Here is a 57,671-nt window from a genome sequence, read left to right as displayed (position 1 = left end):
GCCATGGCCATTTCGATCTCAGTGGTGCTGCTTCTCGTGGTCCTCGCAGTGATCTTTCTGCGCACGGGCGGACTGAAGTTCTCGCACGCGGCGGTCTGCGTACTGCTCGGCTTCCTCCTCGCGAGCACGAGCATGGCGCCGACCATCGCCAACGGGATCTCCACCACGGCCGGGGTGGTCAGCAGCCTGAACCCGTGAGCCGGGGGCCCCTCCCGTACTACGCCCCGACCAGCCGTGAACGGATCAGGAAGCGCACCCCTTCGGGGGCCTCCAGCGAGAAGCCGCTGCCGCGCCCCGCCACCACGTCGACGATGAGCCGGGTGTGGCTCCACACCTCGTACTGGCTCACCGACATCCAGAACGGGACCGCCTCGGCGACCCCCTCGACCTTCAGGGACTCCAGCAGGACGTCGGAGTTGCCCGTCCGGAACTCGCCGTCCGGATAGCACATGGGAGCGCTGCCGTCGCAGCAGCCGCCCGACTGGTGGAACATCAACGGCCCGTGGTCCGCCCGCAGCCGCCGGATCAGATCGGCGGCCGCGGGGGTCAGCCCCACACGTGGAGCCTGCTCGTTCATCGTCTGTCCGCCGTCCTCGGTCTGGAAGTAGCCGGGTTGCCGGGCGAGTGGCCGACCAGAGCGACCAACAGGTCCCTCGTCGGACGTCGGTACACCTGCTACCCCTCCCCTCACCGGCCAAACGACCGAACCGACCCGGGCGATTGACGCGGACATGTCGAATATCTACGGTGTGCTCGAAGTGACGAACCGTGGTCGGGATTTCGAACGAGGGTTGTCGGCGAGGGGACGCCCGCCGGCGAACCGGTACGCGTCACGGCCACGCGAGCCGAGAGGACACCACCATGTCGCATCCCCGCCGCAGACAGATCCTCGCCGCCGCCGGCGGCGCCGCGCTCGGCGCCGCCCTGCCGTTCGCCTCCGGCACCGCCGCGACCGCGTCGTCCAGGGCGGCCGTGCCGTCCAGGGCCGCCGCGGCGTACGGCGGTTACGCCATGGCGTACTTCGCCGAGTCCAACCAGGGCCTGGGCAACAGCTACGCGCTGCATCTGGCCGTGAGCACGGACGGCCTCCAGTGGAGCGCGCTGAACCAGAACGCTCCCGTCGCGACGCCCACCGCCGGCACGAAGGGCCTTCGCGACCCGTTCATCCAGCGCAAACAGGACGGAACCTTCGTCATCCTCGCCACCGACCTCAACGGCCAGAACTGGGGCGAGACCAACCAGTACATTCACCTCTGGAACTCCACCGACCTGAGGTCCTTCACCAATTACCGGCGGGTCAAGGTGCACTCGTCGACCACCACGCACGCCTGGGCGCCCGAGGCGTTCTGGGACGCGGGCCGTGGCCAGTACGCCATCATCTACTCGGCCCACAACGGCACTCGCGATGTGATCATGGTCAATTACACGACCGACTTCATCACGGTCGGCGAACCGCAGACGTACTTCGACCCGGGCTTCGGCATCATCGACGCCGACGTGGTGACCGGCGTCGGCGGCATGAACTACCTCTACTACAAGCGCGGAAACGAACTGTACGGAGCCAGGTCCGCCTCCCTGGCCCCGGGTGCTTTCAACTCCGGTACGTACACCGGGCCGATCGCCCACGGCGGTACCGAAGCCCCCATCCTGGTCAAGTCGCTCACCTCGGAGACCTGGTACCTCTGGGGGGACACCTACACCCCCAACGGCGTCTTCTACGCCTGGCGGACGAACGACCTCGCCACCGGCAACTGGACTCCGGTCGACCAGCGTTCCTACACCCAGCCGCTGAACTCCAAGCACGCCGGGATCACTCCGATCACGACCACGGAGCTCAATGCCCTCAAATCCCGCTGGGGAGTGCCGACATGGAGTCGGCTGAAGTCCTACAACTACCCCGACCGCTTCGTCCGGCACAGCAACCACGCGGCCCGTATCGACAGCATCCCCTTCGACCCGTACCCGGACATGCAGTGGAGGGTCGTCACCGGTCTGGCCGGCAGCGGTGTCTCCTTCGAGTCGGTGAACTATCCCGGCCAGTACCTCCGGCACAGTGATTTCGTGGTGGTCCTGGCGCAGAACACCGGCACCGCCCAGTTCGCCGCCGACGCCACCTTCGTCCCCGAGGCCGGGCTCGCCGACTCCGCGGCGGTCTCCTACCGCTCGTACAACTACCCGACCCGCTATCTGCGGCACAGCGACTACCTGCTGCGGATCGACACGGTCTCCGCCGCCTCCTCCAGCACGGACAAACAGGATGCGACGTTCCTGCTGACCAGTTGAGTTCACCGCCCCTCGGGATCCGGCGGGAGTGTCTTCTCCGGCCGGCCGGGGGGTTGGGTGGTGCGGAAATCCCCGCGAATGCCGCGCATTGCCGAGCAATTGGGGCACGCGAAAATCTCTTTTCCTTTTCTTGACCATCGGCGTGTCGGTGAAAGGCGGAGGGCGGCTGCCGGACGCCGTGGTGAATGGCGGCCGAACACCGCCTCGGCCTCCGGGTGAGGGCGCCACGGAGAGGGCCGAGTCCACGCGCGCGGGGGGTACTCGCGGTAACGCCCGCTGTTCGAGGGTGCGTTGCCGGATCCCTGCCGGCGGCTACGGCCTGGCGTCGGCGTACAGCTCACATACGGTCGGGGCGCCTTGGAATCTTTTGCGATCGGGGGTGATTACGGGCGCTTGCGCAGGGGAACGGGCGGTTCCTTCGGTGACTGTCGGGGGCTACCGACTGTCGCCAAGTGCTTCACGATCCGTTGACATCCGCTCCACGGGAATGATTGAGTCGAACACGCCGGGGGAGGCCCCCTCGGGTTTGCCGAACTGCTGAGGAAGGACGCGCTGTTACCCGTTTTCACCTTGGTCGCACGCGTTATGAAATCCTCTGACCGGGGATTTTCTCCTTCTTTCACGGTGGCGGTTCCGGTGTGTTGTTCACGCCCGCCTTTACGCAAAACGTAGCGGGGAACGGGTGCGGTCGGCCGAATGCCGAGCCCGCGTTCACTCACAGATCTCGGGGGGACTCAGGGATGGGAGCACGGTGTGCTTGAGGCCCGGAAGGATGTCCAGGAAGCCGGCCGCGGAGCCGGCGACGAAGCGGTCCGGGAATTCGACAGGCCGGCCACGAAAGCGCCACATCTCGTGGTGGACGGTGGCAGGGAGTTACGCGACCACGGGTCACTGACCGTCGCCGTACCGGGCGACAAGTCGGTGAGCCATCGGGCACTGCTGGCCGCACTGCTGCCCGGCGCCCCCGCCGTCCTCACGGTTCGGAACGCCAATGTCGGCGGCGCGGTACGGGCGTTACTCCCCGCCATGCGCGCCCTGGGGTTACGGGTGGACATCGAGAGCCACACCCTCACCGTGCGGCGAGGTGCCCGACCGGTGCCGCAGCCGGTTCGCGGACATCCCGGGATCGACACCTGGCCTCGCGACGCGCCGTATCTCGAAACCGGCGGCTCCAGCGCCGCGGCGCGGCTGCTGATCGGAGTGCTGGCCGGGACCGGAACCCGGGCCGTGGTGGACGGGGACGAGGTGCTGCGGCACCGGCCGATGGAGTGGATTGTCGACCCACTGGCCGAACTCGGCGCCGAAATAGACTACTTGGGCGACCCGGGGCGCTTACCGGTACTGGTGAGGAAACCGGTGTGCAGACCCGGAGCGGTGCGGTTGTCGGTGGGCAGCGCACAGGCACGGTCCGCGGTGCTGCTCGCGGTGGCCGCGGCGGGGCTGCCGGCGACCGTGAGCCATCCCGTCCGCTCGCGCGACCACACCGAACGGATGCTCGCCGCGTTCGGAGCGGGGCTGAGCCGGACCGAACGCGAGATCACCTGGAACGGCGGGCCGTACAGGGTTCCGCCCGTCATCGACGTCCCCGCCGATCCCTCACTCGCCGCCTATCCCGTCGCGGCCCATCTGATGTGGGGCGACGGCGACGCGTTACGGGTGCCGGGTGTCTGCCTCAACCCGACCAGGCTGGGATTCTTCGAGGTGCTGCGACGGGCCGGTGCGGACATCTCGTACGAGGACGAGCGGTCCACCAGCGGCGGTGAGCCCACCGGGACGGTGGTGGCCAGGGGCGGGCTGGACGGCCTGGATTCGGTACGGGTCGACGACCCCGCCGTCCTGCACGCGCTGATCGACGAGGTACCGCTGCTCGCCGTGGTCGCCGCCCTCCTGCCGGGCACGTCGTGGATCGGCTGCGCCGAGGAGCTGCGCTTCAAGGAGACGGACCGGTTGGCGACGACGGCGCGCATGGTCGGCGCGTTCGGGGCCCGGGTGGAGGTCGCGGCGGACGGGCTGACGGTGTCCGGGGGCGCCACGCTGCGCGCCGGGACCGTACCGAGCTTCGAGGACCACCGCATCGCCATGGCCGCCGCGACACTCGGCATACGCCTTCCCGGACGCACGACGGTGCACGGCGGAGCCTGCCATCGCACCTCGTTTCCCGACTTCGCCGACGTGCAACGCGCCATCGGCGCCCGGATTGCGGAGGACAGCCGGCGATGACCGAAGCGATGACCGAGGGAGTGAGCGGCGCGGTGGGCGATGTACGGAACCGGGAGAGCGGACAACGGGGCGCGGTGGAGGCACGGTCCACCGGCAGCACCCTCGGGCCGGAGTTCTCCACCGGCAGTGGCCCCTGGCTGTACACCGAGGACGGCGCCGCCTGGTTCGACGGTACGGCCGGCAGCGGGGCCGCGACCTTGGGCCATCAGCATCCGGATGTCACGGCCGCGGCGGTGGCCCAGTTGAACCGCCTCACCCACACCGGCTGCAAGCTCGGTTCGGACGCCCGCAGGCGCATGATCGAGCGGATCGGCGCGCTGTCCCCGTACACGGAGCCGACGGTGCTGCCCACCGCGACCGGTGCCGAGGCGGTGGAATCCGCGCTGAAGATCGCGCGGGCCGCCACCGGCCACCAGGCCGTGCTGGCCTTCCGCCACGGCTACCACGGCAAGACCGCCGGCGCGCTCGCGCTGACCTGGCGGGCGGAGTTCAAGACGTACGGCGGACCGCGACCGGACCATGTCGTCACCGCGGAACTGCCCGACCCCCGGGCCGAGGACGCGGCCGACGAGGCGGCAGGCTTCGCGGCCGGGCTGTCCGCGGCGCTGGACGCCGCCGATCTGCGCGGCGGCACCGCCGCCGTGGTCGTCGAACCGGTCCAGGTGACCGAGGGGGTGCTGGCCGTACCGCCCGTGATCCTGGACGAGATCGCCCGGCAGGCGCACTCCAGAGGCGCGCTCCTGGTGCTGGACGAGATCTATACGGGACTGGGCAGGGCCGGGCGGCTGTTCACCGCCGAGCTGATGACCGAGAAGGCGGACCTGACACTGCTCGGCAAGACGCTGGGCAACGGCTTCCCGGTCGCCGCGGTGGTGGGGGAGCGAGCGGTGCTCGACGCGCTGCCGCCGAGCGTGCAGACCTCGACCTTCTCCGGCCACCCCGTCGCCTGCGCGGCGGCAGCGGCCGTCGCGGAGATCGTCGTGCGCGAGGACCTGGCGGGCCGCGCACGGGCGCTCGGCGAGCGGTTGCGTACCGATCTGCTGGAACTGGCCGCCCGCCACCCGTGGATGCGCTCCGTCCGTACGACCGGGGCGCTGGGCGCCTTCGACTGCGTACGCGAGGGGAGTTTCGACCCGGCACTGGCGAAGGCGGTGACCGCTGGCGCGCTGCGGGAGCGGCTGCTGCTGTTCGGTGGCGGCCCGGAGGGCGCCACGGTCAAGATCGTGCCGCCCGCCCTGCTGGCGGAGAGCGACTACCGCTGGATGACGGAGGCGATCACGGCGGCGGTGGCCGGGGCCGAGTCCGCGCCGGAGGCGGGACCACGGTCCGTGGCCGCGGGAGACACGGCGCACGGGGGCGGACGAATATGACGTTCCTCCAGCTGGAGAAGGACGTACTGGCACCAGGGCTGTGCGCCGTGTGCGGTGTCTGCCAACTGGCCTGCCCGGCCGGGGTGATCGGATTCGACGGGCTGGAGCCCGTGCTCACCGTCGAGTCCTGGACCGCCTCCGACTGCGGGGAGTGCACCGACTGCCTCGACGTGTGTCCGGGATCCGACCCCGGCACCCCGGCAGCCGAGGAACGGCTGTTCGGCCGCACCCGGACCCCGCAGGAGCGCTGGACCGGGGTCTTCTCCGAGGTGGTCGCCGGACACGCCCTGGACCCCGCGGTCTACGAGGCGTCCGCGAGCGGCGGCAGCCTCACCGCCCTGCTCCAGGTCGCCCTGACGGAGCTGGGGGTGACGGCGGTGCTCTCGATGGGCCGGGACGAGCAGGAGCCCTGGCGGGCCGCGCCCGTACTGGTACGCCATCCCGACGAGCTGGTGGAAACCGCCCAGTCCACCTATCAACTCGCCCCCTATTTGGGGGAATTGCGGCAGCTCATGCTCGAAGAGCCGGACGCCCGGGTCGCCATGACCGGCGTGGCCTGCCACATCCAGGCCATGCGCAAGCTCCAGGCGATGGACACCGAGGCGGGCCGCTGGGCGCGCGACCACGTGGTGCTCCTGATCGAACCCGCCTGCTCGTCCAGTACGCGCCCCGAGGGCACCGCCGCCGTGATCCGCGAACGGGCACAGGTCCCGCTCGACTCCGTGGTGCGGCTGCGTTACCGCGAGGGCGACTATCCCGGCGACATCGGCATCCGCACGGACGACGGCGCGGATCACCGGGTGGAATTCTGGCGCGCGGTACGGGACTTCGCGGGTAACAAGACACACCGCTGTCTGTCCTGCGGCGACTGGATGTCCGGGCTGGCCGACGTCAGTGTCAGCGACGGGGATCCGAACATCTTCGCCGCCAGTGTGTCCGGTTCCGGACAGGCCAAGCGTGGCAGGGTGTTCATCCGTACCCGGGCCGGCGCGGAAGCGGTCGCCGTGGGGCTGGACCGAAAGCTGCTCAGCCATACGCCGGTGGACCTGACCGGCCTCAATCTCGGGCTGGAGCGCAAACGCAACCGGCGGGCGTCCTACGAGCGGTCCGGCGGGCCGGTGCCGCTGGGGCCGATACCGGGCTATCGGGAAGAGCTGGAGATCGTGCCGGACGAGCGGTGGATCGCGGCTCCGGAAGAGGAGGGCGGCAAATGACGGCGGTGCACAGCGCTCCGGCGGCGCGCACGGAATCGGAGACGGCCGGGGAATCGGAACCGGAGACGGCCGGGGAACAGGAGCCGGAGACGGCCGGGGAACCGGCCGAAAGTGGCTTACCGGTACGGCAGTTGGTCGCGAACGGCGCCGCCGGGCCGATCGTGGAGGAAGTACGGCGTGAGCCGCCGGGACGCGGCGAGGTGCGGCTGCGTGCCGCGTGGAGCCTGGTCAGCCCCGGTACCGAACTGCACTATCTGGACCGCAGCGCGCGGACCGGGGAGCGTTTTCCCCTCGGCTACTGCTCGGCCGGGGTGGTGGACGCGGTCGGCCCGCACGCTCCCGGATACGCGCCCGGCGACCGGGTGATCGCCATGGGCTGGGGCGAGGCCGTGCACAGCGACGCGGTGACCGTCCCCTACCGGCTGTGCCGGCGCGTCCCCGATGCCCTGGACCTGGCGGACGCGGTGGTGGCGGGCCTGGCGGCGACGGCCGTGCACGCGGTGGACCGGGCGACGCTGGAACCCACCGACGAGGTGGCCGTCATCGGCGCCGGCATGGTCGGACAGCTGGTCGCGCAGACCGCCGCGGCGCACGGTGTGCCGGTCACGCTGGTGGACCTGCGCCCCGAGCGGCTGCGTACGGCGGCGGCACTCGGGCTGGCCGTGGCCGACGGCCGGAGCTTCCTGGAGGAGACCTTTCAGGAGGAGCGGCCGGCGGGCGCCACCGGCGGACGGTGCGTGTTCCTGTGCGGTACGGGGGACGCGGGCGACACGATCGCCGCCGCGGCCCGCTGGGCGAGCCGGGCACCCGGCCGGCCGCGGCTGGTCGGCGTCGGCCGGTTCGCCGCGCACATCGACTTCAGTGTGGAACTGGGCAACCTCGACATCCGGTACGCGGCCCGCTGCGGCGCCGGATACCGGGACGCCTCGTACGCGCGCGGACTCCGCGACGTCACGGCGCCGGACGGTGAGAGCACGGTCACCGAGAACCTCCAGCGAGCCCTCGACCTGATCGACTCCGGTGCTGTCCGACCGGCCGCGATGGGGCTGCCACGCTTTCCGCTGGACCGGGCGGCGCAGGCGTACGCGCAGCTGCGGGAGCGGCCCGCGCACCCCGCCGTCCTCTTCGGCTACGGCCCGCCCGAGGGGAGCACCACCTCGTGACGGACCCTGACACGATGGCGGTCGGTCCCGAAGCGGTGGCGCGGGCGGTGACCGAGGTGTCCGAAGTGCCCACGGGACACCGGCCGTTCCCCACCGCGCGGAGCGCGGGAACACTGGTGCGCCGCTTCCTGGAGCAGGCCGCCGCCCACCCCGAACGCGAGGCCGTGGTCACTCCCGAGGTCCGTTGGACCTACCGGGAGACCGCGTCGCGCTCGGCCGGGGTCGCCGCCGCGCTCACAGCGGCGGGTCTGCGACCCGGCGACCGGATCGGCCTGCTCTTCTCGCACGGCGCGGAGATGATCGCCGCGCTCCTCGGGGTGCTGCGGGCCGGTATGTCCTACGTACCGCTGGACGCCGCCTACCCGGAACCCCGGCTCGGCCTCATGGCCGACGACGCGGGCATACGGGCACTCGTCGCCCTCTCGGCGCACGCGCCGGCCGCCCGCCGGATCGCCGGTGCCCGGCAGGTGCTGGCGTACGAGGACCTGGTACGGACGACCGACGGGGCCGGGGCCGGCATGGGCGAGGACGGCGTGCCGCTCGTACCGGTGGATCCCGGCAGCGAGGCGTACGTTCTCTACACCTCCGGCAGCACCGGGCGGCCCAAGCCCGTCAGGCAGATCCACCGCAACGTGCTCCACCACACCCGGGCCTGGACCGACGGACTGGGCATCGGCCCGCTGGACCGGGTCACTCTCCAGTCCGCGTACAGCTGGGACTCCGCCGTCCAGGACACCTTCGCCGCGCTGCTCAACGGGGCCGCGCTCTACCCGGTCGACCTGAAGTCCCTGGGGATCAGCGGCCTGCTGGACTGGATGGCCGCCGAGCGCGTCACGGTCTACCACTCCACGCTCCCCGTCTTCCGGGCGCTGGTACGGGCCATGGAGTCACGCGGCACCGAACTGCCCGCGATGCGCATGCTGGCGCTCGGCGGGGACACCCTGCACCTCGCCGACCTCGACGCGGCCCGGCGGGCTTTCGGATCACACTGCCGCGTCGCAGGAGCATACGGCTCCACCGAATGCTCCTGCGCCCTGCTGCGGGTCGCCGACCGGGATTACCAACCACCCACCGGGGTCTTCCCGTTGGGGTTCGCGGTGGCGGAGACGGCCGTACGGCTGGAGGACGCCGAGGGCCGCCCGGTGCCGGGGCCGGGCGAGGGCGAGATCGTCGTCGAGAGCCCCTATCTCGCACCGGGCGCGGTCCCGGACGGCCGCACCTACCGCACCGGTGACCTCGCCCGGCGGCTGGACGACGGCACGCTGCTGCTGATCGGGCGGCGCGACTTCCAGGTGAAGATCTCCGGGATCCGGGTGGAGACCGGGGAGGTGGAGAGCGCGCTGAAGGGCCTGCCTCAGGTGCGCGAGGCGGTCGTGATGCCGTTCGACGACCGGCTGGGAGAACGGCAGTTGGCCGCGTATCTGGTGGCGGCCGACGGGGAGATGCCCGAACCGCCCGCGCTGCGGGCCGCGTTACGGGACGTGCTGCCCGACCACGCCGTGCCGACCGCGTTCGTGCTGCTGGACGCGTTGCCTCTGACGCCCAATCACAAGATCGACCGGGCCGCACTGCCGGACCCGACGGCGGCACCGGAACCGGCGCGGGCCACCGCACAGGCCGTCGCCGCCGGGCCGCTGGAGCGGGCGGTGGCCGAGGCCTGGCGTGAGGTGCTGGACGTCGGCGCCGTCGGTCTGGACGACAACTTCTTCGACCTGGGCGGCACTTCGCTGCGAGTGGCCGCCGTACACGAGCGGCTCACTCGCACCCTCGCGCCCGCGCTGCGGATGACCGACCTGTACCGCGCGCCGACCGTCCGCGGCCTGGCGCGGCTCATCGGGAGCGGCCGGCAGGACTCGGCTGCGGGCGTCGCCCGGGGAGCACGCCGCCGCACCGCCCACGGTGCCCGCCGCGCCGCGGCCCGTACCCGAAACGCTCCCCCGTTCCCGGACAACCGCACCTCAGGAGGCACTTGTGACTGACCGTCCCTACGGTGAGACGGACGCCACGGCGGCCCCCACCGACGCCGCCCTCGACGGCCGGATCGCGGTCGTCGGCCTGGACTGCCGTCTGCCGGGCGCCCGCGACCAGGCCGAGTTCTGGAGCGGCCTGCTGGCGGGCACCGAACACCTCGCCGATGTGGACGAGGAGCGGCTGCGCGCCGCGGGAGTGCCACCGGAGTCGCTCGCCAACCCCCGTTATGTCCGGCGCGCTTCGGTGGTCGAGGACGCGGATCTCTTCGACGCGTCGTTCTTCTACCTCAGCGCTCGCGAGGCCGAGCGGATGGACCCGCAGCTGCGGCTCTTCCTCCAGTCCTCCTGGTCGGCCCTGGAGCACAGCGGCCATGACTCCGAGCAGTACCCCGGCCGGATCGGCGTCTTCGCGGGCGCGCTCAGCAGCACCTATCTGCTGAACAACGTGCTGACCGGGGAGCGCGGCTTCAACGGCTCGCTGCCCCGGATGCGCGAGGACCTGTCCGCGTTGATGGGCAACGACACCAACTACCTGACCACCAGAGCCTCTTACCACCTCAACCTCACCGGCCCCAGCCTCTCGGTGCAGACCGCCTGCTCCACCTCGCTGGTCGCCGTACACCTCGCGATGCAGAGCCTGCTGGCGCAGGAGTGCGACGCGGCACTGGCGGGCGGGGTGGCGCTGCGCTTCCCGCAGGAGGCCGGCTACGTCCACGAGACCGACGGGATCACGTCCGCGTCCGGGACCGTGCGGCCGTTCGACGCGGAGGCCGACGGCACCGTCTTCGGCAACGGCGTCGGCGTCGTCGTGCTCAAGCGGCTGGAGGACGCGCTCGCGGAGGGCGACACCGTCTGGGCGGTACTGCGCGGCTCCGCGATCGGCAACGACGGCGCCGACCGGGTCGGTTACACCGCGCCGGGCGTCGCCGGCCAGGCCGCCGTACTGGCCGAGGCACTCGCCGTGGCCGACGTGGACCCCGCGAGCGTCAGCTATCTGGAAGCGCACGGCACCGGCACCAGGATGGGCGACCCCATCGAACTCGCCGCGGCGGCACAGTCCTACCAGGTGGCGGGCGCACCGCCGCTGACCATCGGATCCGTCAAGGCGAACCTCGGCCATCTGAGCACGGCGGCCGGCGTCACCGGACTGATCAAGTGTGTCCTGATGCTGCACCACCGCACCCTGGTGCCCACCCCGCACTTCACCGAGTGGAACCCGCAGTGTGCCGTCGAGGGCACCCGCTTCCGGGTCGGTACGCGGGCCGAGCCCTGGCAGTCCCCGGACGGCGGCCCACTGCGCTGCGCGATCACCTCCACGGGCATGGGCGGCACCACCGCGCACGTCATCCTGGAAGAGGCCCCGGCGGCCGGCCCCGAGACCCGGGGCAGCGCGCCCGCCTCGCCGGTGGTGCTGCTGCCGGTCTCCGCCAAGTCCCCGGCCGCGCTGGAGACCGCGCGTCAGAAGCTGGCCGACCACCTGGAGGCGACCGGGTCCGAGCCGGACCCGGCGGCCGAGTCCCAGGCCGCTCCCGGTACCGGCGGCCTCGGCGACACCGCCCTGGACGACACCGCGTACACCCTCGCCACCGGCCGGCGTACCTTCAACTACCGTGCCGTGATCACCGCCCCCGACCGGGCCACGGCCGTCCGCGCCCTGCGCACCGCCGATCCGCGCTTCACCCACCAGGACTCCGGGCAGCCCGCCGACCGCCCGATGGTCCTGCTCTTCCCGGGCCAGGGCGCACAGCACCCCGGCATGGGCGAGAGCTGGTACGCCCAACTCCCCGTATTCCGCGCGGTGCTGGACGAATGCGCCGACCTGCTGCGTCCGCACCTCGGCCTGGATCTGCGGGACGCCCTCCACCCCCGGTCGCGCGGATACACGGGCGAGACGCACGACCTGAACCGCACCCGGCTGACCCAGCCCGCGCTGTTCGCGGTCGAGTACGCGCTGGCCCGGCAGTGGATGGCCTGGGGCATCCGCCCGGCCGCGCTGATCGGGCACAGCGTCGGCGAATACGTCGCCGCCACCCTGGCCGGGGTGTTCCAACTCCCCGACGCGCTACGGGTGATCGCGGAGCGCGGCCGGCTGGTCGACGAGTTGCCGGGCGGGGTGATGGCCGCGGTGATGCTCTCGCCCGAGGAGCTGACCCCGTACCTCGAAGGCGGTGAGGTCGCGCTCGCCGCGGTGAACGAGCCCGCCGTGTGTACGGTCGCCGGCACCAAGGATGCCGTCCGCGAGCTCACCGGTCGGCTGAGCGCCGACGGCGTGGCACACCGCAAGGTCGTCACCTCGCACGCCTTCCACTCGGCGACGATGGATCCCGCGGTCGGCCCGCTCACCGAGGTGCTGCGCGGCGTCGGACTGAGCCGTCCCCGGATCCCGTTCCTCTCCAACCGCACCGGTACGTGGATACGCGACGAAGAGGCGACGGACCCGGCCTACTGGGGCGGGCATCTGCGCGAGACCGTACGGTTCGCCGACAGCCTCGCCACGGTGCTCGCCGACGGCGACCACGTCTTCCTCGAAGTGGGGCCCGGCCAGACGCTGGCCACCTTCACCCGCAGGCACCCCGACCGCGAGACCGGCGTGCCCGTCCTCACCTCGGCGGCCCGCGGGCGGGACGCCGGCGCCGACCTGACCGCGGTGACCGCGGCGCTCGGCCGGCTGTGGGCGGCCGGCCTGAGCGTGGACTGGCAGGGCTTCTACGCGGACCGGGGGCGGGCCCGGGTGCCACTGCCCACCTACCCCTTCGAAGGGACCCGCTACTGGGTCGAGTCCGGCAGCGGACCGCTCACCGGCGCGGGCGGCGGTGGCACGGCCGTACGCAAGCTGCCCGTGGACGAGTGGTTCTCCGCCCCGGTGTGGCGGCAGGCCGTCGGCACGCTCGACGCGACCGCCGAGCCCGTCGCCGACCCCGTACTGCTGTTCGCCGACGCACGGGGAACCGCCGCACGGCTGGCCGCGCACGCCTTCGCGGGCGAGGTGCTCACCGTGACCGTGGGCACCGCCTACGGACGCGACGGCGACACCTGGACGCTACGGCCGGACTCCGAGGAGGACCACACCCGGCTCGTCGGGGACCTGCTCGCCGAGGACCGGCTGCCGGACCGCGTGGTGCACGCCTGGTCCACCGAACCGCTGCCCGCCGAACTCGGCAAGGAACGCTTCGAACTCGCCCAGCGAAACGGCCTCTACAGCCTGATCGCACTGGTCAAGGCGCTCAGCGAGCACGGCGTCACCCGGCCGCTGTACCTCGACCTCATCAGCGCCGGCGCCTACGCCATCAGCCCGGCCGAGCCGGAGCCGGCCGCCGAACTGGTCTCCCTCTCCGTCGCCGCCCGGGTCATCGGCCAGGAACACGGCAACATCGGCTCCCGGCACTTCGACCTCCCCGCGACCCCGGACGACCGGTCGCTGCGCACCCTGGCCACCGAACTGGCCGGGGTACGCCGCCCCGAGATCGCCACCACGCTGCGCGGCGCCACCCGCTGGATCACCGACATGGAACCCGTACGCGCCGACTGGACCGCCAAGGCCGCCTCCCGCCTGCGCGACGGGGGCGTCTACCTGATCACGGGCGGACTGGGCGAGATCGGATCCACCGTCGCCGGCTGGCTGCGCCGCGAGTGCCCCGGCGCCCGGCTGGCGCTGCTCACCCGCGATCCGCTGCCGCCGGCCGAGAGCTGGGACGCATGGCTGGCCGAGCACGAGAAGGACGACGGGACGGCGCTGCGTATCAGCCGGCTGCGCGCCCTGGCGGCCGACGGCGCCGAGCCGTTCCTCGTCCACGCCGATGTGGCCGACGAGGACGCGCTGCGAGCGGCGGTGGAGCGGGTCACCGCGCATTTCGGCGCGCTGGACGGTGTGGTGCACGCGGCCGGACTGCCCAGCGAGCAGTGGGACCGGGCGATCACCGCGGCGAGCGTCGAGCAGTGCCAGTGGCACTTCGCGCCCAAGGCGCACGGCCAGATCGCGCTGGAGCGGGTCCTCGCCGACCACCCGGTGGACTTCTGCCTGCTGCTGTCCTCGCTGGCCGGCGTACTCGGCGGACTGCGCCTCCTCGGATACGGCGCCGCCAACCACTTCATGGACGCCGCCGCCGAACGGGCCAACCGCGGCCTGGACCGTACGGTGTGGATCAGCGCGGCCTGGGACGTCTGGCAGCACCACCAGGACGAGAAACGGGCGATCTCCGCGATCGGCCGGAGCATGGACGACAAGGCGATCCAGCCGGAGGAGGGCCTGGAGGCCATCCGACGGCTGCTGACGCTGCGGGACGTCTCCCATGTGGCGGTCTCCACCTGGGACATCGGGCACCGGCTCGACCAGTGGGTGCGCGACGAGCGGATCGCGCGGCCGACGACGGGCGTCACGGCGGCCGGCGACACCGGTGACGGTACGGGGGACGACGGGGCGGGTGAGCTGACCGACCAGATCCTGCGGTTGGTGCGGGGCGCGCTGGGCAGCGAGGAAATCCCCCTGGACGGCGACATCTTCGAGTTCGGCGGTGACTCGCTGCTGATCGTGCGGCTGCTGTCCAGTCTCCGCGACCAGTTCTCGGCCGAGGTGCCGCTCGCCGACGTGCTCGGGGCGCCGACGCCACGGGCGCTGGCCGGCTTCGTACAGGAGCGGATCGACACCCGTACGCGGGCCGGAGAGGCGGCGGTCGGTGCCGCGGCCGGAACCGGTGCGCGTGCGGATGCGGGGCCCGGCGACGACGACATCGAGTCCCTGGCGGCCGAGTTGTCCGGGCTCGGACCGGAAGAGATCGAACGACTGCTGGCCGAGGCCCAACAGGCAACGGACCAGGGGACAACGGATCAGCAGACAACCGACCAGCGGGCAACCGCCCAGCAGGGAACAGACCAACAGGCAACTGACCGGCAGGAACAGGAGCGCTGACCGTGGACTTCAGCCTGATCTTCTTCTCCGGCGACGAGAAGAACAAGTACCGGTTCGTGCTCGACGCGGCCCGCTACGCGGACGAGAACGGCTTCACCGCGATCTGGACCCCGGAACGGCACTTCCACCGTTTCGGCGGTCTCTACCCCAACCCCTCGGTGCTGGGCGCCGGTCTGGCGATGGCCACCCAGCGCCTGCAGATCCGGGCGGGCAGCGTCATCCTGCCGCTGCACAGCCCGATCCGGGTGGCCGAGGAATGGGCGGTGGTCGACAACCTCTCCCGGGGCCGCGCCGGCATCGCGCTCGCCACCGGCTTCAGCCCGCTGGACTTCGCCATCAAACCGGACGGCTGGCAGGACCGCAGGCAGCGCACCTTCGAGGCGGTCACCACCATCCGCGAGCTGTGGGAAGGCGCTCCGGTCTATGTCCAGGACGGCCTGGGCAACCATGTCGAGGTGGAGCTGCACCCGCAGCCCGTACAGCCCGAACTCCCGATCTGGCTCACCTGTACCAAGAGCCCCGAGACCTTCGAGACGGCGGGGCGGCTCGGCTGTAATGTGCTGACCGCGCTCATCGACATGACCAACGAGGAACTGGGCGAGAAGCTCGCCCTCTACTACAAGACCCTTGAGGAATACGGGCACGACCCCGAGAGCACCACGGTCACGCTGATGCTGCACACCTTCATCGGCACGGATCTGGAGGAGGTACGGGAGACCGTCCAGGCCCCCTTCAGCGACTACTTGCGGTCTTTCTTCACCGTCATCGACTCGCAGAAGAAGAACCTCGCGCCGGGCGCCGGGGTGCGGGACATCTCGGCCGGCGACCAGGACGAGCTGATCAAGTTCGCCTTCGACAAGTACTTCGAGAAGGGGGCACTGCTCGGCACCCCGGACTCCTGCGTGAAGGTCGTCGACCGGTTCAAGGGCATGGGGGTCGACGAGATCGCCTGTCTGATCGACTTCGGCGTCGACGAAGACCTCGTCGTGCAGAGTCTCAGCCACCTCAACGAACTCCGGAGGCGCTACGCGTGACCGCCGACCTCGTGGCCCGCCTCGCCGCTCTCACTCCCGAGCAGCGGGCCCTGATACGTGAACGCATTCCGCAAGTGCCCGGCCAACAGCATGACTTGACGTCTCATCAATTGACGTCTGGTCAACTACGGCTGTGGGAGACACGCCGTTGGGTGGCCGAGCGTCCGGTGGACGTGGTCTGCCAGGTGGTCCGCCTCACCGGCGCTCCCGTCGACCTCGACCTGCTCGCCGAGCGGGTGCTCGGTTTCGTACAGGCGCATGAGGCGCTGCGGACGACCTTCGAGAGCGACGGAGACGGGACCGGGGACGAGACCAGCGAGGCTGGGGACGGGACCGGCGCGACTGGGGACGGGACCGGAGACGGGACTGTGGCCGGTGTCCGCCCGGTGGTGCATCCGCAGTTGCCGCCCCGGTTGGTTCGCACCCGCTGCGTGGGGGCCGACGAGGCGCACGCCCTCGCTCGCGAACTGGCGGCCGAACCGTTCGATCTGGCGAACGGCCCGCTCCTGCGGGTCGGGCTCGCGGAGGGGGCGGCGGCCGGGGGAGCGCCGGCGGGCGGTACGGCCGACGAGGCGTGGCTGCTGGTCGTAGTGCATAACCTCGTCTTCGACGCCTGGTCCTTCGAGTTGCTGCTGGACGAACTGGCCCGGCCCGCGGACACCGGGCCGGCCGCCGCGCCCGCCTTCAGCGGCTTCGCGCACGAACAGCGGCGTTGGCTGGAGAGCACGGCGGGCCGGGCGGCTGCCGCGTACTGGAAGTCCGAGGTCGCCGACGCACCGCCGCCACTGCCCACCGACCGGCCGCGCGGCTCCGGTACCGGCCGGATGGGCGCCCGGGTGGACTTCACACTGTCCCGCGAGGTCGCCGACGGGATCGCCGCCGCGGCCAAGCGCGAGGCGACCACCGCGTACACCGGATGGCTGGCCGTCGCCTGGGCCGCGCTCGCCGAGTACGGAGGCCGCGACGACGTGCTGCTCGGTACGTTCACGGCGGGCCGGGACCGGCCCGGCACCACGGATGTCGTGGGCTATCTCCTCAATGTGCTGCCGGTGCGGCTGCGCGACGCGGGCGACGGTTCGCACGCCGCGCGTACCCGGGCGGCCCGCACGGCGACCAGGGCCGGGCTCGCCCACGCCTCCTACCCCGGCGAGCTGATCTCCGAGCGGCGCCGGGTGCCGGGCACCCATCCACTGCTGGACGCCGTCTTCGTCTTCGACAACCTGGGGGAGGGCGGCCGGGAGATCCAGGGCGCCCGCGCGGTCACCGACGACCTGGACAAGGGCACCGCGCGCTACGACCTGACGCTGGCCGTGTACCCGGGCCCGGACGGTGCCCAGGGCTGGCTGGAGTACGACACCGAGCTGTACGACGAGCCCACCGTGCGGCGGATCGCCGAGCGGTTCACCGCGCTCGCCGGGGAGGCCGCCCAACCTGGGGTACCCGGGGAACCTGGGGTACCCGGGCAGGCTGCGGAAGCCGGGAAGGCCGCGGAAGGGGGACACGGATGATCACCGCGCGGCTCTGCGCCCCGGCCTACGAGCTGGGCGAGTACACCGACCCCGTGGCCGAACTGCCGGAACTCCTCGCCGATCCGGCGATCGCCGCCGAACTGACCTCCCCGGCGGCCGGGTTCGACACCTACCGCTGGTCGGACGCGCCCGTCGTGGAGCTGATGGCCGTCGCCGTCCAGCGCACCCTGGGCGACGCGGGAGTCACGGGCGACGAGGTCGACCTGGTCCTGCTCGCCACCGACTCGCTGCCGCGCGACCGCTCGGTACACCGCGATGTCGCCGAACTCCTCACCGAGGCGGGGCTGACCCGGGCCACGGCGAGCACGCTCGGCCTGATGGACTGCGCCACCGCCATGGCGGCCGTGGGCACCGCGGCCTCCCTCGTCAGGGACGGCAGCGCACGCCATGTCCTGGTGGTCTCCGGCGATCTCGCCGACCATGCCACCGGCGGCGAGCGCGTCGTCGCGGGCGGCGCGGCCATCGCCAGCGACGCGGCCGCCGCCGCGCTGGTGTCGGCCACCGCGGCCGGCCTGCCGGTGCTGGGCATGGCCCACCACACCTCGTCCGGGATCGGCAACGGAGGAGGCGCGAGGCGGGAGTTGGCCTCGCGGGTCGCCGCGCACCGCGAGCTGTTCGCCCGCCTCGCGGCGCACCACCCGTTCCGGTCCGAGGACGTACACGCCGTACTGCCCAGCAACTTCGCCCGCAACGTGCTGGAGATCTATCTCTCCGACGTCGGCTACGGCGGCGACAGGCTCGCACTGGGCAATGTGGGGCGGATCGCGCACTGCCTGGGCAGTGATCCGCTGATCAACCTCGCCGACCGGCTCGCCGAGGCCAAGTCCGCCGGTACGTCGACTGCCGACGCCGCCGACGGCCATCTGGTGCTGCTCGGCGCGGGGATCTCCCATCTCGCGGCCGTACTGCTGGGCGCGAGGGCCCTGCCCGAAGTGCCGGAGGGAGCCTTCTGAGCGCCGGAACCGCGGCCGGAACCGCGGCCCAGGCCACCGCCGGTCCGGTCGCGGCCGGTCCGGTCGCGGCCGGTCCGGTCACCGCCGACGCGCTCCGCGCCGTCGCCCGCTGCCTGCCCACCGGGGTCACCATCGTCACCAGCGGACGGGGCGAGGAGGTGCACGGCATGACCGTGAACTCCTTCGGCACCCTGTCGCTCGCCCCGCCCCTGGTGTCCTTCTCCTTGGGCGCGGGCGCCCGTATCAGAGCGCTGATCGAGCGGTACGGCGGCTTCGTGGTCAACGTACTGGCGGCCGAACAGGCCTCGCTGGCAAAGAAGTTCGCCGACCCCGACCGCCCGGTGGGACCCGAAGGATTCGCCGGGGTGGAGACCGGCCGGCAATCCCCGCACGGCGGCCTGCGACTGCCCGGTTCGCTGGCCCACTTCACCTGTGACTCCGCCCGGTTCCTCGCGGTGGGCGACCATGTGATCGTGGTCGGCTCGGTGCGGGACTGCGAGACGCTGCGCCAGGCGCCGCCCCTGGTCTTCGAGGGCGGAACGTTCCGTACGACCGGGGAGCCGGCGCCGACGGAGGGGGTGGGATGAGCACCGCCTACCTGAACGGCTGCGGCGCCGCCCTGGGAGCCCGGCGGCTGAAGGTGGCCGAACTACCCGAGTACACACAGGAACCGCCCCGCCCCGGGGCCTCCTTCGACGAGTACCGTCTCGCCGAAGGCGACATCCTGGACCTGCTGCGCCCCGCCATGGAAGCCGCGCTGGACGCCGCCGGTACCGACCCGGCGGCGGTCGACACCGTGCTGTTCGCCACCGAGTCGCTGCCCAGGGGCGAGGCGTCCCAGGCCGCCGTCGCGAGGCTGCTCGATGACCTGGGAATGCGTGGCGCCTACCCGATGACACTCGGCTTCGCCGATTGCTCCACCGCCACCACCGCCCTCAACACGGCTGCCGCGATGGTGAGTTCGGGAGCGGCCGAGGTCGTGACGGTGGTCTCGGGTGACCTGGTGAGTACGGCGCAGCCGGGCAGCCGGGTCATCCTCGGCGGTTCGGCGATCGCGAGCGACGGAGCCGCCGCGGCCGTCGTGTCCGCGGAGCCGGGCGGGTGGGAGATCCTCGGCGGCGCCCGCCGGGTCTCGTACGACCTCTTCGCCCCCGGCCCCGCCGGTCGGCAGCTCAAGGCGCAACTCGGCCTGTATCAAGGCTTGTTCGGGGATCTGTGGTCGGCGACCGGACTGACGCCGCCCGAGGTCGCGGCGGTGCTGCCCAGCAATCTCGCGGCCGACACCCTGCGGGTCTTCCTGGGCGAGGCCGGCTTCGCGCCCTCTCAGCTGTACCAGGACAACGTGGGGCGCGTCGCGCACTGCCTGGGCAGCGATCCGCTGATCAATCTCATCGACCGTACGGAGTCCGCGACCACGCGGTCGGCGTACCCAGTCGTCGTCCTGCTGGGATCAAGTGCGGCGCATCTCGCCGCTGTTCTGTTACGTGCCGTGGAGGGCTGAGCCATCATGTCGTCGGTCGACGAGAGAGTCGCCTCAATCTGGCGGGAGATCCTGGACCTGGACCTGGACCTGGACCTGGAACTGGCGCCGGGTGCGGACCCGGGTGCGGTCCCGGACCCGGGTGCGGTCCCGGACCCGAGCGGGGCCTCGGACCTGAGTGGGGCCTCGGATCAGAGCGCGGGCCCGGGGGCCGGTGGCGCACTCGGCGCCGAGGACGACTTCTTCGCGCTGGGCGGTACGTCCATGCAGGCCATGGCCCTGGTGCAGCGGTTGCGCGAGGAGTTCGGGGTCTCGGTGGGGCTCGGCGCACTGCTGGACGACGCCAGGCTGGGCGCCGTGAGCGCCGCGGTCACCGCCGCCGGCGGCGGCCCGGCCGCAGGACCCGGGGGAGCCGGCCGGTCGTGAGCATCCAGTCCGTGGCCGCCCTGCGCAAGCTGCCACCGCGTACGCGAGCGGTGATGGGCGCCAACCTGATCAGCGCGGTGGGCACCGGCCTGGTGCAGCCGTTCCTCGTCCTGTACCTGACCCAGGTACGCGGGCTGTCCGTGGGCACCGCCACCGCCATCATCTCGGTGATCGCGGCGGCGGCCCTGGTCGGCGGCCCGTTGGCGGGGCGGCTCGCCGACGGTTTCGGCGTACGCGGTACGGCCGCCGCGGCCATGACGAGCGCCGCCGTGGGCACGGCCGGATTCGCCCTGGTGACCGAGGTGTGGGGCGCCGTCCTGGCGGGGCTGGCCTACGGGCTGGCGCACGGCGCGATGGTCTCCGTATGGAACATCGTCATCGCCGAGAGAACCGAGGGCGAGACCCGCTCCACGGCCTTCGGACTGCAGTTCGTCGCGCTCAACGCCGGGGTCGGACTCGGCGGTGTGCTGGGAGGGATCTTCGCCTCGACCGCGGACCCCGGCCGCTTCCAACTGCTCTACGTCTGTGACGGGTTGTCCTTCCTGGTGGCCGGGGCGGTACTCGTCCTGGCGATCGGCCGGCAGCGGGATCCGGTCGCGGCGGGCAAGGGCAGCGCCCGCGCTCCCACCACCGGCCCCGCTTCCGCCACCGTCCCCGCCACCGGCCAACGTGGCTACGGAGTGGTCCTGCGCGACCGGGGCCTGTTCAAGGTCCTCGTCCTCACCGTCGCGCTCATGGTGGTCGGGTACGGGCAGCTGGAGTCCAGCATCCCGGGGCTGGTCGCGGTACGGGGCATGGACGCCCGGATCATGGCGTGGGCGTTCGTGGCCAACACATGCTGCATCGTGCTGATCCAGTTCGCCGCGATCACCCGGATCTCCCGGGGCCGGCCCGCCGTGCTCCTCGCTGTCACGGCGGCCACCTGGGCCGGCTGCTGGCTGTTGCTCCTGCTGGCGACGGTGAGTGAGCGTACGGCGGTCGAAGCCTCCCTGGTGATCGGCGCGTTGGCGGTCTTCGCCGTCGGCGAGGCGCTGCTCGCCGTAGCGCTGCCCACGCTGGTCAACAACCTGGCGCACGACGCGGTACGCGGCCGGTACAACGGCGCCTACTCCGCCGCCATGTCCGCCGGCCTGGTCCTGGGCCCGCTGCTGGGCGGCCGGCTGCTCGCCGGCGGCCACACCTGGCCGCTGGCGGTGGTTCTGGGCCTGGGCGCTCTGGCCTGTATCCCCGGTGCGCTGCTGTTGGGCCGTCAGTTGCCGCAAGCGCGAAGGGTGGTGCGGGTGTCGGGGGACGCGTACGACGCCGGGAACGCAGAAGCATCCGGCGCCGGGAACGTAGAAGCATCCCGCGCCGGGAACGAAGAAGCATCGGAAGAACCGCTAGAGGTACACGACCAGCCGGGGCGGCTGGAGTCCGGAGGGGTGCGATGACGGATGGGTACGACCCGGAAGACGGCCGGGGTGTCATTCATGAGATCTTCCGGCGACGGGCGGCGGAGCGCCCGGACGCCATCGCGCTGATCCACCGGGACACCGCCGTGGACTACCGGACACTGGACCGCGCCTCGGACGCCTTCGCCGCCGCGCTGGCCCGGTCCGGTGTGCGCGCGGGTGACATCGTGCCGGTGCTGATGCCGAGGTCACCGCGGTTCGTGGCGACCCTGCTCGCGGTGCTCAAACTGGGCGCCGCCTACGCGGCGATGGACCCGCGCTGGCCCCGCCCCCGGGCGGCGGAGCTCGCGGAGCTGACCGACGCATCCCTGATCGCCGCCGTCCCGGAGCACGCGGAAGGCTGGTCACGCCCGGTGTGGGTGCCCGAGGACGACCTCACGCGGGCGGCGGCCGTCGCGGCGCCCGCCGTCGGCCCCGACGCCCCGCGCGTCCGGGAGACGGACACCTGCTGTGTCTTCTTCACCTCGGGCAGCACCGGCCGCCCCAAGGGGGTGCTGTCCCCACACGCCGGTACGGTACGGCTGTTCAGCCCGGCCCGCTTCGTCGGTATCGGCCCCGGCACGGTCATGCCGCAGGCCGCCCCGCTGCCGTGGGACGCCGCGTCGCTGGAACTGTGGTCGGTGCTGCTGGGCGGCGGCACCAGCGTGCTGATCGACGAGCCCTACCTGACCGCGGACGCCCTGCGCACGCTGGTCCGTGAAGCGGGGGTGAACACCCTCTGGCTCACCGCCTCGGTCTTCAACCTGTTGGTGGAGGAGGACCTGGGCTGCTTCGACGGCGTACGGCAACTGATGGCCGGAGGCGAACGGCTGTCCCCCGCGCACGTCCGCCGATTCGTCCGCGCGTACCCCGGAACCACCCTGGTGAACGGCTACGGACCCGTCGAGAGCACGGTCTTCACCACAACACACCGGATCACGTCCGCCGACCTCACGGACGACGGGGAGATCCCCCTGGGCCGCCCCGTGCCCCGTACCGAGGTGTTCGTCCTGGACAGGGAGTCGCGGCCGTGCCCGCCGGGCGTGACCGGCGAGATCTGTGTCGCGGGCGCCGGCCTGGCCAACGGCTATCTGGCGAATCCCGAGCAGACCGCGAGGAGCTTCACGGAGATCGAACTCGATGGTCCGCGCCGGATATACCGGACCGGCGACCTCGGTCACCTCTCCGCCGACGGGGTGCTGCACTACGCGGGCCGCGACGACCGTCAGGTCAAGGTGCGCGGACACCGTATCGAGCCGGGCGAGGTCGAGGCCCGGGTGGCCGAGCTGCCGGGAATCCGCCGATGCGCCGTCATCCCCCTGATGGAGGACGGCGGTTGCGTCGGGCTGGCCGCCGCGTACACCGTCATGGACGGGGAGACGGTGAGCGAGCGGACCGTGCGCGATGCGCTGGCGAAGCGGCTGCCGGACTACCTGGTGCCCAGGGTGCTCGCCGCCGTCGACGCGTTCCCGCTGACCGGCAACGGCAAGCTGGACACCGGTGCCCTGCTGGAACTGGTGACGCGACGGACCACCGGCGCGCGGCACCGGGCGGGGCGCGGCACCGGGCACAGCAAAGGTCACAGCACCGGGCCCGGCGGCAGCGGACCCGGCGGTACCCGGCCCGATGATGACGGCTCGGTGCTGAGCGAAGTGGCGCGCGCCTTCGCCGAGACCCTGCGTACGGATGACGCGGTTCCGTACGACACCTCCCTGTTCGAACTGGGCGGCGACTCGCTGGACGGCGCCCGTCTGTGCGTACGGATCGGCGCGCGCACCGGAGTCCCCGTCCCGGCCTCCGTGTTCATCGCGGGCCCGACCGTGCGGAAGCTGGCGCACTGGATCGAGAGCAGGACAGAAGCGGACAGAGCCCGCGCCGCCGAGGCCCTGCCCGCGTCCGGCGAGCCGCTGCCGCTGCTGCCCACCCAGAGCGGATTCCTGTACGCACACCAGCTCGACCCCGCCGACACCTCGGCCCACTGCGAGCTGGTCTGGCGCGTGACCGGAGACTTCGTCCCGGAGGCCTTCCGGGCCGCGACGCAGGACGTGCACCGCAGGCACCAGTCGCTGCACGCCCGTTACGTCTTCGACCGGCGTCCCGTCGCGCTGCTGGACGTACCGCATGCTCCCGTGGACGTACGGGAACTGGACCCGGCGGCCGACCGGGACGCGGGACTGACGGCGCTCCGCCACGCGCTCGGACAGCCGCTGGACATCGGGGCGGGCGCCACCTGGCGGTGTGTCATCGCGCCGTTGGCGTCGGGCGACGAGTGGCTGCTGGGCATCGTCGCCCACCACATCGCCTTCGACGGCGACTCGGTACGGCCGCTGGCCGAGGACCTCTCCGCCGCCTACGCAGCCCGCCTCCGGGGGCGGCCGACGGACGCCGGGCCCCCCGCGCCGCTGGCGGCCGTCCTCGCGGCCTGTCGCGCGCAGGTCGACGAGACCGGGCTGGAGAAGCACCGCGCGTTCTGGTCCGAGGAGCTGACCGGCGTACCCCCGCTCACCATGCCGGGCCCGGACGGCGACGGCACGGCGTCCTCGCCCGCCTTCCGGATCTCCGCGGCGGACTGGGCCGCGCTGGAGACCCGCGCCCACCGCTGGGGCAGCACCCGCTTCGCGGTGACGCTGGCGGCCTACGCGGAAGCGCTGGCCGTGGTGACCGGCGACCGGGATCTGGCCGTCGGCGCACCGATCGCCAAGCGGTACCACCCCGACACCGCCGACGCCGTCGGCTGCCTCATCGACGTCGTCTGTTTCCGTACGCGCCCGGCCGGCGACGGTACGACGGATTCCCTGCCCGCGCTCCTGGACGGCGTGCACGCGGCGCTGGCCGCCCAGGACGTACCGTTCGAGGACGTCGTACGGCTCGCGGCCGATCCCGCACGCGACCGCTCCCGACACCCGCTCTTCCAGACGCTGTTCGCTCTGCAGAGCGTCCCACCGAGGCACCTCGTGCTCGAAGGCTGCACGGCCGACTTCGTACGACCGCCGACGGCGCACGCCCTGCACGAACTGGAGGCGGAGATATGGCCGGAGACCGACGGCGGCGCGGAGGTCGTTCTCGGGTACCGGCCGCAGAGCACCTCCGCCTCGTTCGTGGCGGAGGTCGCCACGGCCTACCGCCGGTTGCTGCGCGACCTGGCCGCCGGGGCGGAGCTGACATGAGCGAACGCCCGGCGCAGGCGCGGCGGGACGCCGCCCATCAGGACGTGGAACAACACCGCGAACGTCTGCGGGAGCTGGACAGCGACATCATCCGGCTGATCGGGCTGCGTCTGCGCGAGGACCGGCGCCTGCAGCGCGCCCGCCGCGCGGCCGGGCGCGCGAGTACGGACCTGGCGCGGGAGAACGCCGTACTGCGCGACTACCTGGACGCCCTGGGACCGTCCGGCGCCCAGCTGGCCCTGCTCCTGATCGGTATGGCCAGGGGCTCGGATCCGGCCTCCGGCCTTCCGGACGAGCATCCGTCGCACGAACTCTGACATTTCTGCTCGACCCCACTCCACCCCGCCCCGACGCCGGAGCCCCGGTGCCGCGGATCCGAGAAGACGAAGGAGATCGCATGGCAGCGCCCCGACGCAGCTTCGCGGACTACCAGTTCGAGATCTACATGAGAGGGCTGGAGGACGAGGTCCCGCCGTTCACCACGGACCTGTCGGCCCTGGAGGACGCGGCCCGCGACCGCATCGGCCCGCAGCCGTACTGGTACGTCGCGGGCGCGGCCGGCACCGGGGCCACCGCCCGCGCCAACCGCGCCGCGTTCGACGCGCACCGGATCGTGCCGCGTATGCTGCGCGACGCCACCGGCCGTGACCTGCGCACCACCGTGCTCGGCAGCGAACTGGCCGCCCCGGTGCTGCTCGCCCCCATCGGCGTGCAGTCCGTCGTCCACCCGGACGGCGAACTGGCCACCGCCCGCGCGGCCGAGGCCACCGGCGTACCGATGGTGCTGAGCACCGCGTCCTCGCACACGATCGAGGAGGTGGCCGAGGCCAACGGCGACGGGCAGCGCTGGTTCCAGCTGTACTGGCCGCACGACGACGAGGTGACCGCCAGCATCCTCAAGCGGGCCCGCGCGGCCGGCTACACGACCCTCGTCGTCACCCTGGACACCTGGCAGCTGGCCTGGCGCCCGCACGACCTGGACCAGGCGTATCTGCCCTTCATCCGCGGCAACGGCGTCGCCATCCCGCTCTCCGACCCGGTCTTCCGCTCCCGGCTGGACCGCCCCGCCGAGGAGGACCCGCGGGCCGCCGCCATGCGGTGGCTGCCGATCTTCAGCGGAAAGGCGCACACCTGGGACGAACTGGGCTTCCTGCGGGAGCACTGGGACGGCCCGATCGTGCTCAAGGGCATCGTGCACCCGCAGGACGCGCGCCGGGCCGTGGAGGCCGGCATGGACGGCGTCGTGGTCTCCAACCACGGAGGGCGCCAGGTGGACGGAGCCGTCGCCGCCCTCGACGCGCTCGTCGACGTCGTGGCCGAGGTCGGCGGCGAGACCGAGGTGCTCTTCGACTCCGGCATCCGCAGCGGCTCCGACGTGTTCAAGGCGCTGGCCCTGGGCGCCCGTGCCGTACTGCTCGGCCGCCCCTACGTCTACGGTCTGGCCCTCGGCGGCGCCGCCGGGGTGCGGCACGTCGTCCGCGGCCTGCTCGCCGACCTCGACCTGACGATGGGCCTGGTCGGCTGTACGGACGTGGCGCAGATCGGCCCGGACACACTGCACCGGCCGGATACGCCGCTGCGCGGAGAGGCCGGACGGTGAACCGCGGCCCGAGGCGTACCGGCCGGCCGACCGCGGCGATCACCGGCGCGCTCGCGCTGGCGCTGACCTCGGTGGTCCTCACCGGGTCCGGGGTACTGGCCGACACCGCGCCGACCGGAACCGCACGGGGCGGCCCGGCACCGGCGGCCACCGCCGCGTGGCCCCCCACCACCGGCCGGGGCCCCTGCGAGGTCGGCGAGACCACCGACGTCGGCGCGAAGATGCGGGACGGCACCGTGCTGCGCGCGGACGTCTACCGGCCGCGCACCGAGGACAAGGTCCCGGTCATCCTGATGCGGACCCAGTACGGCAAGGCGGACGCCGAGGTGCAGCCGTCGAGTTACCAGTCCCCGGAGTGGTTCGCCTCGCACTGCTATCTCGTCGTGGTGCAGGACGTACGCGGCCAGTACGCCTCCGACGGCGACTTCTACGAGTTCGCCGCCGAGGGCGAGGACGGCTACGACAGCGTGGAGTGGGCGGCCCGGCTGCCGGGTTCCAACGGCAAGGTGGGCATGTACGGCTCCTCCTATGTCGGCGCCACCCAGTGGCTGGCCGCCCAGCAGCGTCCGCCGCACCTGAAGACGATCGTGCCCGCCCTCACCTCGGACGACTACTACGACGGCTGGACCTACGAAGGCGGCGCGTTCCGGCTGAACTTCGTCGTGCCGTGGGCGATGCGCAAGATCGTTCCGTCGGCCGCCGCCAACCGCGCGGACTGGAAGACGTACCACCAGGTCAACCGGGACTACCTGGACGTACAGAAATGGATGGGCACGGCCCCGTACGACGAGTTCCGCCCGTTCCACCCCGGAGATCCGAAGATCGCCCCGTACTTCTTCGACTGGATCAAACACCGTACGAACGACGACTACTGGCGCCGGTGGGCTCCCAAGGAGCACTACGAGAAGGTCGACATCCCCGTGCTCAACTACGCGGGCTGGTACGACGCCTTCCTCGACGGCTCGGTCAAGAACTACGAGGGGATGGTGCGGCGGGCCGGTTCGCCCGAGGCACGCGACAACCAGCGGCTGGTCATCGGGCCCTGGGACCACACGGGCTGGGGGCGCCCGACCAGCGCCGCCGCTCCGATGCTCCAGCGGATCGGCCCGGCGGCCAACAGCCCGATCAACGAGATGATGCTCGCCTGGTGGGACCACCACCTCAAGGGCAAGGACAACGGAGTCCGGCGCGACGGCGTGGACTATTTCGTGATGGGCGCGAACAAATGGCGCACCGCGCCCTCCTGGCCGCTGCCGGGGACCCGTTGGACCGACTACTACCTGGGCTCCACCGGCCACGCCGCGGGCAACACCCGGGACGGCACGCTCTCGACCACACCGCCCGGCAAGGACACCGGCGCCCCGGCCGACCGTTACACCTACGACCCGCGCAACCCGGTGCCCAGCGTCGGCGGCCACTCCTGCTGCACGGCGGCGATCAGTACCCAGGGCCCGTACGACCAGCAGCAGATCGAACAGCGCCCGGACATCGCCGTCTACACCGGTGCGCCGATGACCGAGGACACCGAGGTCACCGGACCGATCACGGTGAAGCTGTACGCCGCTTCCTCGGCCCCGGACACCGACTGGACCGCCAAGCTCGTCGACGTACACCCCGACGGCACGGCGGTGAACCTCAACAGCGGCATCGTGCGCGCCAGTTACCGCGAATCGTCGACCGACCCGAAGCCGATCGTGCCGGGCAAGGTGTACGCGTACACGATCAAGGTGTGGCCGACCAGCAACCTGTTCAAGAAGGGGCACCGAATCCGGCTGGACATCTCCTCCAGCGACTACCCCCAGTACGACCCGAACCCCAACACCGGCAGCTGGCTGGGGGAGTCCACGGCCCGGCGCGTGGCGCACCAGACCGTGCTGCACGACGCGGCGCACCCGTCCAAGGTCACACTGCCGGTGATTCCGGACGGCGGCCTGTCCCAGGGCAGTGACACGCCCCCGCAGAAGTAGGACCGACCGGCAATTGCCGGTCGGTCTAAGGTCGGCGGCACCTGGTGCGGGAGGGGCGCCGCGCCACCGAGGACCGTGACCGTGATACCCGAACCGACGGAAAGGCAAGGCATGCACGACGTACGCCAGGCTCGTACGGCCGACTACCCCACGCTCGTGGAGTGCGTCCAGAAGTGGTGGGGGGACTCCCGCACTCCGGAGGGCGCACGAGAGCTGTCGCTGCTGCTGCCGCGGCTGTTCCTCCAGCACTTCGCCTCGACCAGTCTGGTGGTGGAGGACGAGACCGGTATCCGGGCGTTCCTGGTCGGATTCCACTCCGCCGACAACGCGACGGAGGCGTACATCCACTTCGTCGGAGTGGACCCGCTCCTGCGCGAGCAGGGCATCGCCCGCAGGCTCTACACCGCCTTCTTCGAGCACGCCGCCGCGGCGGGCCGCACCGAGGTGCACGCCATCACCTCACCGGGGAACACCGGCTCCGTCGCTTTCCACCGCGCGATGGGCTTCGAGCTGGACGCCGGTGACCGGGAGACCGACGGCCTTCCCACGCACAGCGACTACGACGGTCCCGGCCAGGACCGGGTGGTATTCCGCAGGAAGCTCGGCGCACCGGCCAGGGACACACTGGAGCCCTTCACCACGCGCCCGGCGGTGCCGGAGGACTTCGACGCCATCATCGCGGTGGTCGACGACTGGTGGGGGCGCCCCGCCTCCCGCGACCTGACCCGCCTCTTCGTCAGCCACTTCTTCGAGACCAGCCTGATCGCCGAGCGCGACGGCGAGCTGGCCGGCTTCGTCATCGGCTTCCTCTCGCCGTCCAAGCCGGAGGAGGCGTACATCCACTTCACCGGTATCGCCCCCGCCTGGCGCCGCACGGGCCTCGGCCGCTTCCTCTACGAGCGGTTCTTCGAGCGGGCGCGCGCCGACGGCCGGACCGTCGTCAAGGCCATCACCTCACCCCAGAACTCCCGTTCCATCGCCTTCCACAACGCCATGGGCTTCACCGACTCCGCCCCGATCGCGGACTACGACGGCCCGTCGCTGGACCGGGTCACGTTCACCCGCCCTCTCTGAGACATGCTCTCTGAGACATGCGACGGCTCCCGGAACCCATCGGGTCCGGGAGCCGTTGCATGTCAGGGGAAGGGGCCGGGAACGGCCTCATCCGCCGAACAGTGGTCTTTCGACCAGACTCGTTGACCTAAGGTTTTCCAGGAAGTTTTGTCACCAGGTAACCCGAGTAGGAATCCACGAATATGCCGACTGAGACATTCGAGTTCCAGGTAGAAGCGCGCCAGCTCCTCCAGATGATGATCCACTCGATCTATTCGAACAAGGACGTCTTTCTGCGTGAGCTCATCTCCAACTCTTCCGACGCGCTGGACAAGCTTCGCCTCGAAGTCCTCCGCGACGACACGCTCGGCGTGGACGTGTCCGACCTCCACATCGGCATCGAGACCGGAGAGGACCCGCGCACGCTCACGGTGCGCGACAACGGCATCGGAATGTCGTACGACGAGGTGGTCCAGCTCATCGGGACGATCGCGAACTCCGGTACCGCGAAGTTCCTGAAGGAGCTGAAGGAATCCAAGGACGTCGACAACGAGGGACTCATCGGGCAGTTCGGGGTCGGCTTCTACGCCGGTTTCATGGTGGCCGAGGAGGTCACACTGCTGACCCGCCGGGCGGGCGAGAGCAAGGGCACCCGCTGGACGTCCACCGGCGAGGGCACCTACACCCTTGAGGAGGTCGACGACGCGCCGCAGGGCACGGCCGTCACACTGCGGCTCAAGCCGGTCGACGCCGAGGACCAGCTGTTCGACTACACATCCCCCTGGAAGATCAGGGAGATCGTCAAGCGGTACTCGGACTTCATCACCTGGCCGATCAGGATGGCCGCCGCCGACGCTCAGAGCGACGAGGACGGCGAAGGCGGCGAGGACGGCGCCCGGCCGGAACCCGAGACGATCAACTCGATGAAGGCCCTGTGGGCGCGGTCCCGGGACGAGGTGACCGACGACGAGTACCACGAGCTCTACAAGCACATCAGCCACGACTGGGCCGACCCGCTCGAAACCGTCCGGATGCAGGCGGAAGGCACCTTCGAGTACCAGGCCCTGCTCTTCATCCCCTCGCGCGCGCCCCAGGACCTGTTCACCCAGGGACACAAGCGGGGGATACAGCTCTATGTGAAGCGCGTCTTCATCATGGACGACTGCGAGGCCCTCCTGCCGGAGTACCTCCGCTTCGTGAAGGGCGTCGTCGACGCCCAGGACCTGTCGCTCAACGTGTCGCGCGAGATCCTTCAGCAGGACCGTCAGATCCAGCTGATGCACCGCCGGCTGGTGAAGAAGGTGCTGTCCACCGTCAAGGAGATGATGTCCGCCCACGCGGACCGCTACGCGACGTTCTGGAAGGAGTTCGGCCGGGTCCTCAAGGAAGGACTCCTCAGCGACTACGAGAACCGCGACGCGATCCTCGGCGTCTCGTCGTTCGCCTCCACCCACGACAACGATGAGCAGACCACCCTCCAGCAGTACGTCGAGCGTATGAAGGACGGGCAGCAGCACATCTTCTACCTGACGGGCGAGTCCCGGGCGGCCATGGAGAACTCGCCCCACATGGAAGCCTTCCGGGCCCGGGGCGTCGAGGTGCTGCTCCTGACCGACCCCGTCGACGAGGTCTGGGTCGAGGCCGTCCCCGAGTTCGACGGCAGGCAACTGCGCTCCATCGCCAAGGGCGAGGCCGACCTCGACACCGAGGAGGAGAAGAAGGAGGTCGAGGCCGAGCGCGAGAAGCGGCAGGAGGAGTACGCGGAACTGCTGACCTGGATGACGGGGCGGCTCAGCGAGGACGTGAAGGAGGTACGGCTCTCCTCCCGTCTGACCGTCTCGCCGGCCTGCGTCGTCTCGGACAGCGACGACGTGACGCCGGCCCTGCGGAGCATGTACCAGGCCATGGGCCAGGAGATGCCGCAGACCAAGCGCATCCTTGAACTCAACCCCGGCCACCCGCTGGTCGAGGGTCTGCGGAAGGCCCAGGCCGAACGTGACTCCGACCCGGGCCTCGCGGAGACGGCCGAACTCATCTACGGAATGGCGCTGCTTGCCGAGGGCGGCGAACTGAGCGACCCGTCGCGCTTCACCAAGCTGGTGGCGGAGCGCCTGGAGCGCACCCTGTAGGGAATCCCGGCGCCGCCCGGAGGGCGGACAGAGACCAACGAGGGGCGTCCGACGCGCAGAAGCTCACGTCGGGCGTCCCTCGCGTACGTCTGACGGAACCCCGTACGTCTGCCGGAACTCCCGTACGCCTGGCGGAACCCTCGCTCGCCTGGCGGAACTCCCGTACGCCTGGCGGAACTTCGGTCAGAGGGCGCGGCCCAGGAGATCCAGCAGGGCCGCCCAGTGGCGTTCCGTCGCTTCGGCGTCGTACATGGCCGTGTCGGCCTGGGTGAAGCCGTGGTGGGCGCCGGTGTAGACCTCGGTGCGGTGGCGGACGCCCGCCGCGGTGAGCGCCTTGTCGAGGCGGTCGACCTGCTCAGGGGGCAGGGTGGAATCCTGGTCGGCGTGGCCGAAGTAGAGCTCGGCGGTGATGCGGTCGGCTGCCAGGTGGGGGCTGTCCGGCGCCTCGGACGCGAGGTAGGCGCCGTGGAAACCCGCCGCGGCGGCCACCCGGTCCGGGTGGGCTCCGGCGGTGCGCAGGGCCAGGCCGGCGCCCATGCAGTAGCCGGTGACACCCACCGGGCCGCCGTTGGTCAGAGGGGAGGCGGCCAGCCAGTCGAGGTAGGTGCCGGCGTCCCGCATGGCTGCCTCGGGGGTGAGCGTCGCCATGGCAGGCCGGATGCTCTCGAAGATCTCCGGGCGCTCGGCCGGGTTGATGAAATCGGGGAGCGGCACCAGGGGCGCCCGCCCGCTGCGGTAGACGACGTTGGGGACCAGGACCGTATAGCCGGCCGAGGCGAGCCGGTCGGCCATCTTCTTCAGGTGGGGGCGCAGTCCGAAGGCGTCCATGTAGAAGAGGACGGCGGGGTGCGGGGCGCCGTCGTCGGGGTGGGTCAGGTACGCGTCGGCGGTTCCGTCCTGGGTGGGGATGTCTACTGACGATCCGTGCACAGCGGTGGTCATGGGTGTCTCTCTTCGTTACGGGGATGGATCGTTACGGGCGCGGATCCGTAGGCGCGGGCACGCACGGCTTCGTCCCGGGGGCCTGACGACTCCTTGCACAGCGACATTCTCACCTTGTCAGAGATGGTCAAAGAATTTGTACATCGATGTAAGAAGAGTGTCGCACGTCTGTGTACATCGATGTACAACCGGCTTTACTCTGGCGCTCGCAGCCAGCGAGCCCCGCCTGTGCCCCGTGCGTACAGGCACTCGCGTCGATGACTGTTGCCACCGTGGCCGAACCCGGTGGCGGGCCGGGCTCCGCGGTGCTGCGCCTCGTGCGACAGCGGCGCGCTGCCCCGCCGTACACGCTGTGCGCTCAGGAAGGATCTCCGTGTTCCGTCTCCGCCGACCCCGCTTCCTCAGACCCCGCAGCCCTCTCGCGCGCGGCCTGCCGCCCGCCCCCGCTCTCCCGGCCACCTTCCACACCGCCGGCCACCTCCCCCGGCGGACGGCTCGGGGCGTACTGCTGGGGCTGGCCGGGGTGTTGAGCCTCGCTCTGATCGTGCCCGCCGGCCCTGCCCTGGCCGCCGGTGCGGTACCCGCCACTGGCGCCGTCGGTTCCGCGAGTGCCGCCGGTTCCGCCGGTTCCGCGGTGAAAGATGCCGCCCCCGCCGCCACGGGTACGCCGCTGCGCAACGGCACGGGCCTGTACCCCCGCGCCATCCGGCTGGCGCACAACGGCGCCGCCAACGGACGCGTCCTCGCGAGTGTCACCACCTTCGACGGCAACAACGGGATCGGCGCCATCCACGAGAGCACCGACAACGGCTCGTCCTTCCGCGAGGTGGGCAGGGTCGTCGATCCGGAATCGTCCGCGGGCCAGGGGCAGTGCTGCGGCACTGTGTTCGAACTTCCCCGGCAGGTGGGCGGGTTGCCGGCCGGCACTCTCCTGTGGGCGGCCTCCGCCGGGCAGGACGAGCCGAACCGGCGTATGTCTCTGCGCGTATGGCGCAGCAACGATGTGGGCCGCACCTGGTCCTACCTGTCGGCCTGCGCCACCGCGAGCGGGACGGGCGGGCTGTGGGAACCGGAGTTCTCCGTAGCGGCCGACGGTGCGCTCGTCTGCCACTACGCCGACGAGACCGACGCCGGGCACAGCCAGAAGCTGTCCGCCGCCCGCACCTACGACGGTGTGAACTGGCAGGGCCGTCGCGACACCGTGGCGAGTACCTGGCAGCCCGACCGGCCCGGCATGCCGGTGGTGCGCAAGCTGCCGAACGGCACGTACTTCATGAGCTACGAGATCTGCAATCCCGGTGGCCAGTACCAGTGTGTGGTGCATTACCGGACCTCGTCGGACGGCTGGAACTGGGGGGATCCGGCCTCGCTCGGGTTCCGGCCGGAGACGGTCGACGGCAAGTACTTCAGGGCCGCGCCGACCGTCGCCTGGGCGCCCGCGCCGGACGGCGGACCGAATGGCAGGCTGCTGCTGATCGGGCAGATGCTGCTCAACCGTGACGGCACGCCGGCGTCGGACAGCGGACGTACGATCCTCGCCAACACGGAGAACGGCAGCGGCCCCTGGTACGAGATCGAGTCGCCGGTGCGGGTCGCGAACCCGACCGCGAACTACTGCCAGAACTACAGTGCGCCGCTGCTGCCCTCGACCGACGGGAGGCAGGTCCTTCAGATCGCCACCGACTGGGACGGCACCGTCTGCAAGCCGTACTACGCCACCGGCGGGATCACCGGCAGCGGTGACGCGGCCGGTGTGGCGGACGGCGCCCTGTACCGGCTCGTGAACGCCAACAGCGGGCACTGCCTGGACGTCGCCGAGGACTCCCGGCTGCCGGGCGGCAATGTGCAGCAGTGGACGTGCAACGGCCTGGGGCCGCAGCAGTGGACCCTGCGCGCCCGTGGCGGCAACCAGTTCACACTCACCGCCCGCAACAGCGGGTACTGCCTGGACGTGCAGGACGGCTCGCAGACACCGGGAGCCAATGTCCGCCAGTGGCACTGCAACAGCCTGGCCGCGCAGGACTGGCGGCTGGAGAACGTCGGCCGCGGCTACTACCGGCTCATCGCCCGGTCCAGCGGTCAGTGTCTGGATGTGGCCGAGGGCTCGCGGCTGCCGGGCGGCAATGTGCGGCAGTGGACGTGCAACGGCCTCCAGCCCCAGCTCTGGCAGTTGCAACGGGTCTGAACGGGTCTGAAGGAAGGCCCGAAGGCCCTTCGGACCGAGTGACACCGACACCACGCCTCCCCGGCATCAGCCGGGGAGGCGTGGTGCGAGGACGAGCTTCCTACGTGGGGTCCTGCTCCTCGATGGCGGCCGGACGTATCTGCGCGGCGCGGACACGTCCGACGTCCAGCTTGGTGCCGCGGTCGAAACGGTAGACACCGTTGCGTTCCTGGAACACATCGGTCAGCTGCGTGTAGCAGTAGCCGAACATGCCGGGGTCGTCCAGCAGGACGCCCGTGAGCCCCGCGAACCGGGCGTGGAACTCCTCCTCGTCGCGCACCCGTTCGCCGTACCCCCAGGACTCCGTCCGGTCCTCGCCGGACTCCGCGGCGGCCGCCGCCGGGTCCCACCAGATACCGCCGAACTCACTGACGAAGTAGGGCTGGCCCCGGTACGGCAGGGAGTAGCCGGCGCCGTTCTCATGGGTGTTGACGAACGGCTCGTCCTTGGCGAGGCCGGACATCAGGCGCTGGAAGGCGGCCGGGTCCTGTTCGTAGCTGTGGGAGTCATAGATGTCGGTCTCGGTGACCCGGTGGGCGTATCCGGAGGTGTCGAGGACCGGCCTGGTCGTGTCCATGGCCTTCGTGGCCAGGAACATCGCGCGGGTCACGGCGTCGAGCTGGGTGATGCGGTCGTGCAGTTTCTGGTACGTCTCGTTGAGCGGGCACCACCCGATGATCGAGGGGTGCGAGTAGTCGCGTTCCAGCGCCTCGAGCCACTGGGCGGTGTAGGAGGCGTCCGGCCGCTGGTTGTCGCCCGAGGAACCGCCGGTCTCGCAGCCCCAGTCGCCGAACTCTCCCCACACCAGGTAGCCCAGGCGGTCCGCGTGGTGGAGGAAGCGCTCCTCGAAGACCTTCTGGTGCAGCCGTGCCCCGTTGAAGCCCGCCGCCATGGCGATCTCGATGTCGTGGACCAGCGCCTCGTCGGTCGGCGCGGTCATCAGGCCGTCCGGGTACCAGCCCTGGTCGAGCACCAGCCGCTGGAACAGGGGCCGCCCGTTGAGGGTGACGGCCTTGCCCCGGATGCCTACGGCCCGCAGACCCGCGTAACTCTCCGCGCTGTCGGCCACCTCGCCCGCCGCGTCGAGGAGTTCGATCCGCAGGTCGTACAGATGCGGGTCCCGCGGGCACCACTCGCGGAGCCGCTCCTGGGGTACCGGGAGGTGCAGGCGCGGTGCGAGATCGAGGTCGGCGCGGACCTCCGCGCGGCAGACCTCGCCGTCGGCGTCGGCGAGGACGGCACGTACCCGATGGCCGGGGCGATTGCCGGAGAGGGGCAGTTCCAGATGGAACGCCGATCCCGCCAGGTCAGGCGTGATACGGGGACGGCGCAGGTGGAGGTCGGGGACGGGCTCCAGCCACACGGTCTGCCAAATGCCGGTGACCCGGGTGTAGTTGCAGTCGTGGTTGGCGTACTGGACGGCCTGTTTGCCCCGGGCCTGCGGGCCTGAGCGCGGGTCGCGGGCCCGGACGGTGAGGGTGACCTCTCCGGAGCCGGCCATGTCACCGAGGTCGGCGGTGAACGGTGTGAACCCGCCTCGGTGGCGGGCCACTTCGGTGCCGTTGGCCCACACGGTGGTGTCGTAGTCGACGGCGCCGAAGTGCAGCAGCACACGGCGTCCGGCCCACTCGGGCGGCAGGGTGAGCACCCGCCGGTACCACACCGCCTCCAGGAAATCGGTGTCGCCGATGCCGGACAGCTCCGACTCGGGCGGGAAGGGGACGAGGATCTCGCCGGTCAGGGAGCGGTCCAGGAGGCCCCGTTCCAGGCCGCTGTCCCCTCGGTCGGTCTCGAACTGCCAGGCGCCGTTGAGGTTGAGCCAGTCGGTACGGACGAACTGCGGTCGCGGGTACTCCGGGCGCGGTACGGAGGGAGTGGGCACACATGCTCCAGTCGGTGTGAAGGCGGGCGGTGCGGTCACCGAACGCAAATGTACATCGATGTAAATATGTCGCGGGCGAAGCGGGAACTCAGGTCAGGAGCCGCCGAAGCCCGTGGTGGCCACCGATGTGACGATGCGCCGTTGGAAGAGGAGGAACATGACGATCAGCGGCAGCGAGGCGAGCAGTGCGGAGGCCATGGACTGGGCGTACTGGATGCCGAAGGAGTCCCTGACGGTGGCCAGGCCCACCGGGAGTGTCATGAGATCGGGGTCGTTGGTGACGATGAACGGCCACATGAAGTTGTTCCAGGCGCCGATGAACACGAAGATCGCGACGGAGGCCACGATGGGCCGGGACAGCGGCAGGACGATCGAGAGGAAGACCCTGAACTCGGACGCGCCGTCGATCCTGGCGGCATCCTCCAGTTCCCGGGGCAGCCTTTCGAAGAACCTCTTGAGGATGAACACCATCATGGGCGCCACCACTTGGGGCAGGATGACCGCCGCGTAGGTGTCGACCAGGTTGAACAGCAGCATCTGCTTGAAGAGGGGGACGACGAGCAGCTGCGGCGGCACCATGATGGCGGCGACGGTGACGGCCAGCAGGACCCGGCGACCGCGGAACGTACCGCGCGCGAAACCGTAGGCGGCCAGTGTGGAGACGGCCACGGTGACCAGGGTGACCAGACCGGCTATGAGGAAGCTGTTGAAGGCCCAGGTCGGAACGTTTCCGCGGGAAAGGATCCGCTGGTACGACTCCAGAGTGAAGGCGCCCTTGAACGGGAACAGGCCGGGCTTCGACGCGTCCTGCTCACTCTGGAACGAGGTGGCGATCGCCCAGACGAACGGCAGCAGCCAGACGGCCGCCAGCACCACCAGGGCGGTTCCGGTCAGTATGCGGGGCAGCCGCCCCGGCCCGAGGAGCATCGGTGAACCGTCGGCTCCACGGGGCGCACGGCGCCTCGGGCGCACCGGAGTTGCGGTAGCGGACACGGTCAGTCCTCCTGGCGGAAGAAGCGGAGCTGCGCGACGGAGATGACGATCACCAGCGCGAAGAAGACGTAGGAGACGGCCGAGGCGTAGCCCAGCCGGTAACCGGTGAACCCGACGTCGTAGACGTACTCCAGGATGGGGCGGGTGGAACCGTTCGGGCCGCCCTTCGTGAGGATGTAGATCTGATCGAAGACCTTGAGCGACGCCAGGACCTGGAGCATGGCCACCAGCAGCGTGGTGTGGCGCAGTTGGGGCAGTGTGATGGACCACAGCCGCCGCCAGGCGCCCGCGCCGTCGAGCACGGCGGCCTCGTCGAGGGCCTCCGGCAGGGACTGGAGCGCGGCCAGGTAGAGCAGGAAGTTGAAGCCGATCGTCCACCAGACGGTGAGCGCGGCGATGGACCACATGGCGACCGACTCGTCGGACAGCCAGCCGACGGGCTCCATCCCGAGCGCTCCGAGCAGCTGGTTGCCGAAGCCGAGCTCGGGCTGGTAGAGCCACGCCCAGATGAGAGTCACCACGGTGACGGGCAGCAGATAGGGCGCGAAGAACGCCAGACGCCATGCCCACTGGCCGGCCAGTCCGCTGTGGACCAGCAGCGCCATCGCGAGTGCGACCAGTACCAGCGGGACACACGTGATGAGGGTGAAGACGAGTGTGTTTCCCAGGCTGCTCCAGACGTCCGGGTCGCCGAAGGCCTCGGCGTAGTTGGCGAAACCGACGAAGGCCGTGTCGCGCAGCGCGAGCGAGCTGTCGGTGAAGCTCATCCACAGGCCATGGACGACGGGCCAGACCAGGAAGAGTCCGAAGAGCAGCAGGAAGGGCAGGACGAAGAGCAGGCCGCCGCTTCCGCCCGTGGCGCCCTTGTTCCGGAAGGGGATCCGGCCGCGGGGAATGGTGGACGGCGGTGTGCCGGTGGGTGCGGCGCCACCGGTCGGCGCGGTGGGTACGGTCGTTGTCACGTCTGTAGCTCCTTGTGCTCCGGTCAGGCCACCGGGTTGGGCTGATGAAGCAGCGTGTTCGCCTCGCGGACCATCTGCCGCACCGCCTTCTCGGCCGAGGTGTTGCCGAGCAGTGCCGACTGGAGCGGCTGGCACATGCGGTTCTGGAAGTTCGAGGCCGCCCCGGCGAACCAGTTCGGCGGATCGAGCACCGCCACCTCGCCCGCGTCCGCGTACGACGACTGGGGGCGGAGCTTCGCGTACTCGGGGCGGGCCAGGACGGGCTGGTACGCGGGGATGTGGCCGGCGCTCGCCCAGGTGAGGCTCTGCTTGAGCAGCTGGGCGACGTAACGGTGGGCCTCGCGCCGTCGCCCGGGGTCCGGGTCGGCCTGATGCGGCAGGACGAAGCTGTGGGAGTCGGTGTAGACGGCAGGGCGGTCGAAGACCTGGGGGAAGGGAGCGGCACCCAGGGGGATGCCCGACTTCCGCAGGGTCGGCAGCTCCCACTCGCCGAGCATGGCCATGCCGCCGCGGCCGCCGATGAACGTGGCCACCGAACCGTAGTAGTCCAGGTTGTTGGGGTTGGTCCTGCCGTCGAAGAGCCGCCGCATGAACGTCACGACCCGGTTCGCGGCGTCGATGTCGATCTCGGCCGGGCCGCCTTCCGGAAGGGTGAAAGCGGCGCCGGTCTGGGCGTAGAGGGCGGCGAACAGCCGCCAGGTCTGTGCTGGGTCGTTGACGTGACCGAAGAGGATGCCCGCGCCTCCGGTGGCCTTCGCGAGCGCCTCGCCCGCGTCCAGCAACGCCTCGGGGGAGCCCATCGGGGCGAGTTCGCCCGAGGAGTCCAGGAGCCCGGCCTTGTCCGCGGCGTCCCGGTCGTAGAAGACGATGAAGGGGTGGACGTCCAGGGGGATCGCGTAGACGGTCCCCCTGTGTTGAGTCCGCTTCCAGACGTTCGCGGTGAAGTCGGCCTCGGCGCAACCGAATTCGGCGAGCAGGTCCAGGTCGAAGGGGTCCAGCAACCCGCCGGGCGCGTATCCGGCCAGCCGGGAGAGGTGGAGAACGGCCACGTCGGACGCCCGGCCTCCGGCGGCCGACATGGCGAGCTTGGTGTAGTACGACGGCCCCCATTCCAGGATGGTGCGGTCGACGGTGAAGGCGTCACGGCCGGTGGAGACGGCCTTGATCATGTCGTCCATCAGCATGCCGTCGCCGCCCTGGAAGGGGTCCCAGACGCTCAGGGCCGAGACGTCCGGGGACGCGGCCGGCGAGGCGCAGCCGGTCAGCGGGCCCGAGGCGAGCAGCGCGGCGCCGGCTCCGGCCGCGCCGTAGCGCAGGAGCCCGCGGCGGTCGACGCCCGCCGTCGGCGGGGGCGTGCACGCGGGCCGCGGCCCGGGGACAGGTGGGGAAGAACTCATCACGGACCTTTCGACGGCCGGTCGACCATGCCGGTTGACGGCGGCCACCGGCATGGGCAACCGGTGGCGGCCCACCGAGGGCAACGGGTGGGCACCGCTCCGGCGACCGGCGCGATGCCATGTTTTTACATCGATGTACAACAGCTGTAAAGAGTTACGGCACTGCCTGCTGTACGGCGAGGAGCCCAGGACGGGTCTACGACGAGGAGGCCAGGCCAGGTCGGACGCCGCCGTGATCAGACGGTCCGCCGCGGCATAGACTCGGCAGTGCACAAGGGGGCCGGGGGAGGTGGCAGTGGCACGACCCAGGATCAAGGACGTCGCACGGCACGCGGGAGTGTCGGAGAAGACTGTCTCGAACGTGATCAACGACTACATCCATGTGTCCGACCGGACCCGGCGTGTGGTCCGTGAGGCCATCGACCACCTCGGCTACCGGGTGAACCTGGCGGGCCGCCATCTGCGCACCGGGCGCAGCGGGGTCATCGCCCTGGTCGTACCGGAACTGGACGTCCCGTACTTCGCCGAACTCGCCCGGCACGTCATCCGCGAGGCCGAGCAGTGCTCACTGACCGTGCTGGTCCACCAGTCCGGCGGGGACCGCCGGCACGAGCTTGCGGCGCTCTCGGGGTTCGGCTCCGATTTCGTCGACGGCATCATCCTCAGTCCGCTCGCCCTGACCTCCGACGACCTGCGCGAGAACGCGGCGTCGCCGCCGACGGTCCTGCTGGGCGAGCTGCTGGAGGAGGGGGCCGACCACGTGGCGATCGACAACGAACGGGCCGCGCGGGAAGCCACCGAGCACCTGATCGCTCGCGGACACCGCGGCATCCTGGTCATCGGGGGCCGCGACAGGCCGGGACTGGGCACCGCCGAGGCGCGCACCCGCGGATACCGGGCGGCCCTGTCGGCGGCGGGTATCGCCTATGACCCGGCGGCGCTGCTGCCCGTCGCGGCCTTCCGGATGCCCGACGGGGCCGACGCGGTGACCCGGGCTCTGAGCGGCGGCGCACGCCCCGACGCGCTGTTGTGCCTCAACGACCAGCTGGCTCTGGGAGCGTTGCGCGCGTTGCACGAACACGGTGTACGGGTGCCCGAGGACATCGCCGTGATGGGCTTCGACGACGTGGAGGGCGGGCGGTACAGCGTCCCGACACTGAGCACCGTGGCCCCCGACAAGGGGGCGGTGGCCAAGGCCGCCGTCCAACTGCTGCGGCACCGCATCGACGAGGTGAACCGGCCGGGGGACGGGGCGGACGAGACGGCAGCGGCTCCCTTGTCACCGCAGGACCGCGTCGTGGCACACCGTCTCGTCCTGCGGGAGAGCACCGAGGGCGCGCGACACTGATCAGCACCTACCGCCGGCGATGAGCGACAGATCGAACGCTCTGCGTGACAGGAGGGGTTGGTGAGACCGAAGAGGCATCCTTCACCAACGTCCCCAAGGCTGGGCCGGGAATCTTCAGTAGGCCGCGAGTTCGGACAACTGGGCTGCGGGCCACCCGCTGTTGGCGGTGAATCGAAGCTCGATGTAGCGGGTCGCGGTGTTGCTGAAGCGAATGGTGACGGAGTTTCCGGTGGCCGCGTCGAAGGTGTAACCGGCTGAGGAAGCCAGTGTGAACGCGTTGGAGGTGTTGTGCGCGCCCCACACCGACAGGGTCTGGGTACGGGAGTTCCAGTCGGCGACCTGGGGCAGTTTCAGCACGATCTTGGAGACGCTCTTCTCCGCCCCGAGGTCGACGCGGATCGAGTGCGGGAAGGTGTCCGTGCCCTTCGTGCTCTCCCAGTAGGTCGCGGCGTCGCCGTCCGTGACATGCGAGCCCACGAAGTCCTCCACGTGGCTGTCGGCCGAAACCGACCTGCCCCGGGCCAGGTTCACTGTGTTGTGGGCCACTGCGTCGGCGGTCGGTTTGCCGGCGCCCCCGCCCGAAGTCTCCTTGGTGGCCTTGGGTGGAGTGGTCCGGTCCGACTGCGGAGCGTTCGTCCGCGGGGTCGTCGAGGGCGACGGCGCCTTGGTGTCCTTGCCCGCCGTGGTCGGTTTTGTGGTCGTCGGCTTCGTTGTGGGTTCCGCCGGAGCGTAGTTGCCCTGCCGCGCGTCCGGGGACTTGTCGCCGAGGACGGTGTTGGCGTCGGCGGCCACCGACGACTTGTCCGACTTCCGCTCCGAGTCGTCCGTGGCCCAGATCAGCAGCGGCACGGCGAGAAGGACGGTGCCCGCGATGCCCGCGGCCGCGAGCAGTGGCTTCTTCTGGTTCCCGGAGGGCGGTTCATCGTCGCCACGCGCCGTTCCGTCGCCGGAGGCCCCACCCGCCACGGCCAGCGTGACGACCTCGTCCTCCGGTGCTCCGGCCGACGCCGACTGCGCCGTCCGCGCCGCCTGTTCACGCGTACGCCCGGTGGCTTTCGGCTCGGCCTGCTCGGTCGACTCCGCCTGCTGTCGCGAGGCCGCCGCGCCTGTCGCCGCCCCTTCCTCTGTCGTGCCGCTCGTACCGCTCGCGGCACTCGTGCCGCTCGTGCCGCTCGTGGTGCCGGAAGACGCGGGCACGAGTGCGTCCGTCGCCGCGACCGACGCGGTGTCCGGTCGCGACCGTGCGGTCTCCTCGCCCTCACCGCGCGCCGCACCGGCGGCGGGCTGTGCGGCCGGCGCCAGTATTCGGCCCGGGTCGGCTCGCACCGACGTCAGCGGGACCGCCTTGCGAACGGACGGCCCATGCTTGGCGGCCGACGGAGCCGCGCTTCCCGCAGTCGAGGAACCACGTGACGATCCGTCCGGGGAGGACCGATTGTGACGACTTGTCATCATTCTCCTTGGGCCTTGTACGTGATCGGCGGTGCGGGTCCTCCGGCTGCCCGGTGGTGGTCCCGGAGTTTAGCCACAGGCGGCTGGACCAGCGGATTCCGGGCCGCGACGGACACTCCGCCGCTACCGGCTAGCGGGCCGGATCGCCAGTGGTTGCTCGCGATGTCAGTGGGTGCCGGTAGCTTCTTGCCATCCGCGGAGACGAGTTGGCCGTGGATCACCATCGCAGGACGACTACTGAGGGACGCTCATGGATCCGGTCTTCGCAGATTTCTCCACCACTCCGGCCCGGCTGTCGAACGCCGTCGTGGGGTATCACCGGTGCGGGGTGGCGCCCTCGCATCTCGCGCTGGGCTCCGACGGATACATCAAACTCGACTTCACGACGGACGGACGCGAGGAAGTCGCCGGGGCCGTCCTGACCGTGACGACCCTCGGCGCGAGCGTTCCCATGGACGTCCTGCTCAACGGCAAGGCCGTGGCGGAGGGGCTCGCGTTCCCCGGGGCCGGCGGACACGGTGTTCCCCAGGACAGCGTCCTGTCCCTCCCGGGAGAACTGCTGATGCCGGGCGACAACCTGCTGGAGATACGCAGCCCCGCCGGCGAGGAGGAACTGATCCGGCTGACCACCATCACCCTGGACCCCGCCCACGACAGCGGCCGCGCCCAGCGCGCCATGGCGGCCAGGGCGAGCACCCGGTCGGTCTTCGCGTTCGATACCGAGCAGCGTCCGGCCGACTCCGCCGTGTGGCAGCCCACTTCGCGGCTGCTCTTCCACATCGACCGGGGCGACCGCGCGGTTCCCGCGCAGCTCTCCTGGCGCGGGACGGACGGCGCGGAAGCGGCGATAGCCTTCCGACCGGACATGTCCGGCTTCCGCGGTCACTACCGTGCCGCCGACGGCGTGCTCGGCGAGTTCCTCGGCACGCTCATGGACCGCTGGGCCTACCCCGACGGCACCACGGACGCCCCGCTGCACCGGTTCACCACCGAGGAGGGCCAGGACGGCGACTGGCGTCCCTCCGGTGAACTGCGACTCCTGCTCGACGACGGGCGTGCGACGCCCGTGGAGCGGGTGTCCTGGAGCGACCGGCGCGGGAACGCGGCCTCGGTCACGCTGTCTGCCGCCGTTACCACGGCCGGCGGTCATGCCGCGACCGGCGAACTGCTCGACATCACCGACACGGTCACCGGTGTCGAGGCGAGCGACGAGTTCGAGGCGGCGGGGGAGGTCGCGCGCAACCTGCTCCGCAAGTCCCGGAGCAAGTGGCTGGTACACGACGACACCGCCGACCTGGACTTCACCCTCCAGCGCCCGGCCGCCGTCGCGTCGTACAGGCTGACCTCCGCCAACGACGCGCCGGGCCGCGACCCGCGGGACTGGCACCTCCAGGGCTCGCACGACGGCAGCACGTGGACGACGCTCGACACCCGTACCGGCGAGCGCTTCACACACCGCTTCGAGACAAGGGACTTCCCCTTCACCAACACCACGTCCTACCGCCGCTACCGGCTGCGCATCACCGACAACGCCGGCGGCCACGAGATCCAGCTCAGCCAGGTCGAGCTCCTCGCCGGTGCCGACCACGCTCCCGCACTCGCCGCGTCCGACTTCATCGGCTACTACGGGCCGGCCGGAGAGGCCCCCACCGGGTACCGGGGTACGACCGTTTCCGGACCGGAGTCCGACGCGGAGGGGGAGGGGAAGGAAGGGCCGCAGGAGAAGCTGCTCGCCGGGAATCTGACGGATAGCGCCCAGGACCTGGAAAGCGCCGCCCGCCTCATCGGGAAGCTGGCGGAGTACCTTCGCACCCCCTGACCCCTCCCTGGCCGTTTCCGGTCACCTCCCGCCTCCTGCTCGCCGCGGAGAGCGCCGGGCAGGACGCACACCACGTCCTGCCCGGCAGGTGTTCAAGGACGCTCGCGGACCGCCACCGTCAGCTCGGCTCCAGGCAGCGGGCGCACGTGCGAGCGGTGCCCCGAGGTACGACAGTGGAAGAGGGAGCCGGCAGTCGTCCCGCAGGAGGCGGCAGGCGTGAACGACAATCGCGACGGCACATTGACCACGTACCGGGGAAAGCGGCACTTCGACCGTACGAGCGAGCCGCGCGGCGAGGGCACGGCCGCCGGTCGGAAGCCGGTCTTCGTGGTCCAGATTCACGACGCCACCTCGATGCACTTCGACTTCCGTCTCGAGGTCGACGGGGTTCTCAAGTCCTGGTCCGTGCCGAAAGGCCCCTCCGCCGACGTGCACGACAAAAGGCTGGCGATGCCCACGGAGGACCATCCGTTGGAGTACCGCGCCTTCGAGGGCGTCATCGCCGGTGGCGAGTACGGGGCGGGGACGGTGATCGTCTGGGACGAGGGCACGTACGAACCACTGGCAGGCAGCACCGACGACAAGGGCCGCACGTTCGCCGAGGCTTTGGAACACGGCCACGCGACCTTCCGCCTCGACGGATCCAAACTGCACGGCGCCTACGCGCTCACCCGCTTCCGCGGAGGCGAGGACTCCGGCGAGCGCGAGGCCTGGCTGCTGGTGAAGAAGAAGGACGTTCTTGCCGACGGCAAACCCGCCCCCGATCCGCGGCGGGCCCGTTCGGTGCGCAGTGGCCGCACCCTGAAGCAGGTCGCCGAAGACGGTCCGGAGGGCGCCGGATGAACGACCTGCTCCGGGCCCCTGCCCCGGGCCCAGCGGCGGATGCGGCTCGCCGACCCGTACCGTGCCCCTGAGTTCCGGGGCGCCGCGAAACATTTCGACGTGAAAGCCGAATGCTGCGAGGGGTATTGACGCTCGCCGCGCTCCTCCTATCATCCTTGATGTCCGAAGGTACGGGCAGCGTTCGATATCACGAACACCACGGAGCGATCACACTCCCGGCCGCAGCACGGGCCGAGCTGGACAGCGCCTCGCACCATCCGCACCGGTAAGGCTCTTCCCGCGCGCCATCGTGCCGGATCCGCAAGGGCGCACATGGTGATCGCGCGGCGGAACCGACCCGTCTCCTGGACGGGCCGGGACCATCCCAGCGCCCCTCACGGCCCGGATCGCTCACCCGGGTTCGAGCTGTCCACTCCCTGAACTGCCGTTCCTGACCCGCATCTGACCGTACGAGGAGAGCGAATGAACTTTCTGAAGCGAAAGCGAATACGTCGGCGCCGGGCCTCGGCGCTGGGCCTGCTGGCCGCGACCGCGCTGATGGCGACCGGCACCGCCACGGCCGTACCTTCGGCCGTACCCACGGCCGACGTCCGGGCCACCACCCTGGGCGCCCAGGCGGCCCAGTCCGGCCGGTACTTCGGGACCGCCGTGGCCGCCGGCAAGCTCGCCGACACCACCTACGCGGGCATCCTGGACCGTGAGTTCAACATGGTCACGCCCGAGAACGAGATGAAGTGGGACACCATTGAACGTTCCCGCGGCTCGTTCAACTTCGCTCCCGCCGACCAGATCGTCAGCCACGCCTCGGCGCACGGACAACGGGCGCGCGGTCACACGCTGGTCTGGCACTCTCAACTGCCCAGTTGGGTCAGCTCCATCACGGACGCGAACACGCTGCGCACCGTGATGAACAACCACATCACCACGGTGATGAACCACTACAAGGGCAAGGTCTACGCCTGGGACGTGGTCAACGAGGCCTTCGCCGACGGCGGGAGCGGCGGGCACCGTAGCTCTGTCTTCCAGAACCTGCTGGGCGACGGTTTCATCGAGCAGGCCTTCCGCGCCGCGCGGACGGCCGACCCGGCGGCCAAGCTCTGCTACAACGACTACAACATCGAGGACTGGAGCGCCGCGAAGACCCAGGGTGTCTACCGCATGGTGCGCGACTTCAGGTCACGGGGCGTGCCCATCGACTGTGTCGGTTTCCAGGCGCACTTCGGTACCGGCGGCCCGCCCGCGAGCTTCCAGACCACGCTGTCGAACTTCGCGGCCCTCGGTGTGGACGTACAGATCACCGAACTCGACATCGCGCAGGCTCCGACGACCGCGTACGCCACCACGGTCCGGGCGTGCATGAACGTCTCGCGGTGCACCGGGATCACGGTGTGGGGCATCCGGGACAGCGACTCCTGGCGCAGCACGGAGAACCCGCTGCTGTTCGACCGCAGCGGCAACAAGAAGCCGGCCTACCAGTCGACCCTGACCGCGCTGGGCGGCAGCGGGGCCACGGCGGCGCGAACCGCGAGCACCCGCTCGGCCTCCTCGGCGGCCGCCCTGCCGGGCAGCTTCTCCTGGAGCTCCGGCGGCGCGCTGATCGCCCCGAAGCCGGACACGACCCACAAGATCGCCGGGATCAAGGACCCTTCGGTCGTCCACTACAACGGCAAATACCACGTGTTCGCCAGTACCGCGAGCGCCTCCGGGTACAACCTGGTGTACCTGAGCTTCAGCGACTGGTCCCAGGCGGGTTCGGCCACGCACCACTACCTGGACCGCACCGCCATCGGTACCGGATACCGGGCCGCGCCGCAGGTCTTCTACTACGCCCCGCAAGGCCTCTGGTACCTCGTGTACCAGACCGGGAACGCGTCGTTCTCCACCAACCCGGACATCGGTAACCCGAACGGCTGGAGCGCGCCCCGCAACTTCTACTCGTCGATGCCGGACATCATCCGGCAGAACATCGGCAACGGTTACTGGGTGGACATGTGGGTGATCTGCGACAGCGCCAACTGCTACCTGTTCTCCTCCGACGACAACGGACACCTGTACCGCTCGCAGACGACGGCGTCCCAGTTCCCGAACGGGTTCACCAACACGGTCATCGCGGCCCAGGACTCCAAGTACGCCCTGTTCGAGGCGAGCAACGTCTACAAGGTGCAGGGCAGTAACCAGTACTTACTGCTCGTCGAGGCGATCGGGTCCGACGGGCGGCGCTACTTCCGCTCCTGGACCACCACCAGCCTCTCCGGCTCGTGGACGGCGCTGGCCGCCTCGGAGAGCAACCCGTTCGCCCGGGCGAACAACGTCACCTTCCCGGCCGGGTCCTGGACCAAGGACGTCAGCCACGGCGAGATGATCCGCGCGGGCTACGACCAGACGCTGACCATCCCCGCCTGCGGACTCCAGTACCTGTACCAGGGCCTCGACCCCGGCGCGAGCGGCGACTACAACAGTCTGCCGTGGCGGCTCGGCCTGCTCACCCAGACCAACTCTTCCTGCTGACCGACCGACGGTCCCCGGTCCCGGCCGGGGATCATGGCCGCTCCTCCTGGACGTGGGGGTTGGCGGCGGTGCCCTCGGTGCTGAGCAGGACGACCGTCGAGGCGGGACCGACGGCCAGGGCGGTACGGCGTTCGGCGGCGCCCTCACCGGTCAGGACGGCGCGGGCGCCCGCCAGTGAGGCCGCACCGCAGGGTCCCGAGGAGACATCGACAGCGGCGAGGGTGCGTACGGCGGCGGCGCTGTCGGCGTCCGTGACCGCGACAGCGGCGTCCAGGCCGTCGCGCAGAAAAGGCCACGCCAAGCTGGAGACGGTGCCGCAGTTCAGGCCGGCCATGCTGGTGGCGCCGGTCGGCACGCTGACCGGCTCCCGGCGGCCGAGGCTGGCCAGGACGCAGGCCGCGGAGTCGGGCTCCACCGACAACAGGGCAGCCGGAGCGGGCCCGGCAGGCCGACTGCGATAGTGGGCGACGGCGGCCTGCGCGAGCGAGCCCACGCCCACCGGGACGGCCACCAGGCCGGGCGCCCTGGCACCCACGGCACCCAGCTGTGCGTCGATCTCGGCGAACAGAGTGGAGTAGCCCTCCACGATCCAGCCGGGAATCCGCTCGTAGCCGGGCCAGGCGGTGTCCTGTACGAGCACGGCGTCCCGCCCGTCCGCTGCCGCGTCGGCCGCCCGGCGCACGGCTTCGTCGTAGGGGCCGGGAATCAGTGTGACGTCCGCGCCTTCGTTCTCGATGGCGGCCACGGCCGTCGGGTGCACGCCCTGCGGAACGAAGACGTGGGCATGCTGTCCGAACAGGCGCGCCATACGGGCCACGGCCCGGCCGTGATTGCCGTCGGTGGCGGTGACCAGCAGTACCCGGCCGCCGTCGTTCGTCCGCTGCGACAGGACCTGGTGAATCGCCCAGGACGCGCCCAGCGCCTTGAACGCGGGCAGCCCCAGACGCGAGGACTCGTCCTTGACGAACACCCGCCCGACACCGAGTTCCCCGGCCAGAGCGGGGAGTTCGGTCAGCGCGGTGGGCGCGTAGCCGGGCTGACCGGCATGGAAGTCCCGCACCTCGGCCGGGGGAGGCGCACAGGTCCAGGTCCTGGCATCGGATCGTACGAACCACGGCAGGTGGCGCGGGGCCGAGCTGCTGGAGCGGGAGAGATTCTTGGACACGCGACCAGCATGCGACCCACCCCCACGATCGGTCCAGTTGATCCTTCCGACCGGTACTCATCGGAAAACCACTGATAAAGGAAGGTATCGCCACCTCCCTCGCCGACCGCGCCGGCAGCTGTACGTCGCGGCCGGCAAGGGCAAGCGGGCGCCCGCTCAGCCGGGGTTGTGGGAGCGCAGTGCCGTGACGGATCGGTGCACGGTCTCCGGATGTCCGAACAGCCCCGGAAGCCCACCGGTGTGGAGAAACACGGTGCGTTGGCCCGGGCGGATGTCGTGATCCCGGACAGCGGCGATGAGTCCGGCCATGGCACGTCCGCTGTAGACGGGGTCCAGAATGATGCCCTCGGTGACCGCGGCTTTTTTCATCGCCTCCAGAACGGGTTCATGGAGGACCCCGTATCCCGCGCCGACCTGGTCGGTACGGATGCGCAGGGAAGCGGGAGCGATGTCGCGGTGGGTGAGCGCTCCGGCGAGAGAGGCCACGGTCGCGGCCGGATCCGCCACTGCCCCGCAGTGGACGCCGAGGACACGCTCCTCGCCGAGTGCGCCTATCAGGCCGGCCATGGTTCCCCCGGAACCAGCGGCCACGACAACGTGTTCCACGTCGGGCAATTGGGAGCGAAGTTCCTCGCCACCCTCGACATAACCTTGCGCTCCGAGGGGACTTGAGCCCCCGAAGGGGATCAAGCAAGGTCGCGCTCCGTCGCGGCTCAACTGCCGGCAGACATCTTCGGCCACACCGGCCATCTCGCTGGGACGGTTGTCGCCGGCCCAGAAGACACGGGCTCCGAAGAGGCTGTCGAGGACAAGGTTGCCGGAAGCGTCCGCCGCGCTGTCAGGTGTTCCGGGAAAGACGAGTACGACGTCAAGTCCGAGCCGGGCGCCCGCGGCCGCGGTGAGCCGGGCATGGTTGCTCTGTCCGGCACCAGTGGTGACCAGGGTGTCCGCGCCCGTCGCCACCGCGGCGCCGACGGTCCATTCCAGTTTGCGGACCTTGTTGCCGCCTCCTCCGAGGCTGATCAGATCGTCCCGCTTGATCCAAAGGTCGTCCTCGTGCAAGCCCAGGGCCGCCCCGAGGCGAGGCATCGGCTCCATCGGCGTGGGCCATGTCGACAGGGCGATCTTGTCACTCATGAAATCTCCGTCCGGAGTGGCGAACACGGTCTTACCCGCCCGGTCCGGTTGACGCCGGTGGTGATGGGCCCCGGTTGATCGGGCCTTCGCTGTTCGCTGGTGGGCTCGGCCCGGCTGGTCAGTGTTCGGTGGTGACGCGGGACACGTGGTACTGGCGGATCCGCCATGCGTCGGGCTCGCGCCGAAGGGTCAGGGACAGGTGTACCGCCGCCTCCCAGCCCTTGGGGTCACGGAAGGTGACATCGGCGAATCCTCCTGCCACCTGCTCGCCGATGGTGTACGTACTCAGGACGGTGACGTCGGCGCTGCGGTCGTCCGGCACCGCCGCGTAGTACGCGCGCACCGCGTCGCGACCGGCGACGACCTCGGGGCCGAAGCCCTGGAAGAGGGCGTCAGGCGTGAACAGATCGGCCATCGCGTCCAGTTGGTGACCGTCGAAGGCGGCCTTCCAGCGATCGAGGGTCTCGCGCATCGGGTCGGTCATGATGGCTTCCTTTGTGATGAGTCACGGTGAGTCACTCTTCGGCGGTGGTGAGGGCCGGAGCCCCCGGCAATGTAGCCGACCGGTCTAGTAAAAACTAGTCGACCGGTCGTAGACTCGCAACATGGGACGAACCAGCGATGCAAGAGAGAGGATTCTCGGCGCCGCGCAGACACTTATCGAGCTGCACGGCTACTCCGCACTGGGTGTGGCCGAGATCTGCAAGGCGGCAGGCGTACCGAAAGGCAGCTTCTACTACTTCTTCAGCTCCAAGGAAGAGCTCGCTCTGGCCGTCATCGATGAGCACTGGTCGGGCCAGCGCGACAGCTGGAACCGCATTCTGCACAGCGAGGACCCGCCTCTTCAGCGGCTACGGAAGCTGTTCGAGGCCACTGAGGCAGGCCAGCGCGCCGGGCAGGAGAGCTGCGGGACGATCTCGGGCTGCCTGTTCGGGAACCTGACCCTGGAGATGAGCAACCAGACCGAAGCCATCCGCGAACGCCTGCAACAGATCTTCGATGCCCAGGTCGACATGGTCGACAGTGTTGTCGGCGAAGCCCGCGAACGCGGAGAGGCCGCCGTCGCCGACACACACGAGGCCGCACGATCCGTTGTCGCCCAGCTTGAGGGTCAGGTGCTCTTCGCCAAGCTGTACAACAACACGCGGAACCTCGACGGCCTGTGGAGGAACTGTCTGGCCCTTCTCGGTGCCGCCACTCCTGTCCGAACCGTCTGACAGCCGGCCGCGCCGCGCCCCCGAGGTAGCGCCGGACCATCTGCCGAGTTCAAGGCCCGGCTCTGGCAAGGCGGCTCGGGAGCAAGGCGGGCCGGGTCGCGTGGTGGATTCGTGGGGTCAGGGTGTGGGCTGTGCTTCGATGACGGCGAACGCTCCGGCAGAGCTCACATTGACGCGGCGCAGGCCGGCCGCGGCGAACAGGGAGTCGAACTCGGCGATCTCACGTTCCTTGCCGCCCGTCATGTCGAGCATGTTCATATCCATCAACGGCGCGAGCCCAGGCTTGCCGGTCTCCTCCACGAGGAGATCGACGACGGCTATACGGCCGCCCTCAGCCAGTGACTCCCGGCAGTTCTGAAGGATGCGGACGCAGTTGGCGTCGTCCCAGTCATGCAGGATGTACTTGAGCACGTAGAGGTCCGCTGCCGGAACCGACTCGAAGAAGTCCCCGCCGACGGTGGTGAAACGCCCTTCCAGTCCCTCGGCCTTGGCGGCTTCCTCGGCGGCGGGAACTACATGGGGCAGATCGAATACCCCGCCGTTGAGCTCCGGGTTGGCCCTCATCATGGCCCGGATGACGTCACCACTGGCCCCGCCGATGTCCAGGGCGAGGCCGGTGCCCTTTGTGTCCAGCACGGCGGCGATGTCGAGGGCGGCGGCGTATGACAAGTTGCTCATGGACTCGGTGAAGAAGGACGCTTCGTCGGGGTGTTTGGAGAAGTAGTCGAAGATGTTCGCTTCCCCGTGGGCCGCGGTGACCTGGTGCAGGCCCGTTCGGACAGCCTCGGGAAACATGCCCCACGGCAGCCAGTGGCCCGGTGCGGACTGGGAGATGGCGAAGTGCCGCAGTGAGTTGGGGGCGTCCTTCTGGAGCGTGCTGAGCAGGGACGTGCCGGTGAAGTGACGCCCGTCCTCAGAGGTCATCAGGCCCAGGGAAGCGCAGGTGCGCAGCAGACGGCGGGTGGCGTCGGGATCCGTGGACTCCGCTTCGGCGATCGCCTCAGCGGTGTCGGTCCCGGCCGCGAGATGATCCGCGACGTTGTACAACGCGGCAGCCCGAACCGTCTGAGTAACCCAAAAACCCGTCACCATGCCCATCATCTGCTCATATTCCTGAGCTTCCGCCGGCACTTGTGCGCTGGTCACATCAATCTCCTCTGCAGAACGACGGCACGATGTCGCCGTCACATCACGTGATCGCATGGCCCGGACACGGAAGTCCGGGAGACCTCACTCAGGGCTGCCAACACCCAGGGCCACGGGCAGGTGGGTATCCCGCCCTGTTTGATGCCGCTGAGGGTGGGGCCGGCACGGTCGGTGCCGGGCCCCACCCCTCGGGTCGCACGTGGGGGTTGGCAGTTGAGCGGTGTGCGGATGGGGGCGGGCTGTTACTCCACGACGAGTTCGACGGGGATGTTCCGCGTGTGGCCTTGGAGTACGGGCAGCCCGCGTGTGCTTGCTCGACCAGCTTACGGCCGGTCAGGAGACCTTGGTCCCCAGTAGGTCGACCGGGGCAATCACCGGCGGCGCGCTCAGCTTCGTCCGCGCGGCTTCCCCCAGTGCCGCGGCGATCCGGCCCGCCAGGTGCGCCTGGCGTCCCCGCTCGTCCTCGAAAGCGTCGAACACCCCGAAGGTGGTGGCGTTTTGACGGAACGCGAACCACGCCACCGTGCCCTGCTCCTGTTCGGCCAGCTCCTGTGCGCCGCGGAGCATTGCGGCCACCTCGTCGGCATGTTCCGGCTTGGCCTCGATGCGTACCAGCAGACCGACCTTCATGTGACCGCTCCTCGTGTTAAGACCGGCCGGCGATTGGGGGGCGGCGTCGCGGGGGTGGGCACACGCATCCGCGGCGTTGTCGTCCGTCACCAACGCTCCGCGTTGACTCGGTCCTCCGCCTCGCACCTGCACGCACCCACCCCCGCTCCTTCTCCCACCCCCCAATCGCCGGCCGGTCCAAGGACTGCCGGGATCCCGGCGCACAACGAACCTACGGGGACGGCTTGTGACCGCATCAGTGGCAGAAACGACACGACTGATAGCGTTCCCGCCATGCATGTAGGAGTTGTCGTCTTCGACGGGGTGTTCGACTCGGGGCTCGCGGCGATTCTCGACGTACTGAGCAACGCCAACGCGCTGGGCGGACGGCTTCACGAATCGCCCACCTGGAACGTGACAATGGTCGGCTCGACCGCACAGGTGCGGACCGGGGCGGGACTCACCGTGGCGCCTGAGCCACTTGAGCGCGCGCAGACAGTGGACCTCCTGGTCGTTCCGGGACTCGCGGAGAGCGAGCCTTCGGTACTGCTCGACCGTGTGGGCGGCGACGGGTCCCTTCCCGTCCGCGACCTCATCGCGCGTACCCGTGAGCGCGGCACGGCCATCGCGTCGGCGTGCACGGGGTCCTTCCTGCTGGCCGAGGCGGGAATCCTGGACGGCGTGCGCGCCACGACGACCTGGTGGCTGTCGCCGACCTTCCGGAACAGGTACCCCAGGGTCCAGGTGGATCACAGCCGGATGGTCATCACCAGCAAGGGCATCACCACCGCCGGAGCGGCGTTCGGCCATGTCGACCTCGCGCTGGCGATCGTCCGGGCGAGCAGCCCGGCACTCGCCGACCTGGTCGCCCGCTACCTCGTGGTCGACGAACGCCCGTCGCAGTCCGCGTACACCATTCCCGGAGCCCTGGCTCAAGGCGATCCCGCCGTCGCCGCCTTCGAACTCTGGATCCGCGAGCGTCTGGACGAACCCATCAGCATTCCCGACGCGGCCAAAGCCATCGGCGTCAGCGAACGGACCCTGCAGCGCTCCGTGCGGCGCACCGTCGGAACGTCCCCCATCCGATTCGTCCAGGACCTGAGAATCGAACGCGCCTGCCACCTGCTGCGCACCACCGGCATGTCTCTGGAGACCATCTCCCGGAAGGTCGGCTACGAACACCCCAACACCCTGCGAGTACTCCTGCGCGAACGCACCGGCAAGACCACATCGGCCCTGCGCAGCGGGTGATACGGCGTCCCGCGCGCCACCGTCGCGGTCACGGTGCGGTGTTGAGCTTCGCCGCCACGTCCTGGATCAGCTCCGCCTCGTGAGGAACGAGGTAGAAGTGGTCTCCCGGGAAGATCCTCTCGCTGTAGCCGGCACGGGTGTGCGGGGACCAGGCACGGATGTCCGCGGGGTCGATGTCAGGGTCGTCCCGCCCCACATAAGCGGTGATGGGGGCGCCGGTCGACGCGTGGGGCCGCGGTCGGTACGTCTCGCTCAGCCGGTAGTCGGCGCGGATCGATCCCATCACGAGTTCCCGCAGATCCGGATCGCGCAGTACGGGCGCCGCGGCCTCGTCCAGCCGTAGAACGTCCGCGATCAGTGCCTCGTCGCCCTGTTCGTGGAGGGCGGATTCACGCGTGTGACCGGGTGCCTCCCTGCCCGAGACGAACAGCGCGGCCGGTTCGACCCCGTGCCGTTCCTCGATTCGCAGGGCCACTTCGAAGGCCACGGAGGCGCCCATGCTGTGCCCGAACAGGGCCAGCGGCCGGTCGAGCCAGGGCGTCAGTGCCTCGACGATCGGTTCCGCGAGTGCGTCCATGTCGTCCACGCACGGATCCTGGAGCCGGTCCTGGCGTCCCGGGTACTGCACGGCCAGCAGTTCGACGGTCCCCGGGAGATGGCGTGGCCAGGTACGGAAGGCACTGGCGGCACCGCCGGCGTAAGGGAAGCACACCAGGCGCGTACGTGGGCGGGGTATCGGCGTGAACCGTCGGAACCACGCCGGGGGAGTGGGGCCCGAGCCGTGCGGGTGCCTCACGTGCGCGTCCTCCTCGTCACGCCCGAGCCGCTCGTTCATCCGTGCCCCCGTCTGTTGCCTGTCCGCCGCTCCGTACGCGACGCACTGAGGATGGCTTGCCGACAGCGTTGTCGGCGACACTTCCGGAAATCGGTACGGCAACATTTTCCTTCTGTTCTCCTCATGGGCACTTTCGAAGCGTTGTCGGAACGTCAGGTGGCGCTCACGGCACCAGTGGGCCGGACGGAGGGGGGTGAAGCGGGGAAATGTCTATCTCGTCCGGGTGATAGCGGTTCGTTGTTCATAGTTCAATTATCAGTGCAAGTTGCATGAGGGGTTTGACAGGAGCTTGTCAGGGGAGGCCCGGAGTGCTTTAGTAACGCTGCCTTCCCGGGAGTCTCTCGCCGCACGGCGATTGAGCGAATGGGGGCCGCGGAACTCCGCGCAATCTCGAGCACGTGAGGTGCATTCATGGAAATCGCTATCGAGGCGGAAGGGCTTCGGAAGCGGTACGGGGACCACGAGGCGCTGCGCGGTGTGGACCTTTCCGTGCCCACCGGAACGCTGCTGGGGATCCTCGGACCCAACGGGGCGGGCAAGACGACGACCGTGCGTGTGCTCGCGACGCTGCTCGAACCGGACGAGGGCCGGGCGCGCGTGGCCGGTTACGACGTTCGTGAGCAGCCGCGCGAGGTGCGCCGCAGCATCGGCCTCACCGGCCAGTACGCGGCTCTCGACGAGCGGCTCACCGGGCGGGAGAACCTCCGGCTGATCGGCACGCTGTACCGCCTCGGCCGCCGCACGGCGAAGGCGCGGGCCGGCGAACTGCTCGACCGGCTCGATCTCGCGAGCGCCGCGGAACGCCAGGTCAAGACGTACTCCGGAGGCATGCGGCGCAGGCTCGACCTGGCCGCGAGCCTCATCGCGGAGCCCAAGGTGCTGTTCCTGGACGAGCCGACGACCGGCCTTGATCTGACCAGCAGGCTCACCCTGTGGGACATGATCCGCGAGCAGTTGGCGGGCGGCGTGACCGTACTCATGACCACCCAGTACCTGGAGGAGGCCGACCAGCTCGCCGACCGCATCGCGGTGATCGACGGGGGCCGGGTCATCGCCGACGGAACCTCGGACGCGCTGAAGGCCAAGGTCGGCGGGGAGCGGCTCGAAGTGTCCCTGGCGGACAGCGGCGACGTCCCCGCCACCGTGAGCGCGCTGCGGGCCACCGCCGCCTCCGAACCCGCTGTCGCGCAGGACGGCCGCATGGTGTCCGTCTCGCTGAGGGACGGGCTGAAATCGGTGTCCGAGGCCGCCGCCGCACTGGACGCCGCGGGCGCGAGGACCGTCGGGTTCGCCGTCCGGCGGCCGTCGCTCGACGATGTGTTCCTCGCCCTCACCGGCTCCGCGACCAGCAGCGAAAGGTAGGACGAGTACCTCATGGTGGATCTTGTCAGTGACGTGTCCGCGCTGGTCGGCCGGCATATGAAGCACCTGGTGCGCATCCCGGAGAAGCTGCTCAGCGTGACCCTGATGCCCGTCGCGTACGTCGTGGTCTTCGGCGTCCTGTTCGGCAGCGCGATCTCCGTGCCGGGCAGCGACTACCGCTCGTATCTGATGGCGGGGATCTTCACTCAGATGATGCTCACGAATGTGGGCAACACCGCTCTCGGCGTGGCCGGTGACCTCAGCAACGGCGTGGTCGACCGGTTCCGTTCGCTGCCGATGTCACGGTCCGCCGTGCTGATCGCGCGCACCCTCTCCGACCTGGCGCTGGCGGTCATCGCCTGCGTCACGATGGCCATCGTCGGATATCTCATCGGATGGCGGGTGCACGAGGGGTTCCTGAAGGCCCTCGCCGGTTTCGGGCTGCTCCTGCTGCTCGGCTACACGATGGCCTGGCTCGGTGCGCTCATCGGGCTGCTGGCGCGCAGCCCGGAGGCGGTCAACTCCATCGCGTTCATGCTGGTGATGCCGCTGACGTTCCTGTCGAACGCCTTCATCCCGCTGGACGGCCTGCCGGGCTGGCTCCGGTGGCTGTGCGAGTGGAATCCCGTCAGCGCCGTGGTGGCCGCCTGCCGCGAGCTGTTCGGCAACACGACGACGGGCACCG

Annotated in this window: 43 protein-coding genes (1 of these 43 only partly in view); 30 read left to right on the top strand and 13 right to left on the bottom strand. The window is 70.5% G+C overall.

From position 1 onward, the window contains the following. The first annotated feature begins 3 nt into the window (after positions 1–3). Positions 4–198 carry a hypothetical protein gene (locus ACIQD6_RS09975; RefSeq protein ID WP_401880296.1) on the top strand — a complete coding sequence of 65 codons (195 nt, stop codon included), beginning with the start codon at positions 4–6 and terminating at the stop codon, positions 196–198. 19 nt (positions 199–217) lie between these two features. Here ACIQD6_RS09975 and ACIQD6_RS09970 read toward each other — a convergent pair whose 3' ends face one another. After that, positions 218–577, bottom strand: a complete 360-nt coding sequence (locus ACIQD6_RS09970; protein ID WP_401880295.1) for a DUF779 domain-containing protein — start codon at positions 575–577, stop codon at positions 218–220. Between the two features lie 284 nt (positions 578–861). Here ACIQD6_RS09970 and ACIQD6_RS09965 point away from each other — a divergent pair, with 284 nt between their 5' ends. The 20 genes from ACIQD6_RS09965 (at position 862) to htpG (ending at position 31,894) form a co-directional block, all read left to right on the top strand. Further along, positions 862–2,283, top strand: a complete 1,422-nt coding sequence (locus tag ACIQD6_RS09965; RefSeq protein WP_401880294.1) for an AbfB domain-containing protein — start codon at positions 862–864, stop codon at positions 2,281–2,283. A gap of 753 nt (positions 2,284–3,036) precedes the next feature. Beyond that, the gene (locus ACIQD6_RS09960; RefSeq protein ID WP_401880293.1) at positions 3,037–4,503 is read left to right on the top strand and encodes a 3-phosphoshikimate 1-carboxyvinyltransferase; all 1,467 of its coding nucleotides are present in this window, start codon (positions 3,037–3,039) and stop codon (positions 4,501–4,503) included. Continuing rightward, positions 4,500–5,873, top strand: coding sequence for an aminotransferase class III-fold pyridoxal phosphate-dependent enzyme (locus ACIQD6_RS09955; RefSeq protein WP_401880292.1), 1,374 nt, complete (start codon positions 4,500–4,502; stop codon positions 5,871–5,873). Before ACIQD6_RS09960 ends, ACIQD6_RS09955 begins: the two co-directional genes overlap by 4 nt. Next, complete coding sequence (locus ACIQD6_RS09950) at positions 5,870–7,087, top strand: Coenzyme F420 hydrogenase/dehydrogenase, beta subunit C-terminal domain (RefSeq protein ID WP_401880291.1); 1,218 nt, start codon at positions 5,870–5,872, stop codon at positions 7,085–7,087. Before ACIQD6_RS09955 ends, ACIQD6_RS09950 begins: the two co-directional genes overlap by 4 nt. After that, on the top strand, positions 7,084–8,250 hold the full coding sequence (locus ACIQD6_RS09945) for a zinc-binding alcohol dehydrogenase (RefSeq protein WP_401880290.1): 1,167 nt from the start codon (positions 7,084–7,086) through the stop codon (positions 8,248–8,250). The genes ACIQD6_RS09950 and ACIQD6_RS09945 overlap by 4 nt, the downstream gene beginning before the upstream one ends. Next, the gene (locus ACIQD6_RS09940) at positions 8,247–10,229 is read left to right on the top strand and encodes a non-ribosomal peptide synthetase (RefSeq protein WP_401880289.1); all 1,983 of its coding nucleotides are present in this window, start codon (positions 8,247–8,249) and stop codon (positions 10,227–10,229) included. The genes ACIQD6_RS09945 and ACIQD6_RS09940 overlap by 4 nt, the downstream gene beginning before the upstream one ends. Continuing rightward, positions 10,222–15,126 carry an SDR family oxidoreductase gene (locus tag ACIQD6_RS09935; protein WP_401880288.1) on the top strand — a complete coding sequence of 1,635 codons (4,905 nt, stop codon included), beginning with the start codon at positions 10,222–10,224 and terminating at the stop codon, positions 15,124–15,126. The genes ACIQD6_RS09940 and ACIQD6_RS09935 overlap by 8 nt, the downstream gene beginning before the upstream one ends. A 2-nt stretch (positions 15,127–15,128) precedes the next feature. Next, positions 15,129–16,160, top strand: a complete 1,032-nt coding sequence (locus ACIQD6_RS09930) for a MupA/Atu3671 family FMN-dependent luciferase-like monooxygenase (protein ID WP_401880287.1) — start codon at positions 15,129–15,131, stop codon at positions 16,158–16,160. Then, positions 16,157–17,668, top strand: coding sequence for a condensation domain-containing protein (locus ACIQD6_RS09925; RefSeq protein WP_401880286.1), 1,512 nt, complete (start codon positions 16,157–16,159; stop codon positions 17,666–17,668). Before ACIQD6_RS09930 ends, ACIQD6_RS09925 begins: the two co-directional genes overlap by 4 nt. After that, positions 17,665–18,642, top strand: a complete 978-nt coding sequence (locus tag ACIQD6_RS09920) for an acyl carrier protein (RefSeq protein ID WP_401880285.1) — start codon at positions 17,665–17,667, stop codon at positions 18,640–18,642. Before ACIQD6_RS09925 ends, ACIQD6_RS09920 begins: the two co-directional genes overlap by 4 nt. Next, positions 18,639–19,229, top strand: coding sequence for a flavin reductase family protein (locus ACIQD6_RS09915; RefSeq protein WP_401880784.1), 591 nt, complete (start codon positions 18,639–18,641; stop codon positions 19,227–19,229). The genes ACIQD6_RS09920 and ACIQD6_RS09915 overlap by 4 nt, the downstream gene beginning before the upstream one ends. Continuing rightward, the gene (locus ACIQD6_RS09910) at positions 19,226–20,143 is read left to right on the top strand and encodes an acyl carrier protein (RefSeq protein ID WP_401880284.1); all 918 of its coding nucleotides are present in this window, start codon (positions 19,226–19,228) and stop codon (positions 20,141–20,143) included. The genes ACIQD6_RS09915 and ACIQD6_RS09910 overlap by 4 nt, the downstream gene beginning before the upstream one ends. 6 nt (positions 20,144–20,149) lie before the next feature. Continuing rightward, positions 20,150–20,548 (top strand): phosphopantetheine-binding protein, encoded by a 399-nt coding sequence (locus tag ACIQD6_RS09905; protein ID WP_401880283.1) that lies wholly within the window; start codon positions 20,150–20,152, stop codon positions 20,546–20,548. Next, on the top strand, positions 20,545–21,978 hold the full coding sequence (locus tag ACIQD6_RS09900) for an MFS transporter (protein ID WP_401880282.1): 1,434 nt from the start codon (positions 20,545–20,547) through the stop codon (positions 21,976–21,978). Before ACIQD6_RS09905 ends, ACIQD6_RS09900 begins: the two co-directional genes overlap by 4 nt. Further along, positions 21,975–25,145, top strand: coding sequence for an amino acid adenylation domain-containing protein (locus ACIQD6_RS09895; protein WP_401880281.1), 3,171 nt, complete (start codon positions 21,975–21,977; stop codon positions 25,143–25,145). The genes ACIQD6_RS09900 and ACIQD6_RS09895 overlap by 4 nt, the downstream gene beginning before the upstream one ends. Further along, positions 25,142–25,462: a hypothetical protein gene (locus ACIQD6_RS09890; RefSeq protein WP_401880280.1), complete on the top strand. Its 321-nt coding sequence runs from the start codon at positions 25,142–25,144 to the stop codon at positions 25,460–25,462. The genes ACIQD6_RS09895 and ACIQD6_RS09890 overlap by 4 nt, the downstream gene beginning before the upstream one ends. Positions 25,463–25,542: 80 nt before the next feature. Beyond that, complete coding sequence (locus ACIQD6_RS09885; protein ID WP_401880279.1) at positions 25,543–26,745, top strand: lactate 2-monooxygenase; 1,203 nt, start codon at positions 25,543–25,545, stop codon at positions 26,743–26,745. Beyond that, entirely contained in the window at positions 26,742–28,712 is a 1,971-nt protein-coding gene (locus ACIQD6_RS09880; RefSeq protein WP_401880277.1) for a CocE/NonD family hydrolase, read from the top strand. Before ACIQD6_RS09885 ends, ACIQD6_RS09880 begins: the two co-directional genes overlap by 4 nt. Positions 28,713–28,823: 111 nt before the next feature. Next, a complete protein-coding gene (locus ACIQD6_RS09875) occupies positions 28,824–29,786 on the top strand; it encodes a GNAT family N-acetyltransferase (protein ID WP_401880276.1) in 963 nt (320 codons plus the stop codon). 182 nt (positions 29,787–29,968) lie between these two features. Then, positions 29,969–31,894 carry a molecular chaperone HtpG gene (htpG, locus tag ACIQD6_RS09870; protein WP_401880275.1) on the top strand — a complete coding sequence of 642 codons (1,926 nt, stop codon included), beginning with the start codon at positions 29,969–29,971 and terminating at the stop codon, positions 31,892–31,894. 183 nt (positions 31,895–32,077) lie between these two features. On the opposite strand, the gene ACIQD6_RS09865 is transcribed toward htpG, so the two are convergent. Then, positions 32,078–32,836 carry a dienelactone hydrolase family protein gene (locus tag ACIQD6_RS09865; protein WP_401880273.1) on the bottom strand — a complete coding sequence of 253 codons (759 nt, stop codon included), beginning with the start codon at positions 32,834–32,836 and terminating at the stop codon, positions 32,078–32,080. A gap of 373 nt (positions 32,837–33,209) precedes the next feature. Between ACIQD6_RS09865 and ACIQD6_RS09860 the strand changes: the two genes are divergently transcribed. Then, positions 33,210–35,021 carry an RICIN domain-containing protein gene (locus tag ACIQD6_RS09860; RefSeq protein WP_401880271.1) on the top strand — a complete coding sequence of 604 codons (1,812 nt, stop codon included), beginning with the start codon at positions 33,210–33,212 and terminating at the stop codon, positions 35,019–35,021. A gap of 100 nt (positions 35,022–35,121) precedes the next feature. On the opposite strand, the gene ACIQD6_RS09855 is transcribed toward ACIQD6_RS09860, so the two are convergent. From ACIQD6_RS09855 to ACIQD6_RS09840, 4 genes are all read right to left on the bottom strand, one after another. Further along, positions 35,122–36,942, bottom strand: a complete 1,821-nt coding sequence (locus ACIQD6_RS09855) for a glycoside hydrolase family 2 protein (RefSeq protein ID WP_401880269.1) — start codon at positions 36,940–36,942, stop codon at positions 35,122–35,124. 93 nt (positions 36,943–37,035) lie between these two features. Then, on the bottom strand, positions 37,036–37,935 hold the full coding sequence (locus ACIQD6_RS09850) for a carbohydrate ABC transporter permease (protein ID WP_401880267.1): 900 nt from the start codon (positions 37,933–37,935) through the stop codon (positions 37,036–37,038). Between the two features lie 2 nt (positions 37,936–37,937). Beyond that, the gene (locus ACIQD6_RS09845; RefSeq protein ID WP_401880265.1) at positions 37,938–38,897 is read right to left on the bottom strand and encodes a carbohydrate ABC transporter permease; all 960 of its coding nucleotides are present in this window, start codon (positions 38,895–38,897) and stop codon (positions 37,938–37,940) included. A 23-nt stretch (positions 38,898–38,920) separates the two neighbouring features. After that, the gene (locus tag ACIQD6_RS09840) at positions 38,921–40,294 is read right to left on the bottom strand and encodes an extracellular solute-binding protein (protein ID WP_401880263.1); all 1,374 of its coding nucleotides are present in this window, start codon (positions 40,292–40,294) and stop codon (positions 38,921–38,923) included. Positions 40,295–40,589: 295 nt separating this feature from the next. Between ACIQD6_RS09840 and ACIQD6_RS09835 the strand changes: the two genes are divergently transcribed. After that, positions 40,590–41,642, top strand: a complete 1,053-nt coding sequence (locus ACIQD6_RS09835; protein ID WP_401880261.1) for a LacI family DNA-binding transcriptional regulator — start codon at positions 40,590–40,592, stop codon at positions 41,640–41,642. 114 nt (positions 41,643–41,756) lie between these two features. On the opposite strand, the gene ACIQD6_RS09830 is transcribed toward ACIQD6_RS09835, so the two are convergent. Continuing rightward, the gene (locus tag ACIQD6_RS09830; protein ID WP_401880259.1) at positions 41,757–42,968 is read right to left on the bottom strand and encodes a discoidin domain-containing protein; all 1,212 of its coding nucleotides are present in this window, start codon (positions 42,966–42,968) and stop codon (positions 41,757–41,759) included. A gap of 376 nt (positions 42,969–43,344) precedes the next feature. Here ACIQD6_RS09830 and ACIQD6_RS09825 point away from each other — a divergent pair, with 376 nt between their 5' ends. From ACIQD6_RS09825 to ACIQD6_RS09815, 3 genes are all read left to right on the top strand, one after another. Further along, complete coding sequence (locus tag ACIQD6_RS09825; RefSeq protein ID WP_401880257.1) at positions 43,345–44,913, top strand: discoidin domain-containing protein; 1,569 nt, start codon at positions 43,345–43,347, stop codon at positions 44,911–44,913. Between the two features lie 216 nt (positions 44,914–45,129). Further along, complete coding sequence (locus ACIQD6_RS09820) at positions 45,130–45,756, top strand: DNA polymerase ligase N-terminal domain-containing protein (RefSeq protein WP_401880255.1); 627 nt, start codon at positions 45,130–45,132, stop codon at positions 45,754–45,756. 462 nt (positions 45,757–46,218) lie between these two features. Next, positions 46,219–48,264, top strand: a complete 2,046-nt coding sequence (locus ACIQD6_RS09815; protein ID WP_401880254.1) for a non-reducing end alpha-L-arabinofuranosidase family hydrolase — start codon at positions 46,219–46,221, stop codon at positions 48,262–48,264. Between the two features lie 31 nt (positions 48,265–48,295). Here the strand turns inward: ACIQD6_RS09815 and ACIQD6_RS09810 are convergent, their stop codons facing one another. The 3 genes from ACIQD6_RS09810 to ACIQD6_RS09800 all read right to left on the bottom strand — a co-directional run bounded on the left by ACIQD6_RS09810 (position 48,296) and on the right by ACIQD6_RS09800 (position 51,050). Beyond that, on the bottom strand, positions 48,296–49,429 hold the full coding sequence (locus tag ACIQD6_RS09810) for a diaminopropionate ammonia-lyase (RefSeq protein WP_401880252.1): 1,134 nt from the start codon (positions 49,427–49,429) through the stop codon (positions 48,296–48,298). A 156-nt stretch (positions 49,430–49,585) separates the two neighbouring features. After that, positions 49,586–50,566: a D-cysteine desulfhydrase family protein gene (locus tag ACIQD6_RS09805; RefSeq protein ID WP_401880251.1), complete on the bottom strand. Its 981-nt coding sequence runs from the start codon at positions 50,564–50,566 to the stop codon at positions 49,586–49,588. Positions 50,567–50,684: 118 nt separating this feature from the next. Beyond that, on the bottom strand, positions 50,685–51,050 hold the full coding sequence (locus ACIQD6_RS09800; RefSeq protein WP_401880249.1) for an SgcJ/EcaC family oxidoreductase: 366 nt from the start codon (positions 51,048–51,050) through the stop codon (positions 50,685–50,687). A gap of 121 nt (positions 51,051–51,171) precedes the next feature. On the opposite strand from ACIQD6_RS09800, the gene ACIQD6_RS09795 reads away from it, so the two are divergent. Further along, positions 51,172–51,783, top strand: a complete 612-nt coding sequence (locus ACIQD6_RS09795) for a TetR/AcrR family transcriptional regulator (RefSeq protein WP_401880247.1) — start codon at positions 51,172–51,174, stop codon at positions 51,781–51,783. Between the two features lie 117 nt (positions 51,784–51,900). Here the strand turns inward: ACIQD6_RS09795 and ACIQD6_RS09790 are convergent, their stop codons facing one another. Beyond that, positions 51,901–52,929 (bottom strand): methyltransferase, encoded by a 1,029-nt coding sequence (locus ACIQD6_RS09790; RefSeq protein WP_401880245.1) that lies wholly within the window; start codon positions 52,927–52,929, stop codon positions 51,901–51,903. Positions 52,930–53,262: 333 nt separating this feature from the next. Next, entirely contained in the window at positions 53,263–53,559 is a 297-nt protein-coding gene (locus ACIQD6_RS09785; RefSeq protein ID WP_401880243.1) for a putative quinol monooxygenase, read from the bottom strand. A 273-nt stretch (positions 53,560–53,832) separates the two neighbouring features. On the opposite strand from ACIQD6_RS09785, the gene ACIQD6_RS09780 reads away from it, so the two are divergent. Next, a complete protein-coding gene (locus ACIQD6_RS09780) occupies positions 53,833–54,789 on the top strand; it encodes a GlxA family transcriptional regulator (protein ID WP_401880241.1) in 957 nt (318 codons plus the stop codon). Between the two features lie 28 nt (positions 54,790–54,817). On the opposite strand, the gene ACIQD6_RS09775 is transcribed toward ACIQD6_RS09780, so the two are convergent. Further along, positions 54,818–55,501 carry a thioesterase II family protein gene (locus ACIQD6_RS09775; protein ID WP_401880239.1) on the bottom strand — a complete coding sequence of 228 codons (684 nt, stop codon included), beginning with the start codon at positions 55,499–55,501 and terminating at the stop codon, positions 54,818–54,820. Between the two features lie 534 nt (positions 55,502–56,035). Here ACIQD6_RS09775 and ACIQD6_RS09770 point away from each other — a divergent pair. Next, positions 56,036–56,986, top strand: a complete 951-nt coding sequence (locus tag ACIQD6_RS09770; protein ID WP_401880238.1) for an ATP-binding cassette domain-containing protein — start codon at positions 56,036–56,038, stop codon at positions 56,984–56,986. A gap of 12 nt (positions 56,987–56,998) precedes the next feature. Continuing rightward, on the top strand, positions 56,999–57,671 hold the 5' portion of the coding sequence (locus ACIQD6_RS09765; RefSeq protein WP_401880236.1) for an ABC transporter permease. Its footprint extends 119 nt past the window's final position; the window shows 673 of its 792 coding nt (coding positions 1–673); its start codon is at positions 56,999–57,001; the stop codon falls past the right edge of the window.

This window comes from Streptomyces sp. NPDC088400 (assembly GCF_044753355.1).
Taxonomy (GTDB): Bacteria; Actinomycetota; Actinomycetes; order Streptomycetales; family Streptomycetaceae; genus Streptomyces.
Note: the sequence above shows the minus strand (reverse complement) of the source record. Positions and strands in the feature narration are given on the sequence as shown.

Excerpts from the sequence above, each read along its gene's own strand:
- ACIQD6_RS09975 (WP_401880296.1), top strand. The coding sequence starts at position 4 with ATGGCCATTTCGATCTCAGTGGTGCTGCTTCTCGTGGTCCTCGCAGTG.
- ACIQD6_RS09970 (WP_401880295.1), bottom strand. The coding sequence starts at position 577 with ATGAACGAGCAGGCTCCACGTGTGGGGCTGACCCCCGCGGCCGCCGAT.
- ACIQD6_RS09965 (WP_401880294.1), top strand. The coding sequence starts at position 862 with ATGTCGCATCCCCGCCGCAGACAGATCCTCGCCGCCGCCGGCGGCGCC.
- ACIQD6_RS09955 (WP_401880292.1), top strand. The coding sequence starts at position 4,500 with ATGACCGAAGCGATGACCGAGGGAGTGAGCGGCGCGGTGGGCGATGTA.
- ACIQD6_RS09950 (WP_401880291.1), top strand. The coding sequence starts at position 5,870 with ATGACGTTCCTCCAGCTGGAGAAGGACGTACTGGCACCAGGGCTGTGC.
- ACIQD6_RS09945 (WP_401880290.1), top strand. The coding sequence starts at position 7,084 with ATGACGGCGGTGCACAGCGCTCCGGCGGCGCGCACGGAATCGGAGACG.
- ACIQD6_RS09920 (WP_401880285.1), top strand. The coding sequence starts at position 17,665 with ATGATCACCGCGCGGCTCTGCGCCCCGGCCTACGAGCTGGGCGAGTAC.
- ACIQD6_RS09910 (WP_401880284.1), top strand. The coding sequence starts at position 19,226 with ATGAGCACCGCCTACCTGAACGGCTGCGGCGCCGCCCTGGGAGCCCGG.
- ACIQD6_RS09905 (WP_401880283.1), top strand. The coding sequence starts at position 20,150 with ATGTCGTCGGTCGACGAGAGAGTCGCCTCAATCTGGCGGGAGATCCTG.
- ACIQD6_RS09895 (WP_401880281.1), top strand. The coding sequence starts at position 21,975 with ATGACGGATGGGTACGACCCGGAAGACGGCCGGGGTGTCATTCATGAG.
- ACIQD6_RS09890 (WP_401880280.1), top strand. The coding sequence starts at position 25,142 with ATGAGCGAACGCCCGGCGCAGGCGCGGCGGGACGCCGCCCATCAGGAC.
- ACIQD6_RS09885 (WP_401880279.1), top strand. The coding sequence starts at position 25,543 with ATGGCAGCGCCCCGACGCAGCTTCGCGGACTACCAGTTCGAGATCTAC.
- ACIQD6_RS09875 (WP_401880276.1), top strand. The coding sequence starts at position 28,824 with ATGCACGACGTACGCCAGGCTCGTACGGCCGACTACCCCACGCTCGTG.
- htpG (WP_401880275.1), top strand. The coding sequence starts at position 29,969 with ATGCCGACTGAGACATTCGAGTTCCAGGTAGAAGCGCGCCAGCTCCTC.
- ACIQD6_RS09865 (WP_401880273.1), bottom strand. The coding sequence starts at position 32,836 with ATGACCACCGCTGTGCACGGATCGTCAGTAGACATCCCCACCCAGGAC.
- ACIQD6_RS09840 (WP_401880263.1), bottom strand. The coding sequence starts at position 40,294 with ATGAGTTCTTCCCCACCTGTCCCCGGGCCGCGGCCCGCGTGCACGCCC.
- ACIQD6_RS09825 (WP_401880257.1), top strand. The coding sequence starts at position 43,345 with ATGGATCCGGTCTTCGCAGATTTCTCCACCACTCCGGCCCGGCTGTCG.
- ACIQD6_RS09815 (WP_401880254.1), top strand. The coding sequence starts at position 46,219 with ATGAACTTTCTGAAGCGAAAGCGAATACGTCGGCGCCGGGCCTCGGCG.
- ACIQD6_RS09805 (WP_401880251.1), bottom strand. The coding sequence starts at position 50,566 with ATGAGTGACAAGATCGCCCTGTCGACATGGCCCACGCCGATGGAGCCG.
- ACIQD6_RS09800 (WP_401880249.1), bottom strand. The coding sequence starts at position 51,050 with ATGACCGACCCGATGCGCGAGACCCTCGATCGCTGGAAGGCCGCCTTC.
- ACIQD6_RS09795 (WP_401880247.1), top strand. The coding sequence starts at position 51,172 with ATGGGACGAACCAGCGATGCAAGAGAGAGGATTCTCGGCGCCGCGCAG.
- ACIQD6_RS09785 (WP_401880243.1), bottom strand. The coding sequence starts at position 53,559 with ATGAAGGTCGGTCTGCTGGTACGCATCGAGGCCAAGCCGGAACATGCC.
- ACIQD6_RS09780 (WP_401880241.1), top strand. The coding sequence starts at position 53,833 with ATGCATGTAGGAGTTGTCGTCTTCGACGGGGTGTTCGACTCGGGGCTC.
- ACIQD6_RS09770 (WP_401880238.1), top strand. The coding sequence starts at position 56,036 with ATGGAAATCGCTATCGAGGCGGAAGGGCTTCGGAAGCGGTACGGGGAC.